Raw genomic sequence first — 57,671 nt, 5'->3', positions numbered from 1 at the left:
ATTCACTTTGGAAGTTGGGGTTCGATGATTGACAAAATCGTCACAGACTCTCCAGAGTTGTTAACCATACCGACTACAGGACCAAAAGGAATTCCGTGGTTCTTGACTGCTTCATTGGTTTCAGGCTTGGCACTATTCATGTGGGCACACGCGGTAACAGGTGTATTCACCGCGAAAAATGCAGATGTACTTCGTAAAAATGCCATCTATTTACCGTTTTATAATATCGTCTTAATTCTTGTTGTTTTCCTTGGCTTTGCAGCTTACCTTGTACTGCCAGAAGGAAGCGATCCACGTTTTGCATTGTTGAATTTAATTCAAGTGTCTTACGGTGGGGTAGTACAAGGGCTGGCTTATTCAACAATCGCACTGGCGTCATTGATTCCATGTTCAATCATGGCAATCGGAGCTTCGAATTTATTTGCGAATAATATTTACCGTGATTTTATTAATCCAAATGTCAAACCAGCAAAATTGACGATGATTACTCGTTCGATGGTATTTGTCGTTATAGGACTAGCATTAATTTTCGGTATGCTTTTCCCGACAGCACTTGTGTCACTTCAACTTCTAGGGGTATCTGGAATGGTTCAAATCTTCCCAGCCATCGTCTTTAGTTTATTCTGGAGAAACCAGACAAGAGAAGCAACAATCATCGGTTTACTTGTAGGGCTTGGTGTAACTTTTGCTGTGTATTCTACAGGAAATTCATTCGGGATTTATGAAGGGTTCTGGGGGCTTCTTGCTAACATCTTGGCATTGGTTCTTTTGAATCCTATCTTTGTGAAAAAGGCACAAAACAAATCGAACCCTATTATGGATCAACTATTTACCGAAAAACTTAATAGCAAGTGAAAAAAGGAGTGGCTGAATCTTTCTTCAGCCGCTCCTTTTTAATGGGTTTATTAATTCTTAAAGAATATGAAGGATGGGTGTGAATGTTTTCACTTTAACTTACGCAGTAAATTAGTTGAAAATCCACATCATTCTTTTTTTCTTACAGATATTTCTGCACTAATTTCAGTCGGCCGACTTGAATTTTTCAGGTAGCTTATTCACGACTTCCCCTGTATCAGTAAACCGTCCCTTTAGCGTGTTATCTTTAACAATCTTAACGATAATCGCATTTGCCGTTTTTGAAGTGCCATCGTCCAGAGTGCTCGTTATGGTTTCTTCTGCGATAAACTCTATTTCGGAATCATTAATCGTTTCTTCATGGATGAGTAATTCCTCTTTTGACAAGTCTAGAGGTTCTTTGTCTACATCTACCCATTCGTAACCGCCATCAATTAACCACTGCCCATTTTCGTTCACTGCTGTTATATAGACATTTCCATGCCATTGGAAAAAGTCATTCAATTGGAAGGTTTTCACCTTTATGAATTGTGGAGTATTTTCAATAACTTCCATCCGTGCATCCAAAGAAACTTCAGGGAAGAACCCATCTTCTCCACTTGAATAATACCAATACTGAAGCTCTTCCGGCAATTCCTTGTTAAGCATTTCGCTTGATACCAATTCCTTTATACTTTCCGGTAAGTTTTCTTGAAGTTTAGCTGCCATCACTTCTGATTGGGTTCTTTCTTCATCAGAAAATGTCATCTTGCTATTCGTCTCTTTAACAATGTCTTCTATCTTTTGAAACTTATCCATGACCACTCTTATTTCAGCATCACTTAACACTTCTGGCTCTTCGTTCACAACAGGAACTGTCTCGCCATCATCCTTCTCAGATTGTGAATCTGAATCCTCAGGAACAACTTCTTGAACATCATCTTCGCTACTTTGTTGCGAAGATGTATCGTCTACCTCGGAACAAGCAGCAACGAAAAAAAGAATTAACAATAAAAATAAGGGGTTTAACATATTCTTATACATCCAATTCCTCCAATAATTACAAATTTTAGGCACTTAATGCATTGTAGCTGAAATGAGGTGAAAAATCTGTCACTTCTTTATCATTTATGGAATGTGAAGAGTAATTCATTCATCATAACAGGAGAAATTGAAGTGAATAGTCATTCATTTTATGCTAAAGTCATCTAAACAGAGAGGTTTTTCAAGAGGAGTGGGATGAATGATTTTCAAGAAAAAGGTGGAGCTGTCCGAAGTAAGTGGAGTTCAAATGGTCAATGGCAATGTGGCATTTCAAGGCGTAAACCTAAATGTGTACTGTTTTGTGTCGGACGGCGTATTAATAGATACTGGTGCAAAGTCACTCGAAAAAGAATTTCAACTATTTTTTGACCAACACGAAATCAATCAGGTCATGATTACCCACCATCATGAAGATCACACAGGTGGGGCGGCTTATCTACAACAGTTAGGAAAACCAATTTATATGCATGAACGATATATAGAAGACTGTCAGTCAAAAGCGAACTATCCTTTATATAGGAAGTTGTTCTGGGGGAAACGAGGACCATTCAATGCTGAGCCGATAAAGAGCACTTTCTCAAGCAGAGGGGCAAAATGGGAGACTATTCACACCCCTGGTCATTCGCAGGATCATATGTCCTTTCTGAATAAAGAAACGGGCCAACTATTCACCGGAGACTTATATTGTCAGGAACGGACAAAAGTAGTTCTTCGAGACGAAAGCATTCCTACCCTAATCAACTCCCTGCAACGAGCCCTTACTTACGATTTCAATGAAGTATATTGCAATCATGCAGGGTACTTACAGAACGGCAGAGACAATCTTAATCGCAAACTCGAATACCTACTGGAGCTTCAAAGCAAAATCATTGTGCTCCACGACAAAGGCCTGCCACCTAAACAAATCAATAAAATCCTCTTCCCCAAAAAATATCCCATTGTACGCTTCTCAATGGGGGAATGGGATTCGTTACACATGGTGACCTCGGTTATTAAAGAAGGATAGGCTAATTAGAGAATTCATTCTTAACAAACGCAGTATTTTAGTTTAAGAAGGTATATACGAAATGAGTGAAAAATAAGCTTTAACCATTAAGCATCAGTTTGGCGGTATTGTTCTATTTATTCTCCAATTTGTTCGTCTCACTTCTAACCCAATTTGCTACATCGGGTCTGTCCGTAAAAAATCCGTTTACGCCTAGATTAATTAGAAAACGCATCGTTTCTGCATCATTGACCGTGTAAGGATGAACAATCAAGTTTTTGCTGTGCATCAAATCGATGAATTTCTTAGACACGGCAACTGAATTTACACCAACTCCCGATGCATACTGTGTGAGTTCTTTCAGTTGTTTCTTGGGAATATGCGCTTCTTCCTCGAATGTATAAAGTTTGATTAAGGGAATGGAAGGCTCCATAGCGAATATGTTTTTTAAGGTTTTTGCGTCAAATGACTGAATGATTACTTTTGGAATGATGTCGCCCCTATTTAGGAGGTTATGTTCACTTAATTGTTTCAACAGCTCCTCTTCGATTCCTGGATACGTTTTGGGTGATTTTATTTCAATGTAATAATTGACGGTATCACCGAAATGAAGGAGAATCTCCTCCAAATCAACAATTCGCAAATCATCATAATGCGGTAGGGTGTACTCAAGATGGTTTTTCTCGAACGCTTTTTCAGGAGAATGGAGTTGGATTTCATCAAACGTGACATCTGTTACCGCTTGCTGGGCGTTATGAAAAGTGACAACCCGATCATGCATCGCAACTAATTTTCCGTCTTTCGTCATTTGAAGATCAATTTCAATGTAGTCCGCACCCATCTGTATGGCCATTTCGTATGAAGAAAGTGTGTGCTCTGCAGCGTAGGCAGATGCACCGCGATGGGCAATGATTAGAAAATCATTCTTGGGAAGAGTCGTACGCTCAGTTGGCGGTTCACTAGGTGGTTGCGTACATCCATATGTGAAAAGCATGACAATAAGGAGCAACATTTTTTTCATGGATTCCAACCTCCGCACAAAATATAAAAGAGTCCTAAAGGATATGGCGGTGATTAGGAAAACATTCGATAATGGTCTTATTTACTTGAATTTTTTAGAGAAAACGGGCGGCTGAAGTACAATCTTCAGCCGCCCGTTTTAATATGAATATGCCAATCATTTTACTGGAAATTCATCAGAAATTCAGCGTAATCTTAATACACTTTGTCACCGTTAAAAATAGAATTCTTGACGATTACATAATCCACGTTGCGGATGGCTTCTAATTTGTTTCCTCCCGAATAGGATATAGCGGATTGAAGATCTTGTTCCATTTCTTTCAACGTATCTACCAAAGAACCTTTATGCTCAACAATCATTTTCTTGCCTTCAACATTCTTCTTTTCGCCTTTTTGGAATTCCGAAGCGGAACCAAAATATTCTTTAAATAGCTTGCCATCTTTTTCAACTGTTTTTCCTGGAGATTCATCATGACCGGCAAATAATGAACCAATCATGACCATGGAAGCACCAAATCTGACTGATTTCGCAATATCGCCATGTGTACGAATGCCTCCGTCAGCAATAATCGGCTTGCTTGCAGCCTTGGCACACCAACGAAGTGCAGCCAATTGCCAACCACCCGTGCCAAACCCAGTTTTAATCTTGGTGATACAGACTTTTCCTGGTCCAATGCCCACTTTCGTCGCATCCGCGCCGGCATTCTCCAATTCTCTAACTGCTTCCGGGGTTCCAACATTTCCAGCAATAACAAAACTCTGAGGAAGGTATTTCTTTATATGCTGAATCATCTCAATCACAGCATTAGAATGCCCATGAGCAATATCAATCGTGATGTATTCCGGTGTAAGTTGCTCATCAGCCAATTGTTGGATGAAATGATATTCTTCTTCTTTGACTCCAACACTAATTGATGCGATTAATTCACGGGAATGCATATCTTTGATAAAGTCTACTCGCTTCTCAGGTTGAAAACGATGCATTACATAGAAGTAACCATTTTCAGCTAAGTGAATCGCGATCTTTTCGTCAATAATCGTCTGCATATTTGCAGGTACCACAGGCAACTTGAAAGTATGTTCGCCCAAAGCGACCGTTGTATCACATTCTGACCGGCTATTAACTACACATTTTGCCGGAATCAATTGAATATCTTCATAATCAAACACATTTTCCATAATAAGCACCCCTAAACACGAATATTAAAGTTAAGTTAATTGTAATTGTTCGTCCATAGGGTAACTTATAACAAATTAACTTGTATGTCAAAGTTTTTATCAAGATAATGAAAGAAGTAGTGCAATTTCCGCATGCGTATCTAAGCTTCTAGCAATTTTCACAATATTCGTCTTTGCTATTTCTTCGATTGCTGAACGTTTTCTTGAACAGTTCCAACAGACTCAAACTTTCTTTTGTCTGCTCTCCCTGTAGGAAATAAGACTGCATTTCAATTTGACGATCTATCTCCATTCTTTTCGCTTCCATCATTTGTTGCAATTCATAATGATTAATCATGTACTCACCTTCTCTTTTTAATTTTTGCGTATGATCAATTCATTACATGTCATTCTAATGAAAACATGGTTTCAATTTTGACCACATTCAATATGTATATGCCATAAATAATCAAATGATACAAAAAATAAAAAAAAAATTGGTAAAAATTGAACAGATGAAAGCCGTTACTTTTTGTGTTCCCAGACGTCTGTTATATAATGCACCGTAAAAAAGGAGTGAGAAGATGAAGAAATTGTTAGTTGTAATCCTGATTTTAGGACTAGCAGGCTATGGACTTTATTATTTCGGAACCAATGTCGCTTCAGAAAAAGTGGTTGATTCCGTTTCAACGGAACTCGAGGCTAGTGGCCAAATGAATGAAGTGAAATCTTATATAGAAAATGACCCTGAACTGATGGAAATGATGAAGGAAGCCGAGTCGGCAGATGAAAGTACATTGCCTTTTACTACTAAAGGAGAAGCCACACGCGTCCTGGTCAAAAAGGTTGGTGTCACCAAGCTTCAAGATTTACAAGCAAAAGTGAAAAATGGATCTGCATCTAAAGAAGAAGTAATGCAGGCCCTCAATGAGGACTTAACGGAAGAAGAAATGTTGGCGTTGCAAGTCATTGCTTATAAAGAGATCTATAAGAAGTAATTGATCATGGTCAGTCCAATGTGGATTGGCCATTTTTTTGTGTATAGGACCAACTCATGCAACCAGAGTCACGATGGACTACACATTAATTAAGAATAGAGAAGGCGTGGCGCACGATAACTTAGCGAAACTTTATATTAGTTATTGTAAAAAAGAGGGATTTCTGTAACTCTTAACGAAAACAAAATGTACACTAGTGCAATTGTTTACATGCATGAAGGAATTTATAACAAGTCATTGATAATGGACGTTCAACTAGTGGGATTCATTTTGCCATCGAGATGGAAGGGATGTAACAAAGGGGAGAGCCAAATGCGAGTATCTCATGACATAATCGACTGGATATGAACGTAAATTTCAAAGAGAAAAAGCATTATGCTAATGGGGGTTACAGGATTGGGGAAAGTTGTTGAAATTATAGGACTCACAAAAACATTTAAAGACAATAAAGCGGTGGACGATGTTTCATTTTCGGTCGAGAAAGGAGAGGTCGTTGCGATTCTAGGTCCGAATGGGGCTGGCAAGAGCACGACCATCCTCATGATGCTTGGCCTATTGCATCCGACAAGTGGCGAATCCAAGCTGTTCCAATCAAATGCGAAAGAAGTAAAGGTTCGGGAAAGAATAGGCGTGATGCTGCAGGAAGTCAGTTTGATGGATGGACTAAAGGTGAAGGAAATCATCCGTCTGTTTAGAAGTTACTACCCTGAACCACTGTCGCTCGATCAGCTAATCGGCTTAACGGGATTGAACGAAGAAGAATTGAACAAACGAACTGAAAAGCTATCGGGTGGCCAAAAACGTAGAGTCGGCTTTGCTTTAGCACTTGCGGGTAATCCGGATCTTTTGTTTTTTGATGAGCCGACGGTCGGAATGGATATAGCAGCCCGTAAAGTTTTTTGGGATACCGTGAGAACACTGGCCGACCAAGGAAAGACGATTCTATTTTCCACGCATTACTTGCAAGAAGCGGACGATATAGCTGACCGAATCATTTTATTCCATAAAGGAAAAATAGTTGCGGACGGAAGCCCTGAAAAAATCAAAGGCAATCTTTTGACTCAGTCTATTTCATTCATTGCCTCAAAAGTGGAATCTGAAATGCTTTTCCTTCAAGAGCCATATGTGTCAAAAGTCCTTGAAAAAAATGGACGGATTCATGTGTTCACCAGTAACACGGATGCGGTCTTACATAAAATTTTTGAATCTAAATTTGAAGTAAGTGATATTGCGGTTGAAAAAGGACGTCTTGAGGAAGCATTTGAACAATTGACAATTGAACCGCAGGAGGTCATCTAAATGAATATGTTCCTAAATCAATGCAAAATTGAAGGTTTACGGATTTTCCGTAACCCATATTATCTTTTCTGGTCACTTTTTATGCCAATTGTGTTTTATGTGATCTTTACAAAAATCATGAATACGGATGTTCCTGACAGAGAACTATGGAATGCACACTTCCTGATGTCCATTACGACGTTCAGTGTAATGGGAAGTGCAATCATGACGTTGGGCATACGGATGGTACAGGAACAATCACAGGGCTGGACAACATTCATGAAAGTGACGCCGCTCTCTGGAATGGTCTATTTCCTGTCAAAAATGCTGGGGCAAACGATGATTCATATGTTGTCAATTGTTGTGCTTTTCGTTGCAGGGGTTTTGATTAATGGGGTATCTTTGCCTGCGACGGACTGGATAATGAGTGGATTGTGGATTTTAGTAGGTTCTATTCCTTTCCTTGGTATTGGTGTCCTGGTTGGGACGATGAAGAAGGTAGAAACAGCTAGTGGGGTCAGTAACATGGTTTATATGCTTCTGGCAATAACAGGTGGTATGTGGATGCCAATGGAAGTGTTGCCGAAAACAATCCAAACATTGGGGTCTTGGTTGCCCGCATACAATTACGGCAACGGGGCATGGGAAATCATTCGTGGAAATGTACCTGAAGTGAAAAACATAGCCATTTTGGCATTTTATCTAGTGTTGTTTATGTGTCTGTCCCTGTATATTCGTAAAAAACAGCAAGCGGTGTAAGAAATCTGCGATAAAGATTAAGTTACCGTGATTCATTTTTTCTTTCAGCTACAATAAGAGACTTTCAATTAATAATTAATTGAAAGTCTTTTTTCTTTTTCATAAGCCTTCATTTTTATTTACTATTCAGAATACAATAATGTATGATGTACAGTATGAAGGTGTGTGACATACAGTATAGAGAAAGAGGTGAAATAATGAATCAACTTTTGGGTTCTTTGACGACTGAATTGCGCAGGGGGACGTTAACTTTGGCGGTATTGAGTCAATTGAGAACTCCACAGTACGGCTATTCACTCGTCCAAAGATTGGAAAAGAACGGCATCAAAATTGATCAAAGTACACTTTATCCATTATTGAGGCGTTTAGAAAAACAAGAGCTCGTGACCAGTACATGGGAGACAACAGAGAGCAGGCCGCGCCGATATTACGTATTGAGCGCGTTCGGTGTAGAAGTTTTTGAACAGCTAAAAGAAGAATGGGAAAAAACATCACAAGAACTGTACGGATTATTGAAAGGAGACGAACAAGATGAAGTGGATTGATTTGTACATCCATGAAGTTACAAGAAGGTTACCTGAAAACACAAGGGAAGACATTGCTTTAGAATTGCGTTCTACCATAGAAGACATGCTACCCGATGAACCGACCGAAGCTCAAGTGAAGGCAGTGCTCGCCGAGCTGGGTAATCCGGCAGTGATGGCACGCAATTATTTGGATCGGCCAGTGCATCTGATCGGCCCGAAGTATTTCGATATATATATCAATCTTTTGAAACTTATCCTACCAATCGCATTGACAATCACACTGATTGCTTCGGTGGCGGATGCACTTGTTTCGGCTAAAGGGGATGAAGAAATCATAACCGTCATTCTCAATGTTTTCGGAATAGCCATTTGGAAATTGTTGAGCACTGCCATGCAAACAGCGTTTTGGTTAACTTTGGTCTTTGCTGTCATTGAATGGACGGAAAAATCGAGAGACCAGGTACCATTAACTATGAGAATGAAGAAATGGACTCCGGAAGATTTAAAGAACGTAAATCCAATTCCAAAGAAAAAAGCCATTCAAAAATGTATGATTTTAGGCAGTCTAATATGGACAGCTACCTGGGCAGCTATTTACTTCAACGCTGCTAAACTGGTAGGAATCTATGAGAATGGAGGGAACGGAATCGAATTTCAATTCCCCATTTTTAATCAGGAAATACTGAATTCTTATTGGCTGCTAGTAGTCCTTGTAATTGTATTGGAGGTAGCTCTGGCATTGTATAAAGGTTTTGTCGGACAATGGACGATGAAGGTTGCAAGTCTGAATACCATTACACACCTCATTACTTTGGTGGTTTTAGCTACAATCATTGGAAACGATTCGATTTTGAGTGGGCAGTTCGTTGTCTATTTGCAACAACTGAAGATTGATTCCAACCTTTATGATTGGGCATATCAAAGCATCATCATCGTGTGTGTAGTGTTTGCTGCCATTGATATTTTTGAGGGATACCGAAAAGCAAAAATTTCACTACCGGGTACATTTAAACAATAAAGCTTGGCTTTTAGTAGGTTGAACATAACTTAATTGGCCATAACATGCGGAACGAAAAGCGTCCATTTGGGTGTTACAAAAAAATGAGAAACTATAAAATATGCAGGCGTTAAAATTCATTTCTTATATCCAATATCAAGCAACTTAAAAGAGACTTTCAATTTATGGAGTCTCTTTTAATTATGGCTGAATTTCACTTGATAAAGCTGTTCCTTGTTTTTATCAATACTTGCAGAGTTAGGCTGAATGCCTCGCTGGGCGTGGCCAGATAAAGTAGCTCAAGGTGATGAGTAAATCAATGCCGAGTACAATCGCCCATACGCGAAGAATTTGTTGAAAAGCTTCCGTTCTGTCGGCATTGCCCACCCATATTGTCAAACCGAGTAATAACCCAGCACCGATTAAAAAGGCGAAGAGATGCCTAATCCAATTGAGGAAATCTTGTTTAGCAAAAGCCATCCCCGATTTTTTTGCTGGCTTTTTCTTGCTTTTTAGGATATAAAAACAAAACTGATCATCAGCCCAGCAAATCATCGATTTACCGTAAGCCACGGAAACCCCGATGTAGATAGCAGCAATTCCATGTGCCATTGTGGCAGTCGAACCTCTGTACAAGTCGAATCCCGTTAATACAAGCAAAGCCAAATCCACCAATGGTGTCATTGCTAAAAGTATAAACCCAAGTTTTTCTCTTTTTCCTATATAGCGAACAACAAGCCCACTGACGATAAATAACCAAAATAAAATTTCACAGATGACAATGGCCCAAGCAATTCCATTCATGTGCACACCTCCATGTTTTATTTAGTACGTTCGTATTAATTAAAATATACCATCAAGTTTTATTTAATACAAGTGTTCTAAAAAGATTGTCTGACTGTACATTAGTCGCTATAATAAACCTATGCCAAAACAAGTGAATCACGAAGAACGAAGACAAATTATTGCAGAAGCCACGTGGGAAATGATTATGAAGAAAGGGATTGAAGGAACAACTGTCCGGGCGATTGCCGATGAAGCAAATCTATCATTAGGATCTTTGCGCCATTATTTTTCTTCTCAAGAAGAGCTGTTGAGCTATTCGATGGAGTTGGTGAAAGAAAGAGTGACGGAACGGATTGAGAAAAAGTTTGCACAGGACATACCAATGGATGAGTTGCTTGTTCATTTCTCTTTGGAAATTATTCCTTTGGATGACCAGTCCCGTCTCGAAATGACAGTTTGGTTCCACTTCATGGCCAATGTCCAATTCCGTCATAAATTCGAGGGAGATGATGGGATTTTGCAGGCGCTACAGCAACTCCTTTCTGTACTGGAAGCCCACGGAAGATTGAAACCAGGAATTGAACTTCAGGAAGAAATCGAAACACTGTATGCATTGGTGGATGGACTCGCCATCCATTGCTTGTTTGCACCTGTGCGCCTGACGAGAGAACGTATCGTTCCTATTATTGTTAAGCACGTTAATCTCCTACTTCTTAATCCATTAAATAGTTCTATATTTTTATGAATTGAACTGAAAAAGAAGCACCTCCAATCGACTGTCAATCCGATTAGGGGTGCTTTTCTATTAATAACAGGGATGGTATCAAGAAGAAAAAATTCTTGGATACGTATATCCATCCAAAATGCAAAAGAATTTTCAAAAAAATGAAACCGACATTCGTTTTGCTTTGTCTAACAGGTAAGAAAGAAAGGAGGGGAAGGATTTGGATAAGCAAGAAAGAGACAGATTACTGACCGCAGCAATGAATGAATATGGACATTATTTAATCCGCCTCACCTATGCCTTTGTAAAAGATCAGACAAAAGCAGAAGATATTGTCCAAGAAGTATTTATCCGCTATTACATACACCTTACAGACTTTGAGGGACGCTCCAGTGTCAAAACATATTTATATAGCATAACAGTCAACGAATGTCATAACTACTTTAAAAGCTGGACTTACCGAAAGACAGAACTGACCAATCTAGCGGGGGCTTTGCTTGTAAATAAACAAACTCCGGAAGACACGTTGTTAAAGAAAGAAAGCATCCATTATGTAGCACAATTGATTGAAAAACTTCCCCTTAAAAATAAAGAAGTATTGTGGCTTCATTACTATGCCGAACTTTCGGTCAAAGAAATCGCAGAAGTGTTGAAGTGTTCCCCAAACACAGTAAAAACTAGATTGGCCCGAGGCCGGGAAAAAGCGAGATTAACGATGAGCGAGGAGGAGATTGAACATGCAAGAGAACATTAAACGTCAATTGGACGCTACTATACCAGAACAACTTACGTTATCCGAAGAGCACAAACGTAAAATTTTGATGGAAGCGAACCAACGAATGTCTCGACCGAACATTTTCAATCAGCGGCTTTTGAAACCCCTCGTTGGCGTGGCAATTATTGGCTTGTCCTGTTTTCTTGCATTCCCGTATATACAAGAATGGTCTGAGGAAAAAGCGTTGCATTCATCTGAACATGATTTGTTAACAGAAGTCACCTTTCCCGAAGTGGATTATGATTCTTTGATTAATGCCCAATACGTGGATGTCACAAATGAAATGATATACACCGATCAGGAAGCCATTTATTCCTATTCAATTGCGGAAAAGACAAAAAAGGTATTAGTGGAACCAAAGGAAGACGCCCGTATTTTTGAACTGGCCGTCAATGCTAAATGGCTCGTTTGGGAAGAGATTAGCTCAAGGAAACTATTTATTTTAAATCGTAATAGTGAGGAAATGACGGAAATTCCAAACATGGCAATCAGTGATTTACAAATTGAGGATGATACGTTGACGTATATGTTCTTGGGTAATGAAAACCACAATTTTAGAGGTTATGTTGCAATGGATTTGCAGACTAGACAAACGAAAGAGATCCAGGAACTGGTAAACGGATCAAATAGTAAAGCGGCTATTAATGATGGCTTGATTGTAATTCCTGAAAGACAGCAATTCGGTGAAGATGGCATGGTGACATTCTATGTACACGATGTGCATGGTTCATCCGAAGTAAAGGAATATACGGTGCCTTATGAAATGGCAGTAAACGTTACTCTGACCAATGAAAAAATATTTGCGCAGCTCCAAAACGAAGGCGAAGGGGCAGTCCTGGGCTATATCGATTTGAAAGATGGTGGCAAATTTAAAGAAATAGATGCACCCACATTTGATGCTTACGCAGTGTACGGTGAATATGTTGCTTTAAGTGTTCCAGTAAAGGATACAAATACAGTGAAATTGTTTAAATTAAAAGATGATGGCGTTGTAGCACTTTCGACTTTCAATCAACTACAAGAACGACTCGTCAAACCACGATTCACGAAAGATGGCACACTTGTTGTAAATGGGGAAGGTGCGAAACGGTCGATGTACCTTCACAAAGTGAATGAATCTAAATAGGTAATCTAGTGTAGTGAGCCCACTCATAGTGTGCTCACTATTTTTTGCATTTTAAAAGAAATCCTATCATAAGCAGAGAATGACTTTAGACGACCAACCAAATGATAGTCAAGAAGTAGAATATGGAACTAATTTACGTGGAAGTACCTCTTGATAAAAGGAAAAATAAAAAGTGAAATTGAATAATCAAGGAGCTTGTTTCATCCCCCTATCAGTTTGTTGTCAAAAGTGTTTTGATAAATATGGATGTATGTAAAGACATCGGTTTTTCTTTTTCATAAAGAATGTAGATCTTCACAGATTTGTCATTTGAAATTGTAGGATAAAGCATAGTAATGTTGGTACTTTTAATACCTTTTGTTTGCTTTATATACAGGGCGGGGACCGTCACGTAGACTCCTGTGGGAATAGCTTGAGCTGAAGACCCCGGAGGAACGAAGTGACGAGCAGTCAGAAGCCAAGCCCACGGAAAGCGAAGTGACGGTACCTGCCCGATTTTGTCTACAGCCCCTTTATGAAAAAGGTTAGATGGAGTAATAGCCGATTTCGTTGGAATTTTTCATGATTTCGTTGGACAAATCACGAGTTTAGTTGGAGTAGTAAAATTATGGAGACGCGCAAGGGGGCGTCACTAACAGAAAAGGCTTTTGGCTAGCCAAAAGCAGTAATAGGGGTTTATTCAAGAGAAAGAAAGTATCTGGTGGCTGAAATTACATCTTCAGCCACCTTTTTATTTGCTCGAAGACGGACAATTCTTTCTTTAACCGAATTGGATTCCGACGTCGATTTGAACATGGATTTCCGATACAATGAAAAGATGAGTTTTTAATGGGCAGGGGGTGAATGTACTGGTGAGTGTGATAGTAAGTGAAATAACACGGTGTAACTTAGCCGTGAGCAGCCGGTTTAAGAAAAATAAACCGAAAATGGCTGAAGAGATGATGAACTTGTTGAATGTATCTCCAGTTGTGGATGTTCATATGGAACGCCTTTCAGATGGACAGACGAATCAAAAACGCGTGTCTTTATATATAGAGTCAGAAGCCATTGAAGGTACGCCAGTCATGGAGTGCGAATGGATTGGTAACGGACTTGAGGTCGTTCATTTCTATATAACTAAAAAGCGTATTCAATTAGGAAATAACCGCCATTTGCAGATGAGGATGGCATTTGACCGTAAAGGTTTGGTGTCTACGGAAATGACGCTCGCTCTTTATAGAATTATTCAGTCTCTACCTATTGCTTCCGACCGATCGGAGTACGTAAAAAAGCGGATTTCAAGCTGGGAATCTTATTTACGGGTAATGGAGCGTAATGCAGATGTCGAAAGACTTGAAATTGGAATCCGTAATGCCCGATTAAGTCTGGATTTCCGTAAAGTCACGTTTGAGCTTCATAAGCTGCCGAATGGGTTTGATAAGTATTACAAAAAGTCGGCTGTTAAATTAGTCGAGACGAACCAAAGCCTTGGAAATGTTGTGCAGGTGCAAATGGGCAAACGAACCATTGATGTAGAACTTGCCAAGGATCTTCAGGAAAAAGCACGAACGGGAAAATGGCGAGTGCCGGCAAACGGAAAGCTTGCATTCGATAATGTAGCGGAAATGGCACAAATTAATCGTTTGAAAGATGGGTTCAAGCGTCTGGAAAATGGCTGGGCAGTTAATCCGAACCTGGAAAAGCTGTTATTCGAGAAACGTCCGACTGTGCGAAAAGGGAAGGTTCCGGAAGACTTAACCTTCAAGCAAAATCTGAATGAATTTCAACGACAGGCAGTAGAAGGCGCGATTGCCGCACAGGATCTGTATGTCATACAAGGGCCACCCGGAACAGGAAAGACCACGGTTATTTCTGAAATTTGCTATCAGCATGCGAAAATGGGTTTGAAAACGCTAGTAGCCTCACAATCGAATTTGGCGGTTGATAATGCACTGGGTAAATTACTGACGGATCAAGACATTCGAATTTTACGAATCGGTCGAAGTGAAAGCATAGAGGAAGAAGGGCAGCGTTTTGTTGAAGAACAAGTTGCCCTTTACTGGAAGCAACAGACGCTTTTGTCGATCCAGACGCATGTAAACCAGTTTGAAAAAGAGGGACAGGTTCTTCTTACTTCTATTAAAGAAACTGAAGCAACAGTCGACCGTCTGAAGAGTGAAATAGGGAATCTTGAAACGAAGAAAACGGAAAAGAATCAAGCCAAGGAAAATTTGAACAGACTTCAGCACGAACTGAAGTCAAGTCAGTCATACGTTCAAGAGTTGAAGCGAAAAAAAGATCAATTTGATTTTCAATTGATTATGAGTCAGGACATTTTTGAGGATGCAAAAAGCCGATATGAACGGTTGAATGACCAAGTATCTCTTTTTTCTGGCACTGGTGAATTTACTAAACTTCACATTAAACTCAATGATGAAATTCAAGTACTTCAAATACAGTTAGCATATTTACAAGCGGCAACATCTCTTCAACAGAAAAGAAATGAGCATCAGGAAAATGTGGACCAATTGAAGAAGGCCACTTCTCAGCAAGCGACTTTGGAACATATAGCGAAGCAAATCCCAAATGTTAAGAAAATCCCTGAATTACAAAAGTTGATGGGGCAGGAATTATGGGCTCGTTCTTCTGAAATCAACTCGATTCTTCATCATATGGACCAGTTGCGTATGAACTATCAAGCTTCGATTCAAACAGGGAATCATTCCGAAGTGGATGACACGTTGAATAAAGCCATTATTTATGCTGAACAGCAACTAAACGCGCATCAATACAATATGAAGATGCTCGCAAAAAAGATATCGATGATGCCTCATGTTGTTGGAGTGAAGCTTGAAGATCGGTATGTAAAAAAAGTGGTAGACGCATTTCGGGATTATGCCAAACAAATGAACGCATTCCGGGAGCCGTTAAATCAAACGGATCGACAAAAATTGTCGGCTATTTATGAACATATGATGGTCCTGAAAGCATCCAGAAAAGTTGGATTAACACGTAATGGTGCACAAGGAAATGAGCAAATAAAGAATGAAATTTTGACTTCATTTGAACAGCTGAAAGAAGTAGTTGGACAAACTCTTGTAACTCGTCTGCAGGAGTTAGCTGCAGAGACCACTTTATTGACTCCAAAGCTTTCTGCACTGATTGAAGAAATTGATTCTATTGAAAAAAATCTTTCCGGTATGCGTGAAACGGTACCCAATCAAGAAGTACTTGTTCCAATGGTCGAAATCGAAAAGGCTCTTGCGGAAAAAGAGGCAGAGCTTGAGCAGATGGGAACAGAAGAGAGTTATGTAGAAGGTTTGGTACAAGCAACCTCCGTGCAACAAGGGGTTATGCAAAAACGTGAAAACGAAATGAACCTAATCCAAGATACAATGGCAGATTTTGCACAGAAATTGGCTGATGAACAGTTCAAGCAAACGACTATTAATAAAGAAGTGACCGACCTTGAAGTAATTATCAGTATAGATGTAGATGCTTTATTGAACGAAGTGAATACGAACTACGAGAATACGTCAGCACAATTAATCGAATTAAAACGAAAAGAAACTTTCCTGAATGTTTCCAACGACATTCGTCTCGAGTGGCAGGATATGCTGGGACAATCAACTGCTTATGATATGGATGAAATCAAGAAATTGTATATCCAGTATGCGAATGTGATTGGTGTGACGTGTTCGATTTCAGCAAGTAAGGATTTTGTGAACCAGTATCCCGATTTTGATGTGGTCATTATTGATGAAGTATCAAAAGCAACACCACCTGAATTACTACTGCCAATGTTAAAAGGGAAGAAAATCATTTTGGTTGGCGACCATCATCAACTGCCTCCGTTGGTCGGTCAGGACACGATGGACGAAGTGCTCGAAGATATGACCGATGCACAAGAGAAAGCTGATTTGACATCGATTTTGAAAGAATCCATTTTTGAACGGTTGTTCAATGATTTGCCTGAAGACAGCAAGGCAACGCTTCGCATTCAATACCGAATGCATGAGCACATAATGGAAACAATCAACCCATTCTACCGTGAAAACAATTACGGGTTGGAATGCGGACTGGCTGATTCGAACAAAGATCGTGATCACTTGCTGAATGGCAAGCTGTTCAAACGTGGGCAGCATATCATTTGGTACGATATGCCGAATGAACAAGGATTTCTTGAGGAGCGGGAGCAGCATAGCCGTAGCTATTACAATGCAGCTGAGCTGAAACAAATCCGTGAATTATTACTGGATTTGGATCAGGCGACAGCTCACGCGAAAAAGGACGGCCGTCTGAATGCCAACGTGAAGAAGAAAGTAGGCGTCATAAGTTTTTACGGGGAACAAGTGAAAAAAGTGGATCGTCTTCTCAGCCAAGAACTCGACCTGCCTCACCTTCATTGCCGAACAGGAACGGTTGATAAATTCCAAGGAATGGAGATGGATGTTATCATTCTGAGCTTCGTGCGTAATCATCACCAGAAGGATGGGAACATTGGGTTCCTGAAGGATTACCGACGATTAAACGTGGCACTTTCTCGAGCACGTGAACTTCTTATGATTGTCGGCAGTGCGGACATGTTCACGAAAAAAGCCCACGGCGAATCCCAAAAGATTATGTTCCAACACGTATTGAATGTCGTAGAGAAATACGAGGGACTGAAACAATTGGAAACTAACGCAGGCAGGAAGTGATTTTATGAGCAAACAACTTGATACAGAAATGTCGAAAGTATCGACCGTGTTGCTGGAACAACGCCATCTTCGCTTGCTTGGAAGTGAGAGTTGGGGGTTTCCGCTTCAACTTGCGAACATTCAGATGACAACGGGTATCCGAAGTCAAATGGATGTCCTGATGAAAATGATCTTGAAGATTTTGGGGAAACTGGACGTCAAACACACTGAAGAAATCAGCGAATTGCTGGCGGTGGAAAACATTTTTGTGGATCATATGCTGAAGCTGATGATACAAAATCAGATGGTTAAGTTAAATGAAGGTTTCTATCGGCTGACCGACATTGGGATGGAACAACTGAAAGTAGGTACGTTCGTGCATGATTCCTTGGAGGAAGAGGTCGAAGTTGCATTCAGTCCCTATCATAACGATGCTCTCATTAGGGATACCAACCAAACGTCAGTAGAGGCAGAAGATCAACTTCCTGATTATCGTTTTGGTGAAGACAACAATCAATTAAATGTGAACGAACTGGAAGACTCACAAATTATACAAATCATCGAGGACTCAGGCTTCGAATTTATAGTGGAGAACGGTCAGAAACAGATTGAAGAGATTTGCTCAATTGAACTGCAAGACACATTACGAGTAGCTTGCTTCGAATTCCACATGCATGACACAACTGAAGATACTGTTTTTATTCGCGTCTGGAATACGTGGACGGGCCAATTCGATGTGCAATTTGAAACAGAACTTAACCAGAAGGAAGCAAGCCGTCTAAGAAAACACTACTTTGATCAGCCGACATCATAACCTTTAATATAAGCTCTGTTAAACTATATTGTTGATCTCAGTCCCAACGTACTTTCATGTTTCGAAGCTAGCGCAGCGATGCCGAAACAGAAACAGGAGCACCGGTTTTCCAAGCGCCGAGGAGTCTTTGCGCTCGCCCTAGGAAAGCGTAGCTGTTTTGCGGAATATTAACATCAACATTTGAATGTAGCTTTAATATAAATGAGGTGAGCTAAATGACAGTTAATCATAAGCTTGAAGGTATGGAATGTACGGGCTGCGCGTTGGCAAATAAAGATTTATCTGTTCACGTGGTTTATGAAGATGAGTTCGTTTGTTGCATTTTAGACCACGATCCATTTAACGAAGGACATACTTTAATCTTACCTAAGCAGCATTTTCGCTATGTTGATGAATTTGATTCAGAAACTGCAATTGCTGTAATGAAAGCATCTCAACTACTGTCAAAAGCCTTAAAAAATATATTTAATCCCAATGGAATAACGGTTTGTCAAAACGGTGGCACAATCGATGAATTATCGCATTACCACATGCACATTGTGCCAAGATATGAAAATCAATCATTCGCAAGTTTCTATACAGAAGAACCTTGGGACAATGAAGACCTTAAAGAAAAACTGCCTAGAACACGCAATGAATTAGCAAAGGTGATTAGTGAGTTATACTAACCACAAGCATACTAATTATTATCAGACCGCTGAATTTTAATCTTCAGCGGTCTTTAAATATTTGTCGTGGTTCGACATGAAGCGACAAAAAGATGAGTGGATAGCCTTTACAATATGAAAAGACAGATCAAATTGAAGAAGTAATTAAGTTACTCGGTTCAATCCAGTCAGTATTAATCGTCATCGTATTACTTTTTAATGTTCAATTTAAAAAATACATACAAGTGAGGTATCATAATGAAATTTGAAATCAAACGTGACCGATTATTAGATGGGTTAAATGATGTAATGAAGGCAGTAAGTTCTAGGACAACGATTCCCATTTTAACCGGGATTAAATTAGAACTTACAGAAGCAGGTTTACATATTACAGGTAGTGATTCCGATATCACGATTCAAACTTTTATAAAAGCCGAAGAAAATGGCGAACAGGTTATCAATATTTTTGAAAATGGAACTATTGTGTTACAAGCTAGAATGTTTAATGAGATTGTACGAAAACTGCCAACAAATGCTGTTGAAATTGAAGTCAATGAGCAAAATCGGACGCATATTCGTTCAGGTAGGTCAGAATTTCATTTAATCGGATTGGATGCTTCTGAATATCCCTTACTTCCAGAAATTCAAGATAATCGACAGTTTACCATTCCAGCAGATTTACTAAAATCCACTATTCGTGAAACAGTGTTTGCAGTCTCTGCATCAGAAAGCCGTCCAGTATTGACCGGTGTTCACTGGCAATTAAAAAGCGGAGTTCTTCAGTGTGTAGCGACGGATAGTCACCGTTTGGCACGGCGGAAAATGAACTTAAAGCAATTGCCCGAGGAAGAGTTCAGTGTAGTAATCCCTGGTAAAAGCTTAAGTGAATTAAATAAAGTCATTGCTGATTCTTCCCAGCCAGTACATATTATGATGACACAACAGCAAGTGTTGTTTAAAACAGAAGGTGTATTATTCTATTCGCGTTTGCTAGAAGGGAGTTATCCAGACACATCCCGATTGATTCCAAACGAATATAATACGACAATCTCGCTTGATGGAAAGGCTTTACTTCAAGCAATTGATCGTGCTTCGTTACTCGCACGTGAAGAACGTAATAATATTGTGCGATTAACTTCATTGGGTGGAAACGTCATTGAAATATCCTCCAGTTCACCAGAAGTGGGACAAGTAGAAGAAGAAATTCAGGCAACATCTATTGAAGGAGAAGAGCTGAAAATTTGCTTCAGTGCAAAATATATGATGGATGCGTTAAAAGCTTTTGGTGGCCACGATATAAAAGTTCAATTTACAGGAACCATGCGTCCATTTATCTTGAATTCTGTTCACGATGACGCAGTTCTGCAATTAATAGTACCTGTTCGAACGTATTAAATGACAAAAATTAAGAAACGAGTTGTGACCTAGTCGCAGCTCGTTTCTTCTATTTACTTACAGCTCATAATCAAATTTTTTCTTCTACCCGTGGGAATTTAGAAAATAAAAGTACCTTATATAAGTAGAAGGAGTGATGAATATGAAAGAAAATAGAGTATATCGGTGGAACATACACCGTAATTGAGCGTGGAAAGGCACGATACCAGCTCGTTCGAATTATCGGGGAGTATGAAATGAAGAAGAGGCTGAAAATGGTCAGAAACACTCTGCGAGTGGACGAAAACCTATCGCCAGTGGTCAAAGAAACACCATGAGTGGACGGAAATATATCCCGAATGGACGAAAACACACCATCTTAGGATGATCCCAGTACAAAAATTCACCAACTTCAGCAAAAGACCTCCGATCAACTTAGAAAGGAGGAGTTTTAGGAAATGGCTATGCTTTGTCGGTATCGCCAAAAACTAGCCAATTATTTTTGCTCATAGTATTGAGCATCTTGTCCTTCCAAGAGGTCGAGCATTTGAAAATAGCCGGGAATGTTATCGACTTCATAATTTCGGATGCATTCCAGCAATTTGATTTTCAGTTCTTGGGATAAGTCTTCCCTGTGTTGCCATTTTGTCTGATGTAAAGAGCGATCAATTTTAGGAGCAAACAAATCAATGACGATGGCCAGTGAATCGTTATCCGTTCTTGACTGCTTTACTAAAGTAAATAAACTTTCACTCATTCCTGCCCCTTCCTTCTCAGTTCGGTTTCTATTATTTCTCTAATCTTTCTTAATGCTTTTGTGTGGCTTTTGGAAACGGCTTGCTGGGATTTATTCAGGCTGCATGCGATTTCGGAATCGTTCAACCCATAAATGTAAGCCAAACTCAGTACTTGCTGCTGATTTTCTGTGAGTGATTGAATCGCATGAAAAATCTCATAGCTTGTCAAATGGTCCCCAATAGTGGATGAAGCAATGAAAATATCCGTATTTTCCATGTTTTCCGAAGAACTCAGTAAATCAAGGAATGTTAATTCACCATCTTCTTTTAAAGGTCTGTCCAAAACTAACTGGTACCGTTCGGAGATCAGTTTAATTTTCTTATCGTAATTGATTGCATTAAAATAAATGGTTTGTGATAAATAAGTGGTAAATCTGATGTTGAAGTAAAATTCCCTGAACGTATCATCTAATTTCTTCTTTAATTCGGCAGTGGGTTGATTCCTGACTTCTATCAACAATGCAATATGTTCTGGATTTTCCAAAAATGATTTGATGATAGGATTTTGACGGTGTTTCTCCAGTTTATCCCAGTAAGTCTCAACACTTTGATTATGATGATCGAATAACTCTTTCATCTTTATACCCCCCGCAAAGAACGCTAGTTCGGTTAAGCGGTTAAAAAAATTTAAAGAAACTTCAATTTCGTTGTTATAAATAATCTTTGATGTCTTCATTCAACTGAAAAATGACATCTTCCAATTTTTCAATTTTCTTCTCAAATCGATAGAAAAGATAAATAGTGATGGCAATCGGAAATCCAAAATTACCTATTACTGTCGTCCATAATGGAACATCTACTGTACTCATGAAATATCCCCGCCTTCTTTATTAGTATTTATTTGATAAAGAAGATAGATGCGACCATTTCACAACTCCTTGAAAAAGTTTATTGAAAAAATATGATATTTATGCATAGAACTAAGAAAGCAACGAAACAATCGCAAATACAGATGCCTTTTAATCAAAGGCACCTGCTATTTATTATATTGAAACAAGTGATTCTAATTTTTGTTGATCGAAAACTGTTTTAATATAATCTGGAAGTGTCAAATAAATTAAGCCATTTCCTTCAATATTGGGAGAGTTTCCAAGCGGTACCGTCCGTTTGATTAGTTGGGCATACAATTCGGGAACGGTCAGCTCTCTTTTAAACGATGAATTCGCCATTATCTTAATTAATGCCAAGGCACCCGTTACGTGTGGGGTCGCCATTGAAGTGCCGCTTAAAGTGGCATACGTTCCGTTTAAATATGTGGAAGTCACTTTTTCACCGGGTGCGACCAAATCAACTTCGTTATTGGAATTGGTAAATTCAGAGGACTCGCGCTCCATATTAACAGCCCCAACACTAATTACCTCGTTATAACAGGCAGGATATCCAAGTTCATCCGTTGAATCTTGGCCGTCGCCTGCATTACCCGCAGCACACACTACCAAAATCTTTTGATTGACCGCTTCGATAATAGCTTCGTGAAGTTCTTTCACATCTGATGGCCCACCTAAAGACATCGAGATAATATCCACTTTTTGTTCAATTGCATAATGGATGGCATTGATGATCCAATCATATTGACCAGAACCATTTTTTCCAAGAACCTTCAATATCAAGAGGCTTGCTTCCGGGGCAACACCAACGACACCTTGGTTATTGAGAGTTGCCGCAATCGTTCCGCACACATGGGTTCCATGACCATTATTATCCTCGAATTTCTCAGGGTCTTTTTTGTAATCATTCGTAAAATTGCGCCCCCCTATGATACGTTCCTTTAAATCAGGATGGTTCGTATCACAGCCTGTATCCAAAATTGCGACGGTAATGCCTTTTCCTTTTGTTTCTTTCCACATTTCAGGGGCTTGAATGATTTCGACCCCTTTTGGAATTTCGTTCACCATGTCCAGTTGCTCTACTACGCTGTACGGTATTAATTGTACTAATTTTTCCATGTTCCCCCTCCTCAAAGTATTAGTAAGCGAAATCTGGATGTATAATAATAGTATCAATTTTCTGAAAAGTAAAATAGATTAAAAGGTAGCATTAATTGGAAGAAAATAATAGGTAATTTATAACAATATTTTACTATAAATTACTATTTGGCTGTTATTTTTAAAGTTCATAGCAATAAAAAGTGATATTTGAGCAGTTTTGACTACCTCAATCTTAATTGAAATTAGGAAGTAGGTAGATTTTATCAAGTTCAATCATAGTGTGTTACCATTAATATACAAATGTCACTGGTCGTTAGAAACGCTACTAAATTCAATATATTTCAAGAAGGAGGGTAAAAAATGAAAAAGGGATGGGCAGTATTCGCTGCATTTTTTTTGATCGTCATCATCCTTTCAGGTTGTCGGGATAAGGTGACACCGGAGGAACGATTGGCGGAATATTTGGGGCATTGGAACAATGGAGAATTCGCTGATATGTATAACAACTATCTGAATAAAGAAACGAAAGATAAATATGGAAAGAAAGGTTTTGTGGGAAGGCAGGAAAAGCTGCAAAAAGATTTAGGTATCGAAAATGTGGAGGTAACGTATACGAAGCCAGCTAAAGATACGGAGTGGGACAGCGAGAAACCGGCAAGTTTTCCAATACAAGTAAAAATGGAAACAGTTGCTGGACCGGTTGAATTCGAGAAAACAATGACTTTGGTCCACGAAACACACGATGAGATAGAGGATTGGTATGTGGAGTGGGATTCATCATTCATTTTTCCTGAGCTAGGAGAAAAAGATACGATAAGGATTTCAACAACGACTTTTGCACGTGGTGAAATTCTTGACCGCAACGGACTCCCGATTGCTGTGAATGGAACTGGTTATGAAATCGGAATTGTGCCAGGGAAGTTCACAGATGACGAGAAAAAAGCGGAGTTAATCGAGCTCCTCGGTACTACAGCAAAATACATTGACAGTCAGTTGAACCAGAGTTGGGTCAAGCCTGATTATTTTGTGCCGATTGCAAAAGTTTCGAACAATGACATTCCATTACTGGAAAAGCTTGCTGAAATTCCAGGCGTCACACGGAAGGAAACACCGATGCGTGAATATCCGTATGGAGAAGCACTTTCCCATTTATCTGGCTTTATCGGTGTGATTACAGCGGAACAGTTGGAAAAGCGCAAAGATGAAGGGTATACAGAAAGCGACCTCATTGGCAGACAAGGGTTGGAACGATTACTCGAAGATCGACTGCGGGGAGAAAACGGGATTCGTATCTATATCGATAAAGCAGAAGAAGGTGCCGAAGCGGTAACAGTTGCAGAAAGGCCGGCAGTAGACGGGGAAACGGTTTCATTGACGATTGATGCCCAGTTACAAAAACAAACGTATCAAGCCATGCGTGGCGAAGCGGGTACGAGTGCGGCCGTAAATCCCAAAACTGGTGAGACACTAACTCTTGTCAGTTCCCCAGGGTTCAATCCGACTGAGTTTATGCTGGGAATCAGTGGCGAGCGCTACAAAGCACTTGAGACGAACCCGTTGAAACCGTTGTTCAATCGTTTTACAGCCGCTTACGCTCCTGGATCGACATTAAAACCGATCACGGCAGCAATCGGGTTGGAGGCGGGTACACTTAATCCAACTGAAGGGCTGACGATTAACGGAAAGACATGGCAAAAAGATGCATCTTGGGGCGATTACAAGGTCACGCGTGTCCACGCTGAAGCACCCAATCCGATTGATTTGAATAAAGCTCTCGTCTATTCGGACAATATTTACTTTGCGCAGCAAGCACTTGATATGGGGAGTAAGACATTTGTGGAAGGACTGAAGCGTTTCGGTTTCGATGAAGAAATCCCGTTCACTTATGGGATGAAGCCTTCCCAAATTTCAAATGAGGGGACAATTGGGTCACAAGGTCAGCTTGCGGATACGTCATTCGGCCAAGGCCAAATGTTGACCAATATCCTTCATCTTGCATCGATGTATGAAGTCTTTCTGACAGAAGGTCTGATGTATAAACCTACCTTGTTTTTGGAGGAAGAAGACGCTCAAGTTTGGAAGGAAGGACTTGTGAGTGCAAAAAATGCGTCGATTATTAGAACCAGCCTACGGAACGTTGTAGTGGATGGATTTGCACAAGCTGCCAATTTGCCTTCGGTTCCACTTGCAGGAAAAACGGGAACGGCAGAACTCAAAGCGGCTTCGGAAGATAAGGGTAGGGAAAACGGATTTTTTGTTACTTACAACTCAGAGAATCCAGATTTCATTTTGGCGATGATGATTGAAGGGGTGGAAGATAACGGAGGCAGTGCTTATGTAGCTGAGCTTGTATCGAGAGTCTTTGCAACTACGGGAGAAAATCAATAGAAAAGCATGGGAAAAGGGGACTGAATGAATATTATTCAGTCCCCTTTTTCAGCATCTATTTATGAATGAACACTTTCTTTAAGCAGTTCTTTCACAAGTTCCTTATTACGTGCTTTAAAGACATCATTGTGTGATGAGACCATGGCTATTTGATCCGCTTCAGGTTCAATATATTTCTTTGCTTTATTTACTGCATTCGCAGCATCGTGGAAAGTTCCTGCAATCAGGTTAAGTTTTCCTTCATGCTTCAAAATATCGCCAGCTGCAAAAATACCTGGAATCGAGGATTCACTGTTCACGCTTCCTGCGATAAAGTAGCCATCTGCTAGTTCTATTTTCACAGAACTATTTTCAAGCAACGCGATATCTTGTTCGAATCCATGGTTAATAACGATTTCATCCACTGACAAGTATTGTTTTTCACCAGTCATGGCATCTGTTAATTCGACCGTTTCAATGCGAGAATTATCCGTAGAAGCAATCAATTTTGATATGGACGTTTGGAATATGCAAATTGCATTACTTTCCAAAAGCTTGGTGACCTGTGCTTCATGTCCCGTGAAATCGACTTTTCTGCAGACCACGATGACTTGTTTGGCAATCGGTGCGAGTTCATTGGCCCAGTCAATGGCTGAATTCCCTCCACCTGAAATGATTACCTTTTTATCTTTAAAGTGCATCAAGGACTTAATGGTATAATTCAAGTTACTTACTTCAAATTGGTCAGCACCTTCAATTTGAAGCTTTTGTGGAGTAAGGATACCGCTTCCAGTTGCGACGATGATTGTTCTGGAGAAATGCTGTTCATTCTTATCGGTAATCAGTTCGAATAATTGAGCTGCCCTCTGATGGATGGCCCCGATTTTTGTGTTAAGCACGACGGTTGGCTGAAACGTCAATCCTTGCTCAACCAGTTTATCGATTAGCATGGCTCCTGGCAGTGGAGGGTGTCCTCCGACATCCCAAATCATCTTTTCAGGATACACATGAATTTTGCCGCCAAGTTGAGGTTGGAATTCAATAATTTTCGTTTTTAGTCCGCGAAGTCCACTGTAAAAACTGGCATATAAACCTGCAGGTCCTCCACCAATGATGGTTACATCATACACTTCTAAATGCTTCATTTTTTCAATCCTTCCTCAACAGGTAAAATCGTGTGATTTCGAGTTTTATATATAGTATAGTGCTATTGACAGGCTTAGCTTACCCTATTATAGTTAGTTTGTAAATGATATTGATAATCGTTATCAGTAAATATAAATAATTTGGTGAAAGGAGGTTGAAAATGGTTCGGCTAAAAGCAAAAGAATTGCAAATCCGATATGGTGATCGAACAATTGTTGATAACTTATCTGTTTCCATACCAGATGAAAAAATCACCGTCATAATCGGTCCGAATGGCTGTGGGAAATCCACCTTATTAAAAGCAATGACTCGTATCATTCCTCATCAAAAAGGCTCCGTTGTTCTTGACGGCGAAAGCATTGTCAAAGAACCCACAAAACGCCTGGCGCAGAAAATTGCAGTACTGCCTCAGACTCCAGAAAGTGCAGGTGCACTGACTGTTGGAGAATTGGTTTCATATGGACGATTTCCGCATCAGAATCGATTCGGACGCTTGACCCAAAAGGATTTGGAGATGATTGACTGGGCACTTGAAGTTACAGGAACTAAATTCTTCAAGTCACATCCCGTTGATTCACTCTCGGGTGGACAGCGTCAACGTGTGTGGATTGCCCTGGCCCTTGCTCAGGAAACCGATATGATTTTTCTGGATGAACCAACAACCTATCTGGATATGGCGCATCAACTGGAGATTCTTGAATTGTTGCAGCAGTTGAATGTTACGGAAAAACGCACCATTGTGATGGTGTTGCATGATTTGAATCATGCTGCCCGTTTTGCGGATTACATTATCGGGATGAAGTTTGGGAAAATCGTGAAGTCTGGTCCCAGTGAAGAAATTATCACGAAACCTGTATTACGCGAACTGTTTCAAATCGATGCTGAAATTGGAGAAGATCCACGTACAGGAAAACCGATTTGCATTACCTATAACTTAGTAAGAGGAGAATGACATAAAATGAAAAAATACTCATACCTATTCTTAGCGTTACTTGCGATGTTTGTATTAGCAGCATGCGGAGGCAATAAAGAAGAAGGAAAATCAACGTCCAAAGAAGGTGACTCTTCAGAACCATCAACAATCACGTATGAATCCGAAAACGGACCTGTTGAAGTGCCTGCTGACCCACAGCGCGTAGTAGTATTATCATCATTTGCAGGTAATGTCATGGCATTAGATGTTCCTTTAGTTGGTGTTGACTCTTGGTCGAAAATGAATCCACGCTTTGAAGAAAAACTTGAAGGCGTTGAGGAAGTAACGGATGAAAACCTCGAGAAAATCATTGAAATGGAACCGGATTTAATTATCGGTCTTTCTAATATCAAAAATGTGGACAAACTGAATGAAATTGCACCAACTGTTACCTTTACGTATGGAGCGGTTGACTATTTAACGCAGCACGTAGAAATAGGGAAACTACTTAATAAAGAAGAAGAAGCACAAGCTTGGGTAGACGATTTCAAAAAACGTACGCAAGAAGCAGGCGATGAAATCAAAGCGAAAATTGGTGAAGATGCGACTGTCACTGTAATTGAAAGCTTTGACAAAGAATTGTATGTTTTCGGAGACAACTGGGGCCGCGGTACAGAAATCCTTTATCAGGAAATGGGTCTGGGAATGCCTGAGAAAGTAAAAGAAATGGCATTGAAAGATGGTTACTATGCATTATCTGCTGAAGTTTTACCTGAGTATGTTGGAGACTATTTAATCTTCAGCAAAAATAAAGATGCAGACAACTCATTTGAAGGTACAGAAACATTCAAGAATATCCCTGCAGTGAAAAACAACCAGATGTATACAGTGGATGCAATGGAGTTTTACTTCAACGATCCTTTGACACTGGATTATCAATTGGAATTCTTCAAAGAATCTTTCTTGGGGAACTAAATCATGTTCAATTTTCGGCTTCAACGCATTCCTTATTCAATTAAACTGGGGATGAGTGTGATTCTGATGATCGTACTTTTCGGCATGGCGTTAGTTTTCGGGGCGGCCGATACAAGCGTGAAAGATGTTTTATCTGCCTTACTATCAAGTGCTCCGAATGACCAAGCCATAATGTTGCGGGAGATACGTTTTCCGCGAGAAGTAGCCGCTGCCCTAATAGGCGCGGCTCTTGCCGTTTCAGGTGCTATTATTCAGGGGATGACTCGTAACCCACTTGCCGATCCAGGCTTACTCGGATTGACTGCCGGTGCCAATGCGGCGCTGGCTATAACGTTGGCATTTTGGCCAACTGTTAATTATTTTGGTGTGATGCTCGCATGTTTCGCGGGAGCGGCAGTCGGAGCGATTCTCGTATTCGGGTTCAGCTCGTTTCATCCAGAAGGCTTTACAACTTTACGGATCGTGCTTGCAGGAGCAACCATTTCGGCTTTTCTCTATGCCATTGCTGAAGGTGTCGGTTTATATTTTAAAATATCGCAACAGGTTTCCATGTGGACTGCAGGTGGCATGGTCGGGACGACTTGGAATCAAGTGTTGTTAATTGCGCCAATTGTTTTGGTCGGGATTATCATTTCTTTGATGTGTTCACGCCAATTAACCATTCTTTCACTGAGTGAAGAAATGGCACTTGGGCTCGGGCAACGTGTCCGATTGATCAAGTCGATTTTGTTTGTACTCGTCATCATTTTAACAGGCGCATCTGTGGCACTTGTTGGCAATTTGGCATTCTTTGGGCTGATGGTGCCTCATATTGTGCGGGCAATAGTCGGTACGGATTATCGCTTTGTGCTTCCGATGTCAGCCATACTTGGAGCGGCTTTCATGTTGCTCGCGGATACCGTCGCTCGTACAATTAACGCTCCGTATGAAACTCCCGTGGCGGCTGTTGTTGCCATTATGGGCTTGCCATTCTTCTTGTACATTGTACGTAAAGGAGGGCAAAGTTTCTCATGATCGAAAAATCCATTATTCGAAAACAACGGTTATTGCTGATTGTCTTTTCAATATTGATTGTGACCACTGCGGTCATCAGTCTTGGTCTCGGCTATTCGTCCGTTTCCTACGACCGAATCATTCCGACAATTCTTGGCCAAGGGGAATTTAAAGAAGAATTCGTTCTTTTCTCGGTCCGTCTGCCTCGGATAGTCATTACGCTTTTGGCGGGAATGGCGCTAGCCTTATCAGGTGCGTTGTTGCAGGGGATTACCCGCAATGAATTGGCGGATCCCGGTATTATCGGCATCAATTCTGGAGCAGGGGTTGCCGTTGCTATTTTCTTTTTGTACTTCCCAGTAGAGGCGGGTACATTCATTTATGCATTGCCTTTCGTTGCATTCATCGGTGCTTTGCTGACTGCCGGAATTATTTATGTGTTTTCTTACAGCCGCATGAATGGTATGCAACCAGTGCGTCTAGTATTGGTAGGGGTCGGTATGTCCATGGCATTGTCAGGTGCCATGATTGTATTGATTTCTTCTGCCGACCGAGTTAAAGTCGATTTTATTGCCCGTTGGCTTGCCGGAGGTATTTGGGGAACGGACTGGCCGTTTGTTTTAGCAATTTTGCCATGGTTGGTCGTACTAATACCGTTTGCTATTATGAAAGCGAACCGGTTGAACATCCTTGGGCTGGGTGAACCAGTAGCAATTGGCGTAGGTCTGTCCGTTCAGAAAGAGCGTATTGTCCTAACACTGGCCGCCGTAGCACTTGCAGCATCTGCTGTTTCTGTAACAGGAGGGATTTCATTCATCGGGTTGATGGCACCACATATTGCACGTACGCTTATTGGCCCCAGACACCAGCTGTTTCTACCGCTATGCGTACTCATTGGTGGCTGGCTCCTGCTCATTGCGGATACAATCGGCCGCAATATTGTTGAACCGAATGGACTTCCGGCAGGCGTCATGGTGGCACTGATCGGTGCACCATACTTTATTTACCTACTAACTAAAAAGTGATTTCCAAGTGAATTAAGAGTAACCTTAAATTCATAATGAACAAGTCGAGCTGGGGTGAATCCCTAGCTCTTTTTTTATTTAGACTCTGGTAAACGATATGGTTGTTTATCGTACATTTGCGCTTGCCGCACGTTCTGCATGAGCCAACAAGTTGGAACAGGAGCCGATTTCCTTTATATAAAGAATCATCCATAAAGTTTAACTGAGCCTTTATCGATGGACGAAAGTACATGAGATAAAAGCGTTTACATTTTCATTTAAGTCCATTACTATACTTGTATACAAGTATGTCGGTTGTGAAAGTAGGAAGGTACGAATGAGTGAAAAACAAAAATTTATCTATCCTGAAAAGTGGAATGCAAACGCTTCCATGGGTGTACGGTTAGCGTGTGAGCTAAGAATCAGAATAATTGCAGGTCTTATTGAGCCTGCCACCGTACTTTCGGAAAACAAATTAGCTACAGAATTTAATGTGAGTCGTTCGCCTATTCGTGAGGCGCTTAAAATATTGGCATCGGAAAATATCATTCGTCTGGAACGGATGGGTGCTGTTGTCGTTGGATTGACAGAAAAGGACATAAAAGAGCTATATGACGTTCGACTGATGATTGAGACATTTGTTTATGAACGGATTTTGAAAATAGATACGACTGACTTGGTGAAGGAACTAAGCAAAATACGTGAAATGATGGAAGTTGCCATTAAGTATAAAGATGCGGATGAGTTCTCTTACCAGGACGTGTTATTCCATGAAACGATTGTTCGTTCCATCAACCATTCCTATATCCTGTTGATTTGGAACAATACAAAACCGGTCATGGAAAGTTTGATTCTTTTATCAATGCGCATGCGAATGGAAGAAAAATTCGAAGACTATTCACGTGTCTTAAACAATCACGATATTTATATAAAAGCGATTCAAACTAAAGATCGGGATGTCATGGTTCAAGCTTTGCATCAAAACTTCGAGGATGTTCAAGAGAAAGTGGAAGACCTTTGGATGTCTCAACAAATGCTCACAAAAGAAAGGGAGCAAAATATATGACTAACTATATGCTAGGCGTGGACATAGGGACAACGAGTACGAAAGCGGTTTTATTTACTGAATCAGGTGAAATCGTTCAACAAGAGAATATCGGTTATCCATTGTATACACCGGATATTTCAACTGCGGAACAAAATCCTGAAGAAATATTTCAAGCAGTCGTAAAATCAATTTCCAATGTCATGAGCCTTTCCCGGATTGCCCCGGATAAATTGTTGTTCATTTCGTTCAGCAGTGCGATGCACAGTGTCATTGCGATTGATGAAAATGATCAGCCACTTACGCAGTGCATCACATGGGCGGACAACCGTAGCGAGGCTTGGGCACGTAAAATAAAGCAAGAATTAAATGGCCATGAGGTTTACAAACGGACAGGAACACCTATTCACCCAATGTCACCATTGAGCAAGATTGCTTGGATTGTGAATGATCGTCCTGAGCTTGCGGCCAAAGTGAAAAAATATATAGGCATCAAAGAATATGTTTTCAACAAGTTCTTTAATCGCTATGTTGTCGATCATTCATTGGCTTCGGCTATGGGGATGATGAATCTCAAAAATCTGGCTTGGGATGAAGAGGCATTGCAAATCGCTGGCGTTACATCAGACCAGTTATCTGAACTTGTGCCGACAACCGAGATTTTCAGTGACTGTAATCCGAAGCTGGCAAAAAAACTTGGCATCAGTCCTCAAACAGCATTTGTCATCGGAGCAAGCGATGGAGTGCTTTCAAACATAGGTGTGAATGCGATTGGTAAAGGGGAAGTGGCCGTTACAATCGGTACTAGTGGAGCCATCCGTACGGTCATTGACCATCCACAAACAGATGAAAAGGGACGCATCTTCTGCTACGCATTGACTGAAAAACATTGGGTCATTGGCGGGCCTGTAAATAATGGAGGTATGGTGCTTCGATGGATCAGAGATGAATTTGCCTCTGCAGAAGTGGAGACAGCGAAAAGACTTGGCATTGATCCATATGAAGTGTTAACCAAGATAGCAGAACGTGTAAGACCAGGAGCAGATGGTTTACTGTTCCATCCATACTTGGCGGGTGAACGTGCACCGTTATGGAATCCTGACGTTAGAGGTTCGTTTTTCGGACTGACGATGTCCCATAAAAAAGAACATATGATTCGGGCTGCCCTGGAAGGTGTAATTTATAATCTTTACACCGTATTTTTGGCATTGCTTGAAGTGATGGATGAACCTGTCGTTCGAATTCAGGCAACTGGTGGTTTCGCAAGATCAGATGTTTGGCGCCAAATGATGGCAGACATATTCGATCTTGAAGTTGTTGTTCCGGAAAGTTATGAAAGTTCTTGTCTTGGGGCATGTATTTTAGGACTTTATGCTACAGGGAAAATTGACTCATTCGATGTGGTTTCCGATATGATTGGCAGTACATTCAAGCACACTCCTATAGAATCCGATGTACAGGAATATAGAGAGCTACTGCCCATATTTATTAATTTATCCAGAGTTTTGGAAAAAGAATATTCAAGTATCGCTAAGTATCAAAGAAGGTTAATAAAAAATAATAACTAAGAAAATGGAGGTATTGTCATGCCGTTATTTATTGTTGCAATAGGGATTGTCTCGTTACTTATTTTGATTATGGGCTTTAAATTGAACACATTCGTTTCATTGATCATTGTTGCATTTGGAGTTGCATTAGCTTTAGGTATGCCGCTTGATAGCATTGTTGCATCCATTGAAGGTGGACTGGGCGGTACGCTTGGTCATTTGGCGTTGATATTTGGACTTGGTGCCATGTTGGGAAGATTGATTGCTGATGCAGGCGGTGCACAACGCATCGCGATGACCCTGATTGATAAATTCGGGGAGAAAAGAATCCAATGGGCAGTGGTAGTGGCTTCATTCATTATCGGTGTCGCTTTGTTCTTCGAAGTAGGATTAGTGTTATTAATTCCAATCGTATTTTCAATTTCTAAGCAATTGAAAGTGTCCATTTTACATTTGGGAATTCCGATGGTAGCTGCGTTATCCGTAACACACGGCTTCTTGCCGCCGCATCCGGGCCCGACAGTTATTGCTGGTGAATACGGAGCGAATATCGGTGAAGTATTGCTATACGGCTTCATCATTGCGATCCCGACTGTAATTATAGCGGGACCTATATTTACGAAAATTGCAAGACGAATCGTACCGAACTCATTCAATAAAACAGGTGATATCGCTTCACTTGGTGAACAAAAAACATTTAAGCTTGAAGAAACTCCTGGTTTCGGAATCAGTGTATTCACAGCTATGTTCCCGGTCATCCTAATGGCCATTGCAACAGTCATCACAATGGTGCAAAAAACAAATGGTATTGAAGATAACGCTGTATTTGCAACTGTTCGTTTTGTTGGGAATGCTTCAACAGCGATGCTTCTATCATTATTGCTAGCAGTATATACAATGGGATTGGCACGCAAAATCCCTATGAAATCCATCATGGATTCATGCTCTAGTGCCATTGCAAGTATCGGAATGATGCTACTGATTATCGGTGGTGGTGGTGCGTTTAAACAAGTGTTGATTGATGGTGGAGTCGGTGATTATGTAGCTGAATTGTTCAGTGACAGCACACTTTCTCCAATCATTCTTGCATGGGTGATTGCTGCCATTTTGCGTATTTCTTTAGGATCGGCAACTGTTGCTTCATTAACTACTGCAGGCTTGGTTATTCCGATGTTAGGTGCAACAGACGTCAACTTAGCGTTGGTAGTTCTAGCAACTGGTGCAGGTAGTTTAATAGCATCACATGTAAATGATGCTGGCTTCTGGATGTTTAAAGAATTCTTCGGTTTAACGTTAAAAGAAACGTTTGCAACATGGACATTGCTTGAGACCATTATTTCGGTATCGGGATTACTATTCATTCTATTGTTAAGTTTATTCGTATAAGAAGGGATTGGATTAGATATGAACAACACGATTGGTGTTTTAGGTCTAGGTGTAATGGGCAAGAGTATCGCGTTGAACATGGCTAGTAAAGGTGAAAAGGTAGCAGTCTATAACTATACAAGAGATTTAACAGACTTACTCTTGCAAGAAACAGAACAAGTGAATGGCTTTTATAGTGTAGAAGAATTTGTTCAGTCTCTGCAGTCTCCAAGAAAAGTGTTTCTTATGGTAACTGCAGGTGATATCGTCGATTCTGTCATTCAATCATTAGTACCTTATCTGGAACCGGGAGACATTATTATGGACGGCGGGAACTCTCATTTCGAAGACACGTCACGCCGATATGATGAATTGAAGTCCAAGGGAATCGACTATTTAGGCATAGGTGTTTCTGGTGGTGAAGAAGGAGCACTAAAAGGTCCTTCTATCATGCCTGGTGGAGATAAAGTAGTGTATGAAAAAGTGGCACCTATTCTGACTAAAATTGCCGCGCAAGTAGATGGAACGCCTTGTTGTGCGTATATGGGGCCAAAAGGCGCTGGCCATTTTGTGAAAATGGTCCATAACGGTATTGAATATGCGGATATGCAGCTCATTGCGGAAGCGTATTCTTTCTTGAGAGAAAGACTTCATATCCCTCTAGACGAAATTGCGGATATCTTTGAAACGTGGAACCATGGTGAATTAAAAAGCTACTTGGTTGAAATCACGTCGGATATTTTAAGAAAAGTGGATGAAAAAACAGGTTTGCCACTTGTGGATGTGATTCTAGATAAAACGGGACAAAAAGGGACAGGAAAATGGACGAGCGTGCAAGCTATCGACCATGGTATTCCGGTTACCATCATTGCGGAATCGCTATTTGCCCGCTACATTTCCCACCAGAAAGCGGAAAGAGTTCATGCTTCAACTATATTGGCTGGTCCTAAACTGGCGAACGAAGATTTAGATCGTGAATTGTGGATTGAATACGTAAGACAAGCATTATATATGGGGAAAATTTGTGCTTATGCACAAGGGTTCGCCCAATATAAAATGACTTCAGTACTGAATGACTGGAACTTGCCGTTAAAAGATATCGCACTTATTTTCCGTGGTGGTTGCATTATTCGCGCTGAATTTTTGAACACAATCAGTGAAGCGTATGAAGAACAGTCAACGACAGATAATTTATTGATTGCTCCATACTTTGTTGAAAAAACGAAAGAATATCAAACAGGTATGAGAAAAGTTTTGGCTGAAAGCACGATGTCCGGCATGGCTTTCCCAGCACTGAGTGCAGCGCTCGCCTACTATGACGGCTATCGAACGGGACAATCCAGCGCCAATTTATTACAAGCACAACGTGATTATTTCGGGGCACATACGTATGAACGTACGGATATGGAAGGCTCTTTTCACACGAATTGGAAATAAATAAGTTTAATAAGCAAGAGACGGCTGAAATTTTTTGTTCAGTCGTCTTTTTCTATATTTTGAATCAACTCGCTAATTCTCCGATTGACAGTAGACCCAAGAGAATCATCAGCAATCCAGCGATTTTATTGACGATTGCCAGATGGGGTTGTCCAATAAATAAGAAAATCGTTGAAACGGCTCCCTTTCCACGGGCGTTGCCTCAGCCGCCTCGCTTCGCTGCGGGGTCTTCTGCTAACGCTATTCCCGCAGGAGTGTCGCCTTTTCATCCCCCGGCGAGTCATTCTCATATATCTTTCCGATTCAAACCACCTGTGATATGATGACAGAATAATAAGTGTGATTTTAATCAAGGGGTGTTTAATATGTATCCAGAGATACATAAGATCGATTTAGTGCAAACGGTTATAAAAAACTGGAAAGGCTTTTTCATCCCATATGAGATGGCATTATATGAGTTGAAGAGTGATTTCAATATTATTGATCTTGAATGGAAATCGAAACACGGATACTCTCCCATTGAGCATATGAAAACACGCATGAAAACTATTATGTCATTGGTTGAGAAGATTGAAAATAAAGAAATACCGCTGACTCAAGAATCTATTAAACAAGAAATACGAGATATTGTTGGAGTACGAATTGTCACTAGCTTTATTGAAGATGTATATTTGCTGAAGGAACATATCGAGCAGCGTGAAGATATTCGCATGATTAGAGTAAAAGACTATATTAAAGAACCTAAAAAGAGTGGTTACAAAAGCCTTCATCTTGTTGTAGAAACGCAAGTCATCTTATCTAATGAAGTGATATGGGTTCCCGCAGAAATCCAAATCCGAACATCTGCTATGGATTTTTGGGCATCAACAGAACATAAACTCAACYATAAATATCAAGGTGAATCGATACCGGAAGAAGCACAAAAACAATTAATTGAGCTATCCAATGCTTCCTCGTTACTGGACAAAGAAATGTCTAAATTAAGAATTCAACTACTATCTAGTGAAACAGATTCAAATGGATAAATAATGAAAACAGAGACAATCTACTTGATAGGTTTTCTCTGTTTTTTGTTATTTCTATAATAGTTCTTAAGAATCTAGGTCGTATTGAAATGATATTTTATACTAAACCAACAGTATTTAATGGTTTTGTAAAATATTCCCCCAATTTAGATTCCTTTCATTCATCATTTTGACAAAATAAATAACCTAATACTGCAAAACTACATTTAACGACTAAAAAACTGATGAAAACAAGCGTATTTTGAATCATTTGTTTATTCAATATTCCCCCAATTTACACAACTCCAAATATTCTTGATAATTATAAGTGCATATGTAATTGTAATGAATCAACGAAAATAGAAGATTTCTAAATAAATACTTAAAACCTATTAGAATCATTGTTTCGTAAGTCATTGCACTACATATGTAGTAAAAAGACAGAGACTGGGAGGAAAGAAAATGGGGAAAAAAGTGAACAACAAAAGTAAGGTCTTAACAAGCTTAGCTGTATTTGCTCTATCATCTAGTTTTATTTTAGGTTCTATTGTACAAGTACCAACTACTGCGAAAGCTGTTAGTTATTCGAATGCTGAAAATTTACTTGCTAATTTAACACCAGAACAAAGAGCAGCACTTAACCAGATGACTACAAATGAATCAACAGGTCTTCAAATTTCTTCTGATATTGATTTAACGACAACGGAACAAACCCATGTAATTGTCGAGTTTGCAAACAAACCAGCAAAAGTTGCTAAGATTGAAGCAGCATCAGAAGGTCAACAACTATCAGATTCTGAAGCATCAAATTTAGTTGATCAAGATCATGAAATATTTCAAAAAGATTTAGGACAAGTATTAGTTGATGAAAATAGTAAAAAAGTAAATTATAAGATTAATCGCTCATATAAAAATGCATTAAATGGTGTTTCAATGAGTTTACCTGCAAATCAAATTCAGAATCTATTAAAATCAAAAGTAGTCAAATCAGTTTGGAGTAACGAAACGTTTACGATTGATCCGCCTGTTCAAGGAAAAGATAATGATCCATTAAAAGCAGATGAATTCAATATCGCAAATTATACACCTTATGATGGATTAAATCGTTTACATGCAGAAGGCTATACCGGTAAAGGGATTAAAATCGGTATTCTAGATACTGGAATTGATTATAACCATCCAGACTTAAAGGATGCCTATAAAGGCGGATTTGATTTTGTCGATGATGATAATGATCCAATGGAAACAACCTATGCTGATTGGAAAAAATCAGGTAAACCAGAAATAAATGGATCGACCTATTATACTAATCATGGTACACATGTTGCTGGGATTATTGGAAGCCGTGGAGTAGCGAAGGATACTGAGTATACAACAGTTGGAGCAGCACCAGAAGCAGATATTTATGCTTACAGAGTGCTTGGACCATATGGCAGCGGACAAGGTGATGACATAATTGCAGCTGTCGATCGAGCTGTGAAGGATGATATGGATGTTATTAATATGTCATTAGGCAATTCTTTAAATGATCCCCTTTACGCGACTTCCATTGCTGTAAACAATGCAGTATTAAGTGGAGTAACAACAGTTGTTGCAGCGGGGAATAGTGGCGATAAAAATTATACGCTAGGTTCACCAGGTGCTGCAGCCTTAGCGTTAACTGTTGGTGCATCATCTGCTGCAATTGATATTTATCAATATGCAGGTGCACATAATGGTGAGAATTACAATTTAAGACAATTAGCAAAAAACTATACAGATGATTTATCTACGTTAAAAGGAAAAACTCTTCAACTTGTTGATGTGGGGCTCGGAGATCCAGTGGGCTATTCAGGAAAAGACGTAAAAGGGAAATTTGTACTCATGAGCCGAGGAGTTTATACATTGGACTCTAAAATTGCGTATGCCAAGGAGCAAGGTGCTGCTGGCGTTATCATGTATAATGATGAAGCAAACAAGGCCGAAGGTGCAATTCAGTCTTTTTTGGGTGAATCAGTTAATGCGATTCCTTCATTCTCTGTTTCAAATGAAGAAGGATTAACGATCTTGGAAGCATTAAAAACTGGTAAAACTGATTTCACATTTGGCGATTTTACTAAGATACAAACAGCATCCGATGAGTTAGCAACATTTAGTTCTAGAGGTCCTTCACGAATGAATTATGACATTAAACCGGAAGTAACTGGACCAGGTGTTTCGATTCTTTCAACCGTCCCATTTTACGTAAACGATAAAACAGTAGATGGAACAAAACCGGAAGATTATAAATATGCATATAAGCGTTTATCAGGAACTTCAATGGCAACCCCTTATGTGGCAGGAGTTTCAGCATTATTATTACAATCGAATAAGGATTTTGAGCCTGCAGACATTAAATCAATTTTAATGAATACGGCTGATCCACTTTCAAAAGCTTATAGTGTATTTGAAATCGGTAGTGGTCGTGTTGATGCATATGAAGCAATTCATTCGAATGTTGAATTTGAAGTAGTAGATAAAACACCTACAAGTATCAATGGAAAACAAGAGTTAATCAAAGAATTAACGGGTGGAATCAGTTTTGGTTCATATGGATTTGATGACAAAGATATTAATGATTCACGTAATATTACAGTGAAAAATCGAAGTGAAAAAGCAAAAACATTTGATGTAAATGTTAAATTCCAAACAGGATTAAGAGGTTCCAAAGATGCAGCTCAAAATGGAGTGACCTTAACAGGTCCAACTTCAGTTAAATTAAATGGAACTAGTCAAAAATCCATTAAATTTGACTTAAACATTCCGAAAACTGCCGAAAAAGGAACATATGAGGGATATATCGTCTTTACAAATAATGAGGATTCAACTGAGCAATATCAAATTCCTTTTGGTGGCCGTGTAGTGTACGAGGGAATCGATACATTAGAGCTACTTAATCCATTGTATACAAACAAAATGTCAAACCCAATTGCTAATTTCTATCCGTTTATGGCTGGTTCATTTTCATTAAAATCACATATGAAAACATTAGATGTTGTCATTCAAGATCCAAAAACAGGTGAAGATTTAGGGTTAATTGGATCAATCAATACAGGCTTACTGAATGAAAATCAAGTATATAATGTTTCAGCAATAGCAGGTGATTCTTACTTCCCATTTACAGGTGATACAAAAAATCCGATCAGTAGTGATAAAAAATTAATTAGACCTGGTCATTATAAATTGAAACTAGTTGGAACAAGTGAAAGTGGAAAAACATTCTCTATGGCAAAAGATTTTATGCTGGAGTATGGAACACCAAATTTTACAGCTAGCTTTGATTCGTTAGATCAAAAAGTAATTGAATATAGTGATAGCGATCTAGATTCAAAGGGACAAATGTTATATGACTTTAAGCTCAACATAAATGATCCTGAAATCGATGAGGCGAAAAAGTACGGTATTCCAGTTGAACAATCAAGAAATTCATTTGTTTATCGGTATGCATCACCATTTCCTTCAAAACCTGTTTTTGTAGATAAAAATGGTGACTATTCAGATCAAATTTTAGTTGATAGTAAATATGCAACATTACCGGTAGTGTTCTATGCTTTAGATGCTGCAATGAATGCTTCTTCCTATCAACACGTTGTGTTTACAAAAAATACAACACCTTACTATTATTTGAAAGCAAATAAACAAAGTATAACTACTGGAGAGACAATAAATTATACAGTTCGTTCAAATAATGTTAAAAACCTAAAAACGACAAAATTAACAATGCAAGTAGAAAAGAATCAAGGTGCAATTGAAAATGTAATTGTTAACGATGCGGTTAAACAATATGGCGACGCACAAGTTTCAGTAACAACTGCACCAACAACTTGGGAAAATAGATTACAATATACGTTTACATTTACGTATTTAGGTGATAAAACGTTACCTGAGGAACTACAGTTATTTAATTTTGACGTAAAAACTCTAGATAAAAGCTATACGACGGAACCTTCAATTGGATGGGATTACAATGCAACGACTATTGACCAATCAAATGTAGAAATGAAAAATGTTTTCACTTATATAGATAATTATACTGTAAATGCAAAAGTGTCAAAGTTAAATGGTACAGTTCAAATAGAAGGTGCGAAAGATCCAACTACAGGCGGAAATAATTTTGCAATTGATCACAGGACATTAGGAACGAAAGTAACATTAACATCATTTGATGGAAAAACTGTCCTTGAAGCACCAGTTACATCAAAACAAGGTGATTATACATTTGATGGTATTAAGGCAGATACAAAGCCGTATACGATTAAAGTAGATGTTCCTGGACACTTTACAATGTATAAAACAGTTGACTTCCTATTTGATAACATTCGTGGAGAATTAATAGGTAGAAATTACAAAGACTCATTAAAAGTTGCACGAGCTGGGGATGCAAATAAAGATGATGTAATTGATATAATGGATGCATTATATCTACAAACAAATTGGGGAACAAATACATCAGGTGCAGATTTGAACTTCGATGGAGTTGTTGATAAAAAGGATATGGATCTTCTTATTAAAAACTATGGATTACAAAATAGTACAGTTCCGGATGCACCTAAAGCGAAAACTTCGTATAAAGGTTCTACACTAGATACTGTGTTAAGTCAGTTAGGATTAAAATAATCCTAAGCTAGTTTCTATAATCAAACGAAGAACCATTTTATGGCTTACTACAGTAAATAGACAGTAATAAAATAGGATTTTAGGAAACCTTAGCCCTTTATTTTATTGGGTTAAGGTTTTTTAATTACTTTTGAAATCAATCTCTCTGCTTTCAAAAAGTATCAGTTCCATAAGGGTACACATTGACAGGATACAAAAAATCGCTGAACTGCTTTGATTTAAAAACGAAAACAAAGAATAAGATGTTTGATTTTCTTTTTACGGCCATTTTTAAAACTAATCAGCTTTTCCAATCGGAAGAGGAAAGCTCTTATTCAACAAACAAGTGCTTTATTTGAAGATTCATAAGCTGTTTAAGCAGCTCTTTTTTTTATTTGAAAAGGCTACTGAGTGGACTTAATGATATAAAAGGATGAAAAAGGCATATCACTTATCATAAGTGACATGCCTTTTTTTCATGATTGATTAGTGATTCCGCCATTTTTAAAGCTTTATTAGTTTGCTTTAATTTAATGTAGTAGTTAAATAATTCTTTTTTTGAGCGTCGGATTAAATAGACAATACCAAATTGTTTAAACAAAGGTAATGCATGATCACGTAAGAATTGATGGTATTCTTGTTCCTTATCTTGAATTAAATAACAAAGTAGGTTAAATAAATTTATATATATTTTTTCATTTTTCTTAATAGCAGTTTCAAGTCCCTCTTTTGCCATCTGCAATAATTGATCACGTGGAAGTATGCTCCCATTTAATAAACTTCGAATATAACCCTCTAAAGAAAGTAAATAAGGGTTAGATTCATTATCTTTCATATGCATTGAATCTTTATAGTACTTACTTGCTAATTCAAAATTATTTCTTCTAAAGTATTCATAAGCTAAGTTGTGTAATACCCTTGCTTTCCGAACGGGTGAATTACAAAGTTCGCAGCTTTTGATTAACTTTTCGAACCTTTGAATGGATTCTTTAAAATCTCCATCATCTTTTACTTGAATCAGCATTAGCATTTCTGCATCAATTACTCTGAGATAGTTATTAATTTCTTTAAAAAATTGACGCGATTTATCTGCGTAAAAATAAGCCATGACTGGTGATTCGATGGAATGATATGCGGCTGCTAAATGGTATGTATACTCTTTGTTATTATAATCTGTTTCATTAATTGATTTTAACGCTTGTATTGCTTTAAGATGTTCATATTTGGCTAAATAGTAAATACCTAATACGTGCTTTAATAGATTAGCTTCGTAGGATGATAATTTATCTTCATTTTTTTGTATTTCATAGATGATGATTAATGCATCCTCAGTTAAATTATGCAAAAGTAAATATCTAACCCGAATTAATTTATAAAGATTTTTATAATCTGAAATTTGAATTAAGTCTTCTTGCTCAAGTTCTTGATTGATAAGATCCATTTCATCAAACAACTGCATGATAATAACATCGTGCCAATCATTTAAGAGCTTTTTTATATTATTCAGTTTTGTTATTTCGGATTCAATATTTATACCTAGACGTTCTGATAAAAGAGTAATAATTTCAGGTGCATATTCAGTGTGTAAACGCTCAATTTTACTAAGATGTGTACCAGAACAAATACCTTTTCCTAATTGCTCTTGAGTTAATTTGTTTTTTTCGCGATAATATTTAATGATTTTCCCCTCAATCATAAGGAAATTCTCCTTTTAAAAAAATATTATTTGACGTGTTACAATTTTTCACTTTATATACTCTGCTTTGAAATATGAGCAACTTCCCTTACATAAATGCTTAAGTATAATATAAATTAATAGAGTTTTCAAATTTTTTAAACTCTTATATTACACTATCCTTCTTTCGGTAGGAATACAATGTACTAAGGAACTACTAGGGAATATCCAACCATTTTACTACCAGTAAATGTTATTTTGCTATTATATTATAAGGAGAGTGTTGATGGATGAAATCTCGAAAGAAGGAAAAATTTCTAAATTATTAGCATCAAGTTTTCTTACATCTTTTACATTGCGGCAACAAAAATCTTATGCAATTTCAAATTCTACTGAATCGATTATAAATGTACTATCAGAAGTGCAAAGACAATTCTATAAAACGATTAACACCACAAGAAGGCTTTGTTATTGTTTATTAAGAAAAACACCCATACCAATCGGAGATTAACCTGATTGGTGTGGGTGTTTGTGTGACCACATTTACTTTTGTTTTTGAATAATCGGTTTTAAGCGATAGCCAAACAAACCGGCAAGAACCGCTAGCAGGAGATCTTTTGGCAATGGTACGGCCATCCAAGCCCAAGCCATTTGGTATGAAAAGCCTTCTGGTGCTGCAAACCAAAGCTTATATGCAGCGTACATCCAATTCGTTCCTAATAGGTAGTTGACTGCAGTTCCGACCAATGCAGCCATTACAAAACCAACTTTCGTTGGGAACTTTTCAACAATGAGACCTGCGAAATATGCGACAAAAATGAAGGAAACAATAAAGCCAAACGTTGGACTTAGAATTGTGTCAAATCCACCGGAAAAGTTTGCGAATACAGGTAAACCTGCCAAACCAATCAATGCATATACAAGCATGGCAATGGCGCCAGTGCGTTTTCCTAATAAGAGACCAGCAAGTATGGCGAAGAACGTTTGAAGAGTGATTGGGACACCACCGATTATTAGAAATGAAGATATGTTGGCTCCAATCATCATTAATGCGGCAAACATCGCTGTTTGTACCAATTGTAAAGTACGTGAATGATTGACTGTTCTTGTTGCTGTGCTACTAGTCATGTTTGTGAACCCTCCCAAAACTCAATATAGCATCAGTATAGAAAAACAGAGTTTATTAGTCAACCTATTTTTAGAATAGGTTAACACATAAATTGGAGAGTTAAGCGTTACTTTCTTTCAATAGGTCTGGTGACTGGTATATACCAGTCTGTTTTTTCGCATACTGTTAAGTGGAAGGACGTGAAAATGGTGGGTTTTAGTAAGGAGACAAAGGTACATATATTTCTATTTATATTGGTTATAGCGGTTTTCGTGTGGTCTGTTATCAAACCGGCCGTTTTTATGACATGGGTGGCAGAGGTGGGGCCGGCAGTGGTCGCATTAATTGTAGTAGTGGCGACATATAATAAGTTTCGCCTGACAACCCTTTCTTATTTCATCATTGCACTCTTGTCCATCCTTACATTTATAGGTGGTCACTATACCTATGCCGAGGTTCCTCTCTTTAATTGGCTAAAAGAAGAGTTTCATTTAGCTCGCAATCATTACGATCGATTTGGACATTTTCTAAAAGGGCTATCAGTTATTATTATTAGGGAAATTTTAGTGAGGAAAACCCCGTTAATTATAGGGAGCTGGCTGACAGGCATATCCATCAGTATGGTACTTGCCCTTGCAGCTTTATATGAAATCGTTGAATGGCTGAGCACAAAATTGCCAAATGCCAAAAAAGTAGCCAAAGACTTTTTAGGCATGCAAGGAGATCAGTGGGATGCGCAATGGGATATGTCGTGTGCCTTTATGGGTGCCATTTTATCCATCCTTATATTGAATGGTTTACACAACAGACTAATGACTAAACTGGATGATTTGAAGGAAAGGTAGCCAAATAATCGTGAATATTAACCTATTCACAAGAATTGTTATCGTTCGTTTAATTAAATTGACTTCGCAATCATGTCCAAGAATTTTTGGGGTTCTTCAGTGAAAGGGAAATGATTGCTTTCTCTAAATGTAAATAGGTTTGCATTTGGGATGGCATGTGCGATTTGTTCAGAAAACAAATAAGGACACTGAGCATCATACGAACCACAGTAAACTGTTGTCGGTACAGTGATCGTCTTTAAGTGAGGCACAAGGTCATAGTTAGGAAGTTCAGAGTAGGAATAATAATTGAGTCGCGCAGGAACTACACTTCCACTATTTGGGGTATTGAAATACTCCTCGTATTTCTCCGGGTGGTAAATGGACATTTCAGTCCACTCCCGTCCTGCAGCCCTCTTTATTTCATTAGCACTTGTAGGTGAGTTTAGTATATTGAGTATTTCAAGCAGACGTTTGTTATTCGGATTGTCTTTACAATAAATACTTCCTGGATGATTCATATATTCTTTAGATGCTGAAGCTCCTCCAATGACGATTTTCGTTAAGGATTGTGGTGTTTGTATGGCATAAATGAGTCCAAGCATGCCTCCCGTGGAATGGCCGGCAAATGCCCATTTTTCGAAATGAAGCGCCTCTCGAAGGGATTCCAAATCGCTGATGGACTCTTTCATGCTTAAATCTTCATCACGTATGTATTTGGCTGATTTGCCTGCGCCGCGCAAGTTAACGAGATAAACAGTGTAATAATCAGTAAATGCATTTGCAAATGTATTTCCGTTCGCATTATAGGCGCTATACAAATGAGTCACGCAGATGGGTGAGCCATTTCCTTTTATGAAAATCTCGAAAGTTCCCCTAGCTGTTTCAACGAGTTGTTGGTTCCACATGCCTTGTAGCCTCCATTAAATTCTCCGTGTATTTATTTAACTAGGTTTTGAGCTATCATGATTCGTTTGGCTTTAATAAAAGCAATTGAATCCAACAATTCTTCTTTGCCTATCGGATGATTGTCGATCAAGAAAGTGTATTTATCGATGATGTCATCGAAAGGATACTGAAAATTAACCGTATTGTTCCTCTGTTCCCGACCCAATAAATAATCTACCGAGACATCAAAAAAATCAGCAATTTTAATTAAATGACTATTGCTTGGCTCTTTTTTATTTAATTCGTAACTCCAGATAATGCTCTTTGCAACATCCAGATTTTCAGCTAACTGTTCAGATGTGATACATTTTTTCGTTCTTAATTCTTTTAGTTTGTTCCCCATTTTAAACAATAAGTTCATTCCCTTTTCATGTAAAATATTTGAACTATATTTAAAAAAATACAATAGTTAGAATATTATAACATTAGAAAGTCGGAATGTATTGCTAAAAGAGTTAAATTCTTTTTCAAAAAAAATAAACGAATTGAAAGAGAATCATAAATATTCTTATATTAATATTGCTAAGCAAGGGAAGTTTAGATAATCTAAGTTAGAATATTCGAATATTATAGCAGCAAAATACTTAGAAGGATCGGTGAATAAATGGAGATTATCACGAAAGATTTACTTATCAATTTTCTATTCATTATTCTTCCATTATTATTACTGCAAATGTTCTATTTGTTAAAGTTCGTTTATCGAATTGAAAAAATGAAAGAAAATCTCTTTACGGTTCTCTCCCTGTTCTCCATTTTTCTTTGCATGTTATTTCCTTTTCCAGTAGGGGATGGGCTTATCTGGGATTTGAGGAGAATACCATTTGTTATAGGTGTTTTATATGGCGGACCGAAAAATGGGTTCTTATTGCTCATATTCGTGATTGTGGCGCGTTATTTTATGTTGGGAATAAATGATGGGTTTTATATAACCATTATTACGTTCACTCTTTTGGCGGTTACCGTCAGTTTTGTCTCCCGCTATTATCTGAAAATGACGCTGGAGCAAAAGGTATTAACGAGCAGTTCATTAGTGTTATTGTCGACGATCTTCACATTTATTGTGGTATCCCTATTTTTCAATGTAAGCGTGAGTGTGAATATGTGGCTTCAGTTTTTTTTCATCACTTTTTTGGGAACAGTGATTGTCACTCTACTAATTGAAGTAATCCGAATAAACTCGGAACTGTTGGAAAAGCTCATGAAAGCTGAGAAATTGGAGGTGGTCAGCCACCTTGCAGCGAGCATTTCTCATGAAGTGAGAAACCCGTTGACAACTTGCAAAGGATTTTTGCAATTATCCTATGATGAAGAACAATCACCAGAAATCAAACAATACCTCGGTACTGCTTTACAGGAACTCGACCGAGCATCTGATATTATTAATGATTACTTGACCTTTGCTAAACCTGTTCCAGATATGGTAGAAAAAGTCTTCGTAAATGAAGCGGTTCAAAATGTATTGAACATTCTTACACCTTTGGCAAATATGCAGGATGTCCAAATTTTTTACCACCCAGATCAAAGTGGGCGTGCCAATATTTCAGGTGATCGAAAAAAACTGGAACAATCCTTGATTAATATTGTGAAAAATGGAATTGAATCCATGCAGAATGGCGGGGAATTGGAAATTTATACAGTTGCAGAATATCCTATAGTCCGCATCGAGATAAAGGATGAAGGAAAAGGAATGACGCAACAGCAAATCAATCGTCTTGGCGAACCTTATTTCACGATGAAAGACAACGGTACAGGACTAGGAATGATGGTATCGTTCAGTCTGATTAAAGGAATGGGTGGGGAAATTCATGTGGAGAGTGAGCTCGGGAATTTCACAATATTTACGATTGAATTCCCGATGGTGACGTAGAGAAACTGTAACATAAAGAAAGAGTGGTAGCTGGGGAATTAAAGATCCAGTCATCACATTTATACTTAGACGTGTGCATTTGACAGTTTGTCTGATACCCAATTATTTGAATGATGAGCAGTCCCAACATCATGCATTGTTGATGAATGGAAAAATCCTTATCAAACAAATGCTTGAATATGGAATCGAATATAGTTAAGATGGCTGGAAATTTATTTTCGGCCATCTTTTTGTGTCTGATTGATAATTTTCTCATATATTCCCAACATGATTTCTGTTAAATTGTAAAATAATGCTAACGAATCAATATATCGTGTGTTATTATAATGGGTATAATTTACAAATTTTCGAGGGTGTTTAATGAGGAAGGGGGAAGCTTTATGATGAAGATTTTTGGGTGGGTGCTTGCCGTCTTAGTATTTATTGGGGTTGGTTTATATTCAACAACCGTATTTGCCTATCACTCTTCGAAAGAGTTGTTTAACTTCCCTGTACCCAAACATGCCGAACTTATTGAAGAAAATACAAATTGTAAGACGTACGAGTGGTCTCATGCATCCGAAGAGAATGGAATACCGGTAGCATACGAACTTGTGCTAAAAGTAAATGGGTGGGAAAAAGGAGAAAGCGAAGGCTCCTCGGTATATTACATAAAAGGTAACCATCAAATTGATGTGATTTCTAACACGGATTTATTAACACTCCGGAAGATAAAATAATTAACGACAAAATTCCACTTAAGAAAATAGGGTGATTTAATTTGAAGAATAACTCGTCTATGGTAAAAGGTTACAAAGAAATGAACATCAAAATCACTCAAAGAATTTAGTCGTTTTTTCCTTACCTTTTTGGAGGCAAGGGCTCTTTCAATGAGTAAGAAATTTTATTAATGAACAGTAAGCGAGGTCAAATGTCTTCCGTATTTGATTTTCGAAGGTTTTGCATTCGTTGGTGTAACAGGCCGTCTGACTGTTTGTTTTCTCCTGTAATAAACTCGGTCATATAATGCGTTAAATATTTTCCGTAATTGTTCTCGGTATTCAATAATAATTCATCTACATAATATGCTCCTTTAGGTATTTGATCCAAGAGCAACACACTTAGGGAGGCGTAGACTCCACAGGCTACTTGGAAATAAGTTGCATTTGTTTTGTACTTAGAAAAGATGGCTTCATTGTTCAATACATTATACATGTACCGTTCTTTGTCCGGATAAACAAGCAACACACCTACTAAATCTTCGCCAGTTAATGCTGCGTCTCGAGGGTCGAGAACCTTCATCTCATAATTCCACAATATATCCACTTCTTCTATATTTTCACGAATCAAGTTCGTGGTATGGTCATTTACCTTGTACAAGAATCCAAATTCCATATCATATAGCTTACCAAGTGAACAAACTTCTTCATGGGGCATTAAACAGCCCCAAAATCGTTTTTTTCCCAACGTTACCTTGAATTCAAGATCATAGACTTTCTCATATAAGAAGAGGGGGTTATGGTGCTTTATGAACATGGGATGGCTAAGAATTGCCTCGTCAAGGAAACATTCGGGTGACCATGTGGTGTAAATCACATTCTTTTTGGCTAGTTTAGGATTTTTATAAAACGAGTTGTCATGTTCTACGATGTAACAGCCGATTGGCTGATTTTCTGATGAATCTTTCTTTAGAAGTTCCAAAGCCATCCACTGAACGACACCTGGATTCATACCAGAACTAATAATAGCTGTGTGGTTGAGGAGTTTATTTTTATGTTTTTCCAAATGCCTAAATCGTTCAATCAAGCCAAACCCTTCATATAATTCTTCGTTCTCATCTATCATGGTATTCTCCAATGCGGTATTCACATAGCTTACACCGAGCTGATCACAACAGTGCAACATATCAACAGTATCCGCCCAAGAAAGGTCAATGACAACAGATGTCTGGGTGTTTCTTAAATGAGCCATAAATTGCTCGGTGTCTCTCAAATTGAATTCATGATATACAAATTTATCCTGTAAGTGTGGATAAGAGAGAGCAAAGTGAGATGCTTCTTTCTGTTCATGATCAATTAAATGAATACAGCAATTATTCACTACTTCATTTAATGGATCCTGCATATCCTGCACGGAGTTATCTAGAATTGATAGTATCCCGTTCGCTACACCGCCTGCACTACCCAATATCGTTATTACGTGTTTAGTGTTATTCATATCAAAGCCTCTTTTAGTTTTTATACATAATCTATGTGATAGAAAATAATAGGTTTAGGTGTATGGTGTATGTCATCTAAGTATTGTTGTTAGTTGAATTCACAATAAAGAATAGATTCGCTTTAGCGATTATTCCCACGGTTATTTATAAAAAGAAACATCTGCAAACTATTGAAGCAAGGGATTTGTTTCACTTTAAAACCACTGTGAAAGCAGTAAACGTCAAAGCGTCAAATTGTAAATGAATAAAATTAAATAACTAATAAAAAAGGATGAAAAGGACTGCACGAAAGTGTTTGTTATGTAATAGAATAATAAAAATCATCTGTACTATAACAATAGGAGGCGGATATGTGATTGAGCGTAACCGTTTAAAAATTGCGAATGAATTTTATCGGTTTGTTGAGGAGGAAGCATTGCCAGGGAGTGAAGTTTCAAGCGACAGGTTTTGGGAAGGATTCAGTCAGCTTATCCATGACATGGCTCCAAACAATCGGGTACTGTTGACTGTTCGAGAACAGTTGCAGGCAAAAATTAATGATTGGCACACCAAACACAATTGGTTTGAGAATCGGGAGCAATATGAAGCTTTATTAAAAGAGATAAGTTATTTGGAAACAAGGGGAGAGCCTTTTCAGATTACAACAACTCAAGTTGATGACGAGATTGCAAAACTTGCGGGACCTCAGCTTGTCGTACCGGTCAATAATGCCCGGTATGCAATAAATGCGGCCAATGCGAGGTGGGGAAGTCTTTATGATGCGCTATACGGATCGGATGTCATCGATGAACAAAATGGTACACAACGAGGGACTACGTATAATCCACTACGTGGACAGCATGTAGTTTTGTATGCCCGTAAGTTTTTGGACAAAATTATACCGCTTGAAAAAGGATCTCACACGCAATCGACTGGATATCGCATCGAAAAGAATCAACTGATCGTTGATTTGGGAAGCGAATATTCAGCTTTGCAGGAGCCATCCAAATTTATTGGATTCACGGGAGATAAAGCGTTGACGTCATCCATTTTCCTGCGAAACAATGGTCTCCATTTGGAAATTCAAATCGATCGGCAGCATCCAATCGGAAAGGCTGACCCTGCAGGAGTAAAGGATTTATTCATCGAATCGGCTTTATCGACCATTATGGATTTTGAAGATTCGGTGGCGGCAGTTGATGCGGAAGACAAAGTGCTCGTGTATCGAAATTGGCTTGGTCTCATGAAAGGAACTTTGAAGGCGACTTTCAAAAAGGGGCAACGAGAAGTAGTAAGGGAGTTGAACGCCGACCGTTCATACCTGACGCCAACTGGAGAAGAACGAATGTTACGCGGTCGTTCCCTAATGATTGTACGAAATGTTGGTCACTTAATGACTTCCAATATGGTACTTGATAAACGTAATCAGGAAGTGCCGGAAGGAATAATCGATACGGTGATATCCAGTTTACTTGCAAAACATGACCTTTTAAAAACAGCAAGTTTCCGTAATTCCGAGCAAGGTTCAGTTTATATCGTGAAGCCGAAAATGCACGGCTCGGCTGAAGTTGCATTTGCAAATGAACTGTTTAATAAGGTGGAAGATTTGTTGGGAATGGAACGCTATACGTTAAAGATCGGCGTGATGGATGAAGAGCGAAGAACTTCACTTAATCTTGAAAATTGTATACGTGAAGTAAAAGACCGGATTGTTTTTATTAATACAGGCTTTTTGGATCGAACGGGTGATGAAATCCATACATCGATGCTCGCAGGTCCACTCATTCGAAAAAATGACATGAAATATTCATCATGGCTTCAGGCATATGAAAAATCCAATGTTGATAATGGGTTGGTTTGTGGTTTTCCGGGACGCGCTCAAATAGGGAAAGGCATGTGGGCGATGCCTGATCGTATGAAGGAAATGATGGAGATGAAAATTGGTCATTTGGAAGCGGGGGGAAATACGGCATGGGTACCTTCTCCGACAGCCGCTACTTTGCATGCACTTCATTACCACCAAGTCTGTGTAACGAAGGTTCAAGACAGGCTGAAACATGAGATTCAAGAAAGAACGACCGATATATTATCCCTTCCTTTAGCTAAGGAAGAATGGTCATCACATACAATTCAACAAGAACTGGATAACAATGCACAAGGACTGCTTGGCTATGTGGTGCGTTGGGTGGAGCAGGGAGTGGGCTGTTCGAAAGTGCCTGACATTCATAATGTAGGATTGATGGAAGACCGTGCAACACTGCGCATATCAAGTCAGCATTTGGCAAATTGGCTACAACACGGAATTTGTACAAAAGAGCAAGTTTTGGAGACTTTAAATAGAATGGCCAAAATAGTAGATGAGCAAAACGGTGAGGATCCGATGTATCATCCAATGTCTGCTGATTTAGATGGATCTATTGCTTTTCAAGCAGCTTGTGAACTTATTTTTGATGGGAAAGAGCAGCCGAGTGGCTATACGGAGCCGATATTGCATCGCAGAAGACTGCAATATAAAGTGCAAAATTCTAGTGAAAATAGCTAACTTTTGAGTAAAGAAAAATGAAAAGGAGGAAACCCCATGTTTGAAAATCAACCGGATATCAATACAAACGAGATTACACCAACTGTTATGTATCAATCTAAAATGGATAGAAAACCTTTGAATATTTGCCTCGCTTGCGGACAGGAATTTGATAGTTTCAAAGAGTCGATTCAATGTTGCGCAGATTTGGACTAATTTTTCCAGTCAACTGTTTTAAAACCCTTTGATAATAAAATGAATGAAAGAGGAGATTGTGACATGATAAACCGGAAACAACAAGCTGACCAATTAAAGGGAAGTTGGAGTTCCAGCCGCTGGCAAGGAGTGGAACGACCATATAGCGCGGAAGATGTCGTAAAGTTAAGAGGGTCCATCGTCATTGAACAGACACTTGCAACTTTAGGTGCTAAGCGTCTCTGGGAGCTTGTCAATACGGAGGACTACGTCAATGCACTAGGCGCGCTGACAGGAAACCAGGCGATGCAGCAGGTGAAGGCGGGGTTGAAGGCAATCTACTTAAGTGGTTGGCAAGTGGCTGCAGATGCCAATCTCTCTGGGCACATGTATCCCGATCAAAGTTTATATCCGAGCAACAGCGTACCTCATGTAGTGAAAAGAATTAATCAGGCGTTACAACGTGCTGATCAAATTCAGCAAGCAGAAGGAAAGGGCGATACATATTGGTACGCCCCCATTGTAGCGGATATGGAAGCGGGTTTTGGCGGGACACTGAATGTATTTGAGTTGACCAAATCAATGATCGAAGCTGGGGCTGGTGGTGTGCATTTGGAAGACCAATTATCCTCGGAAAAGAAATGTGGTCACTTGGGTGGGAAAGTATTACTTCCGACACAAACAGCCGTCCGCAATCTCATTGCTGCCCGTTTGGCTGCTGACGTGATGGGTGTTCCAACGGTTATCATTGCGCGGACGGATGCGAATGCGGCCAATTTGATTACGAGTGATGTGGATCCATATGATTATCCTTTCATTACGGGTGAGCGGACGCCGGAAGGTTTTTACCATACAAAAGACGGAATTGACCAGGCAATCGCTAGGGGACTTGCGTATGCTCCATATGCCGACTTAATCTGGTGCGAAACGTCCGAGCCAAACTTGGATGAAGCAAGGAAGTTTGCAGAAGCAATTCACGATAAATTTCCCGGGAAACTTCTGGCATACAACTGCTCGCCATCGTTTAACTGGAAAAAGAAATTGGATAAAAAAACGATTGCCAACTTCCAGCAAGAGCTAGGTAAGATGGGGTACAAATTTCAATTCGTCACACTTGCTGGCTTCCATGTTCTGAATTACGGGATGTTTGAGCTTGCAAAAGGGTACAAGGAGCGGGGAATGGCTGCTTATTCTGAGTTGCAGGAAGCTGAGTTTGCGGCTGAAGAAAGTGGTTACACGGCTACCCGTCACCAACGCGAGGTGGGAACAGGTTACTTTGATGAGGTATCGCTTGTTATTTCAGGAGGCACATCGTCGACGACTGCGTTAACCGGTTCTACTGAAGCGGAGCAGTTCCAACAAGATTAATAATATAACAAGAAAAAAACCAGTAGAGCATATGCCTACTGGTTTTACATGCATTTTTAGATTTTGACCATTCAGCTTAGGTTTTCGACCAGTCGGAGCGGGTTATTGTCCAGTCACAAGTAATTTCCGACCATTCAGCGTTTTACTCAATACCATTAATTATAAAATTTTATCTAGAAAATCTTTTGCTCTCGCCGTTTTTGGCTGAGTGAAAAATTCAACTGGTTTGCCTTCTTCTAGTAAAACACCATGATCAAGGAACAGAATGCGGTCAGCAACTTCGCGGGCAAAGCCCATTTCATGTGTGACCACGACCATCGTCATCCCAGACTTGGCAAGATCTTTCATAACATCCAATACTTCTTTCACCATTTCTGGATCAAGAGCTGATGTAGGTTCATCGAACAACATGAGCTCAGGCTCCATGGCAAGCGCACGGGCGATAGCGACACGTTGTTTCTGACCCCCTGAAAGACTACCTGGATAAGCCTTTTCTTTCTCGGATAAGCCTACTTTTTTCAGCAGTTGTCGTGCCTTTTCCTCAGCATCTGGCTTTTTAACGCCTTTAGCTTTCATTGGTGCATACGTTAAATTCTCAAGAACGGTAAGGTGAGGAAACAAGTGAAAGTGTTGAAAAACCATTCCAATTTGTTGTCTCAACTTATGAATCGGCGTTTTTGAATCGGTTAGGTCTTGGTTTTCAATCAGTATCTTACCTGACGTTGGTGTTTCCAACATATTCATGCAACGTAGAAACGTTGATTTTCCAGAGCCTGAAGGTCCGATAATAGAAACAACTTCTCCTTTGGCAATCTCAGTGGAAATATCATGCAGAACTTCGTTGTTGCCGAATTTTTTAGATAGTTTCTCAATTTTGATCACTGACCTTCAACCTCCTTTCAATCATTCGACCGATTGTCGATAGACCAACGACCATAATCCAATAGATAAAGCCGACGAACAGCAGCGGTTCGAAATTACGGTAGATATCCGCACCAACTACTTGTGCACGACGCATTAAATCCAATACGGAAATCGTTGAAACAAGCGCGGACTCTTTCGTCAGAGTGATGACTTCATTCATGAGTGCCGGTAGAATGTTTTTCATTGCTTGCGGTAAAATAATGTCTTTCATCATTTGTCTGTATGGAACACCCAATGCCATAGCGGCTTCTGTCTGTCCTCGATCCACTGCCTGAATACCGGCACGGATGATTTCAGAAATGTAGGCAGCAGAATTCAATCCAAAAGCCAAAACGGCTGATAAAAATGGAGAGATATCATAGCCTGTCAGTTGAGGAACGGCAAAATAAAATGTCATCAACTGTAGAATTAGTGGCGTTCCTCTGAAAATCGAAGTATACGCACGAGCAAACCAATTTAATGGCTTAATGTGACTAATCTTGAACAATGCCAATATCGTTCCGAGGATAAATCCAACGATTAATGCGACGATGACAAATTTTAACGTTACCCAAATTCCTTCTAACATAAAAGGAATATAAGGCGTGATTTGCGTAAAGTCCAAATTCATGCCTTACACCTCATTTCTATTTTTCTCTTTTTGTTTGATTCAGTAAGTTTATATTGACTTTTTATTCTTCAGACAACCACTTGTCTTTTAATTCCTGTAGTTTTCCGTTTTCTTCCGCTTCTTTTAGAACCGCATTCACTTTTTCAGTCAGTTCGCTTCCTTTAGGGAAAGCCACTGCCATTCCTGGAGAGCTTGACGTAGTGTCTTCAAAACCAGCCAGATTCTGTTCAGCAATAAATCCTTCAGCGACCGCTTTATCCACGTAAGCAACATCAATTCGGTTTGACAACAATTCCTGAATTAATATGTTAGCATTATCGACCGCTTTGATTTCAAAGTCGACTGTATCTTTTTTGATTTTGTTAGCGCCATCTTCTTGGATAGTACCAAGTTGGACACCAAGTTTCTTGCCATCCAGATCTTCAATTGTTTTAATATCTGAATCCTTTAATGTAATGAACATTTCGCCAGATTCGTTATATTCAGTAGAAAAATCAACATTTTTTTTACGGGCCTCAGTTGCAGACATACCGGATAGTACCATATCGATTCGATCGCTTTGCAAAGCGCCAATTAAACCATCAAACTTCATGTCATTAATTTTAAGCTCATAACCTAGTTCGTCTGCAATGTAGTTGGCCAAATCAATATCAAATCCTTCGAATTCACCCGCAGTATTTCGTGATTCAAAAGGAGGGAAGTCGGCAGATGTAGCCATTTCCAATACTTTTTTATCACCAGAACCTGCAGTATCATTTCCTGTTTCATTCGAAGCGGTGGTCCCGCACGCGCTCATAAGCATTGCTCCAAGTGTAAGTGTTCCAATTAAACTCCATTTTTTCATCATGTATAATCACTCCCGTTAATATATAGTTTTGTGTTAAATGGAGTTTATCACGATATTTATAAGTTGGGAAGCATTTTTATTCAAAAAATATAAATTTAATTTTTCAGAACTTTATAGGTAAAAAGTTGTGGTAAAGGCATTAAGAGGAGTTGTGAGTGCTAATATTTTATATATTTCTCTTTTTAGTGTATAAAAAAATGCATATTTATACGAAGGATTGTAGGTGTAAGTAAGTAGTTTTCACAAAAGGAAGAACAGGTGGTGGAGAATGATACTTCAATTTTACAAGTTAATTTTCAATATTTACGGTCGAGCATACATATAGTAGAAAGCAGGTTACATAGAAAACGTATACCCGGGAGAAGGTGATCAAGATCAATCACATTGAGAAGGCACTTCTATTCATGATAGTATTACGACTTATTGGGGGAAGTGTAGAAGTAACAGCGGCTTTATTAATGCTCAAATTCAATGACTTGGAGAAAGCGTTTTATATTAATACTCTACTCGCTTTAGTGGGGCCTACTATTTTAATCCTTACCACAGGAATTGGATTAGTTGGACTGGCCGATAAAATCCCGTTAACCAAAATGATTTGTCTCTTCAGTGGAATTCTTTTGATTTTATTCAGTTTGAAATCTCAATAAGAATGAGTTTCATAAAGATTTTCCACTATGGTAGAAGAAAATCGAGAAATCATGGTCCAGGTAGATAGAATGGCTGTCCAGGTAGACACATTGAGGTTACAGGTAGACAGAATGGACTTCTGTCAAGAAAGTGTACACTTTTTCATTAAAATTCTCGCCAAACAAAGTGCCTACCGCACTACGTTTGGTGAAGAGTTCTAAAAGAGAAAGTGAAAGACCATCACTTTCTCTTTTAGAGCTCTATGGTTAATTTAGGAGATTTTTGGCGCACTTAATAAACGGTACTTTTTCTCGTAGTAACTAGGAGATAAGTATCCTATGG

Annotated in this window: 51 protein-coding genes (1 of these 51 running past the window's edge); 33 read left to right on the top strand and 18 right to left on the bottom strand. The window is 39.0% G+C overall.

The window, feature by feature from the left end:
* Positions 1 to 855 carry the 3' portion of a sodium:solute symporter family protein gene (locus AC1DSK_RS13735; RefSeq protein WP_477548375.1) on the top strand. It extends 624 nt beyond the left edge of the window, so the window shows 855 of its 1,479 coding nt (coding positions 625–1,479); its start codon lies beyond the left edge, outside the window; it ends in the stop codon at positions 853 to 855.
* Between the two features lie 165 nt (positions 856 to 1,020).
* Here AC1DSK_RS13735 and AC1DSK_RS13730 read toward each other — a convergent pair whose 3' ends face one another.
* On the bottom strand, positions 1,021 to 1,878 hold the full coding sequence (locus tag AC1DSK_RS13730) for a hypothetical protein (protein ID WP_477548365.1): 858 nt from the start codon (positions 1,876 to 1,878) through the stop codon (positions 1,021 to 1,023).
* A 199-nt stretch (positions 1,879 to 2,077) separates the two neighbouring features.
* On the opposite strand from AC1DSK_RS13730, the gene AC1DSK_RS13725 reads away from it, so the two are divergent.
* Entirely contained in the window at positions 2,078 to 2,884 is an 807-nt protein-coding gene (locus AC1DSK_RS13725) for an MBL fold metallo-hydrolase (protein ID WP_477598292.1), read from the top strand.
* A gap of 112 nt (positions 2,885 to 2,996) precedes the next feature.
* Here the strand turns inward: AC1DSK_RS13725 and AC1DSK_RS13720 are convergent, their stop codons facing one another.
* The 3 genes from AC1DSK_RS13720 to AC1DSK_RS13710 form a co-directional block, all read right to left on the bottom strand.
* Positions 2,997 to 3,884, bottom strand: a complete 888-nt coding sequence (locus tag AC1DSK_RS13720) for a glycerophosphodiester phosphodiesterase family protein (RefSeq protein ID WP_477548363.1) — start codon at positions 3,882 to 3,884, stop codon at positions 2,997 to 2,999.
* Positions 3,885 to 4,078: 194 nt separating this feature from the next.
* The gene (gene guaC / locus AC1DSK_RS13715; protein WP_477548362.1) at positions 4,079 to 5,062 is read right to left on the bottom strand and encodes a GMP reductase; all 984 of its coding nucleotides are present in this window, start codon (positions 5,060 to 5,062) and stop codon (positions 4,079 to 4,081) included.
* A gap of 148 nt (positions 5,063 to 5,210) precedes the next feature.
* A complete protein-coding gene (locus AC1DSK_RS13710) occupies positions 5,211 to 5,399 on the bottom strand; it encodes a hypothetical protein (protein ID WP_477548361.1) in 189 nt (62 codons plus the stop codon).
* Positions 5,400 to 5,625: 226 nt separating this feature from the next.
* On the opposite strand from AC1DSK_RS13710, the gene AC1DSK_RS13705 reads away from it, so the two are divergent.
* The 5 genes from AC1DSK_RS13705 to AC1DSK_RS13685 all read left to right on the top strand — a co-directional run bounded on the left by AC1DSK_RS13705 (position 5,626) and on the right by AC1DSK_RS13685 (position 9,621).
* Complete coding sequence (locus tag AC1DSK_RS13705) at positions 5,626 to 6,039, top strand: hypothetical protein (RefSeq protein WP_477548360.1); 414 nt, start codon at positions 5,626 to 5,628, stop codon at positions 6,037 to 6,039.
* A 396-nt stretch (positions 6,040 to 6,435) separates the two neighbouring features.
* A complete protein-coding gene (locus AC1DSK_RS13700; RefSeq protein ID WP_342542392.1) occupies positions 6,436 to 7,338 on the top strand; it encodes an ABC transporter ATP-binding protein in 903 nt (300 codons plus the stop codon).
* Entirely contained in the window at positions 7,339 to 8,076 is a 738-nt protein-coding gene (locus AC1DSK_RS13695) for an ABC transporter permease (protein ID WP_477548359.1), read from the top strand.
* Between the two features lie 197 nt (positions 8,077 to 8,273).
* Complete coding sequence (locus tag AC1DSK_RS13690; RefSeq protein WP_477548358.1) at positions 8,274 to 8,621, top strand: PadR family transcriptional regulator; 348 nt, start codon at positions 8,274 to 8,276, stop codon at positions 8,619 to 8,621.
* Positions 8,608 to 9,621 (top strand): HAAS signaling domain-containing protein, encoded by a 1,014-nt coding sequence (locus AC1DSK_RS13685; RefSeq protein WP_477548357.1) that lies wholly within the window; start codon positions 8,608 to 8,610, stop codon positions 9,619 to 9,621. Before AC1DSK_RS13690 ends, AC1DSK_RS13685 begins: the two co-directional genes overlap by 14 nt.
* A 237-nt stretch (positions 9,622 to 9,858) precedes the next feature.
* Here AC1DSK_RS13685 and AC1DSK_RS13680 read toward each other — a convergent pair whose 3' ends face one another.
* Positions 9,859 to 10,404: a hypothetical protein gene (locus AC1DSK_RS13680; RefSeq protein WP_477548356.1), complete on the bottom strand. Its 546-nt coding sequence runs from the start codon at positions 10,402 to 10,404 to the stop codon at positions 9,859 to 9,861.
* 121 nt (positions 10,405 to 10,525) lie between these two features.
* Here AC1DSK_RS13680 and AC1DSK_RS13675 point away from each other — a divergent pair, with 121 nt between their 5' ends.
* The 7 genes from AC1DSK_RS13675 to dnaN all read left to right on the top strand — a co-directional run bounded on the left by AC1DSK_RS13675 (position 10,526) and on the right by dnaN (position 20,525).
* Complete coding sequence (locus tag AC1DSK_RS13675; RefSeq protein WP_477548355.1) at positions 10,526 to 11,131, top strand: TetR/AcrR family transcriptional regulator; 606 nt, start codon at positions 10,526 to 10,528, stop codon at positions 11,129 to 11,131.
* Positions 11,132 to 11,330: 199 nt separating this feature from the next.
* Positions 11,331 to 11,864: a sigma-70 family RNA polymerase sigma factor gene (locus tag AC1DSK_RS13670; protein ID WP_477548354.1), complete on the top strand. Its 534-nt coding sequence runs from the start codon at positions 11,331 to 11,333 to the stop codon at positions 11,862 to 11,864.
* Positions 11,848 to 13,011: a hypothetical protein gene (locus tag AC1DSK_RS13665; protein WP_477548353.1), complete on the top strand. Its 1,164-nt coding sequence runs from the start codon at positions 11,848 to 11,850 to the stop codon at positions 13,009 to 13,011. The genes AC1DSK_RS13670 and AC1DSK_RS13665 overlap by 17 nt, the downstream gene beginning before the upstream one ends.
* Before the next feature lie 851 nt (positions 13,012 to 13,862).
* A complete protein-coding gene (locus tag AC1DSK_RS13660; protein WP_477548352.1) occupies positions 13,863 to 17,690 on the top strand; it encodes an AAA domain-containing protein in 3,828 nt (1,275 codons plus the stop codon).
* 4 nt (positions 17,691 to 17,694) lie between these two features.
* A complete protein-coding gene (locus AC1DSK_RS13655) occupies positions 17,695 to 18,483 on the top strand; it encodes a hypothetical protein (RefSeq protein WP_477548351.1) in 789 nt (262 codons plus the stop codon).
* Between the two features lie 215 nt (positions 18,484 to 18,698).
* Entirely contained in the window at positions 18,699 to 19,151 is a 453-nt protein-coding gene (locus tag AC1DSK_RS13650) for an HIT family protein (protein ID WP_477548350.1), read from the top strand.
* Between the two features lie 237 nt (positions 19,152 to 19,388).
* Positions 19,389 to 20,525 (top strand): DNA polymerase III subunit beta, encoded by a 1,137-nt coding sequence (dnaN, locus tag AC1DSK_RS13645; protein WP_477548349.1) that lies wholly within the window; start codon positions 19,389 to 19,391, stop codon positions 20,523 to 20,525.
* Positions 20,526 to 21,000: 475 nt separating this feature from the next.
* On the opposite strand, the gene AC1DSK_RS13640 is transcribed toward dnaN, so the two are convergent.
* The 4 genes from AC1DSK_RS13640 to AC1DSK_RS13625 form a co-directional block, all read right to left on the bottom strand.
* Positions 21,001 to 21,261, bottom strand: coding sequence for a helix-turn-helix domain-containing protein (locus AC1DSK_RS13640; RefSeq protein WP_016428615.1), 261 nt, complete (start codon positions 21,259 to 21,261; stop codon positions 21,001 to 21,003).
* Complete coding sequence (locus tag AC1DSK_RS13635; protein ID WP_477548348.1) at positions 21,258 to 21,878, bottom strand: sigma-70 family RNA polymerase sigma factor; 621 nt, start codon at positions 21,876 to 21,878, stop codon at positions 21,258 to 21,260. The genes AC1DSK_RS13640 and AC1DSK_RS13635 overlap by 4 nt, the downstream gene beginning before the upstream one ends.
* Positions 21,879 to 21,951: 73 nt before the next feature.
* Positions 21,952 to 22,110, bottom strand: coding sequence for a YvrJ family protein (locus tag AC1DSK_RS13630; RefSeq protein ID WP_016428613.1), 159 nt, complete (start codon positions 22,108 to 22,110; stop codon positions 21,952 to 21,954).
* Between the two features lie 174 nt (positions 22,111 to 22,284).
* On the bottom strand, positions 22,285 to 23,247 hold the full coding sequence (locus AC1DSK_RS13625; protein ID WP_477548347.1) for a S8 family peptidase: 963 nt from the start codon (positions 23,245 to 23,247) through the stop codon (positions 22,285 to 22,287).
* Positions 23,248 to 23,589: 342 nt separating this feature from the next.
* Between AC1DSK_RS13625 and AC1DSK_RS13620 the strand changes: the two genes are divergently transcribed.
* Positions 23,590 to 25,617: a penicillin-binding transpeptidase domain-containing protein gene (locus AC1DSK_RS13620; protein WP_477548346.1), complete on the top strand. Its 2,028-nt coding sequence runs from the start codon at positions 23,590 to 23,592 to the stop codon at positions 25,615 to 25,617.
* A gap of 59 nt (positions 25,618 to 25,676) precedes the next feature.
* On the opposite strand, the gene AC1DSK_RS13615 is transcribed toward AC1DSK_RS13620, so the two are convergent.
* Positions 25,677 to 26,741: an NAD(P)/FAD-dependent oxidoreductase gene (locus AC1DSK_RS13615; protein WP_477548345.1), complete on the bottom strand. Its 1,065-nt coding sequence runs from the start codon at positions 26,739 to 26,741 to the stop codon at positions 25,677 to 25,679.
* Between the two features lie 161 nt (positions 26,742 to 26,902).
* On the opposite strand from AC1DSK_RS13615, the gene AC1DSK_RS13610 reads away from it, so the two are divergent.
* The 10 genes from AC1DSK_RS13610 (at position 26,903) to AC1DSK_RS13565 (ending at position 41,660) form a co-directional block, all read left to right on the top strand.
* Positions 26,903 to 27,694 carry an ABC transporter ATP-binding protein gene (locus AC1DSK_RS13610; RefSeq protein WP_477548344.1) on the top strand — a complete coding sequence of 264 codons (792 nt, stop codon included), beginning with the start codon at positions 26,903 to 26,905 and terminating at the stop codon, positions 27,692 to 27,694.
* A 6-nt stretch (positions 27,695 to 27,700) separates the two neighbouring features.
* Positions 27,701 to 28,630 carry an iron-hydroxamate ABC transporter substrate-binding protein gene (locus AC1DSK_RS13605; protein WP_477548343.1) on the top strand — a complete coding sequence of 310 codons (930 nt, stop codon included), beginning with the start codon at positions 27,701 to 27,703 and terminating at the stop codon, positions 28,628 to 28,630.
* A gap of 3 nt (positions 28,631 to 28,633) precedes the next feature.
* Entirely contained in the window at positions 28,634 to 29,644 is a 1,011-nt protein-coding gene (locus AC1DSK_RS13600; RefSeq protein ID WP_477548342.1) for a FecCD family ABC transporter permease, read from the top strand.
* Positions 29,641 to 30,648, top strand: a complete 1,008-nt coding sequence (locus AC1DSK_RS13595) for a FecCD family ABC transporter permease (protein ID WP_477548341.1) — start codon at positions 29,641 to 29,643, stop codon at positions 30,646 to 30,648. The genes AC1DSK_RS13600 and AC1DSK_RS13595 overlap by 4 nt, the downstream gene beginning before the upstream one ends.
* A 316-nt stretch (positions 30,649 to 30,964) precedes the next feature.
* A complete protein-coding gene (locus AC1DSK_RS13590) occupies positions 30,965 to 31,693 on the top strand; it encodes a GntR family transcriptional regulator (protein ID WP_477548340.1) in 729 nt (242 codons plus the stop codon).
* Positions 31,690 to 33,240: a gluconokinase gene (gene gntK, locus AC1DSK_RS13585; RefSeq protein WP_477548339.1), complete on the top strand. Its 1,551-nt coding sequence runs from the start codon at positions 31,690 to 31,692 to the stop codon at positions 33,238 to 33,240. Before AC1DSK_RS13590 ends, gntK begins: the two co-directional genes overlap by 4 nt.
* An 18-nt stretch (positions 33,241 to 33,258) precedes the next feature.
* Complete coding sequence (locus AC1DSK_RS13580; RefSeq protein ID WP_477548338.1) at positions 33,259 to 34,605, top strand: GntP family permease; 1,347 nt, start codon at positions 33,259 to 33,261, stop codon at positions 34,603 to 34,605.
* 18 nt (positions 34,606 to 34,623) lie between these two features.
* Positions 34,624 to 36,021, top strand: coding sequence for a decarboxylating NADP(+)-dependent phosphogluconate dehydrogenase (gene gnd, locus AC1DSK_RS13575; protein WP_477548337.1), 1,398 nt, complete (start codon positions 34,624 to 34,626; stop codon positions 36,019 to 36,021).
* A 365-nt stretch (positions 36,022 to 36,386) separates the two neighbouring features.
* The gene (locus tag AC1DSK_RS13570) at positions 36,387 to 37,046 is read left to right on the top strand and encodes a GTP pyrophosphokinase (protein WP_477598290.1); all 660 of its coding nucleotides are present in this window, start codon (positions 36,387 to 36,389) and stop codon (positions 37,044 to 37,046) included.
* 441 nt (positions 37,047 to 37,487) lie between these two features.
* The gene (locus AC1DSK_RS13565; RefSeq protein WP_477548336.1) at positions 37,488 to 41,660 is read left to right on the top strand and encodes a S8 family serine peptidase; all 4,173 of its coding nucleotides are present in this window, start codon (positions 37,488 to 37,490) and stop codon (positions 41,658 to 41,660) included.
* A 433-nt stretch (positions 41,661 to 42,093) separates the two neighbouring features.
* Here the strand turns inward: AC1DSK_RS13565 and AC1DSK_RS13560 are convergent, their stop codons facing one another.
* A complete protein-coding gene (locus AC1DSK_RS13560) occupies positions 42,094 to 43,335 on the bottom strand; it encodes a helix-turn-helix domain-containing protein (protein ID WP_477548335.1) in 1,242 nt (413 codons plus the stop codon).
* Between the two features lie 265 nt (positions 43,336 to 43,600).
* Here AC1DSK_RS13560 and AC1DSK_RS13555 point away from each other — a divergent pair, with 265 nt between their 5' ends.
* Entirely contained in the window at positions 43,601 to 43,825 is a 225-nt protein-coding gene (locus tag AC1DSK_RS13555) for a hypothetical protein (protein WP_477548334.1), read from the top strand.
* Positions 43,826 to 43,857: 32 nt separating this feature from the next.
* Here AC1DSK_RS13555 and AC1DSK_RS13550 read toward each other — a convergent pair whose 3' ends face one another.
* Entirely contained in the window at positions 43,858 to 44,442 is a 585-nt protein-coding gene (locus AC1DSK_RS13550; RefSeq protein ID WP_477548333.1) for a biotin transporter BioY, read from the bottom strand.
* 186 nt (positions 44,443 to 44,628) lie between these two features.
* Between AC1DSK_RS13550 and AC1DSK_RS13545 the strand changes: the two genes are divergently transcribed.
* The gene (locus tag AC1DSK_RS13545; protein WP_477548332.1) at positions 44,629 to 45,267 is read left to right on the top strand and encodes a DUF2238 domain-containing protein; all 639 of its coding nucleotides are present in this window, start codon (positions 44,629 to 44,631) and stop codon (positions 45,265 to 45,267) included.
* Positions 45,268 to 45,320: 53 nt separating this feature from the next.
* Here the strand turns inward: AC1DSK_RS13545 and AC1DSK_RS13540 are convergent, their stop codons facing one another.
* Positions 45,321 to 46,154 (bottom strand): alpha/beta fold hydrolase, encoded by an 834-nt coding sequence (locus AC1DSK_RS13540; RefSeq protein WP_477548331.1) that lies wholly within the window; start codon positions 46,152 to 46,154, stop codon positions 45,321 to 45,323.
* A gap of 32 nt (positions 46,155 to 46,186) precedes the next feature.
* Positions 46,187 to 46,555, bottom strand: a complete 369-nt coding sequence (locus AC1DSK_RS13535) for a helix-turn-helix domain-containing protein (protein ID WP_477598288.1) — start codon at positions 46,553 to 46,555, stop codon at positions 46,187 to 46,189.
* A gap of 243 nt (positions 46,556 to 46,798) precedes the next feature.
* On the opposite strand from AC1DSK_RS13535, the gene AC1DSK_RS13530 reads away from it, so the two are divergent.
* Both AC1DSK_RS13530 and AC1DSK_RS13525 read left to right on the top strand, forming a co-directional pair.
* Positions 46,799 to 48,061, top strand: a complete 1,263-nt coding sequence (locus AC1DSK_RS13530) for an ATP-binding protein (RefSeq protein ID WP_477548329.1) — start codon at positions 46,799 to 46,801, stop codon at positions 48,059 to 48,061.
* Positions 48,062 to 48,441: 380 nt separating this feature from the next.
* On the top strand, positions 48,442 to 48,780 hold the full coding sequence (locus tag AC1DSK_RS13525) for a hypothetical protein (protein ID WP_477548328.1): 339 nt from the start codon (positions 48,442 to 48,444) through the stop codon (positions 48,778 to 48,780).
* Positions 48,781 to 48,967: 187 nt separating this feature from the next.
* Here AC1DSK_RS13525 and AC1DSK_RS13520 read toward each other — a convergent pair whose 3' ends face one another.
* Positions 48,968 to 50,257: an S-adenosylmethionine decarboxylase related protein gene (locus AC1DSK_RS13520; protein WP_477548327.1), complete on the bottom strand. Its 1,290-nt coding sequence runs from the start codon at positions 50,255 to 50,257 to the stop codon at positions 48,968 to 48,970.
* 353 nt (positions 50,258 to 50,610) lie between these two features.
* On the opposite strand from AC1DSK_RS13520, the gene AC1DSK_RS13515 reads away from it, so the two are divergent.
* From AC1DSK_RS13515 to aceA, 3 genes are all read left to right on the top strand, one after another.
* A complete protein-coding gene (locus AC1DSK_RS13515) occupies positions 50,611 to 52,779 on the top strand; it encodes a malate synthase G (RefSeq protein WP_477548326.1) in 2,169 nt (722 codons plus the stop codon).
* Positions 52,780 to 52,815: 36 nt separating this feature from the next.
* Positions 52,816 to 52,974, top strand: a complete 159-nt coding sequence (locus tag AC1DSK_RS13510) for a hypothetical protein (protein WP_016428588.1) — start codon at positions 52,816 to 52,818, stop codon at positions 52,972 to 52,974.
* Positions 52,975 to 53,037: 63 nt separating this feature from the next.
* Positions 53,038 to 54,321, top strand: a complete 1,284-nt coding sequence (aceA, locus tag AC1DSK_RS13505) for an isocitrate lyase (protein WP_477548325.1) — start codon at positions 53,038 to 53,040, stop codon at positions 54,319 to 54,321.
* 159 nt (positions 54,322 to 54,480) lie between these two features.
* On the opposite strand, the gene AC1DSK_RS13500 is transcribed toward aceA, so the two are convergent.
* From AC1DSK_RS13500 to AC1DSK_RS13490, 3 genes are all read right to left on the bottom strand, one after another.
* Positions 54,481 to 55,203 carry an amino acid ABC transporter ATP-binding protein gene (locus tag AC1DSK_RS13500; protein WP_477548324.1) on the bottom strand — a complete coding sequence of 241 codons (723 nt, stop codon included), beginning with the start codon at positions 55,201 to 55,203 and terminating at the stop codon, positions 54,481 to 54,483.
* Positions 55,190 to 55,855, bottom strand: coding sequence for an amino acid ABC transporter permease (locus tag AC1DSK_RS13495; protein WP_477531093.1), 666 nt, complete (start codon positions 55,853 to 55,855; stop codon positions 55,190 to 55,192). Before AC1DSK_RS13495 ends, AC1DSK_RS13500 begins: the two co-directional genes overlap by 14 nt.
* A 61-nt stretch (positions 55,856 to 55,916) precedes the next feature.
* Complete coding sequence (locus AC1DSK_RS13490) at positions 55,917 to 56,702, bottom strand: transporter substrate-binding domain-containing protein (protein ID WP_477548323.1); 786 nt, start codon at positions 56,700 to 56,702, stop codon at positions 55,917 to 55,919.
* A gap of 383 nt (positions 56,703 to 57,085) precedes the next feature.
* On the opposite strand from AC1DSK_RS13490, the gene AC1DSK_RS13485 reads away from it, so the two are divergent.
* Positions 57,086 to 57,349, top strand: coding sequence for a YqhV family protein (locus AC1DSK_RS13485; RefSeq protein WP_477548374.1), 264 nt, complete (start codon positions 57,086 to 57,088; stop codon positions 57,347 to 57,349).
* Positions 57,350 to 57,671 lie beyond the last annotated feature (322 nt).

The organism is Paenisporosarcina sp. P4_B8, assembly GCF_056402175.1.
Note: the sequence above shows the minus strand (reverse complement) of the source record. Positions and strands in the feature narration are given on the sequence as shown.

Bases quoted from the DNA above. Each gene is read 5' to 3' on its own strand.
- AC1DSK_RS13730 (WP_477548365.1), bottom strand. From the start codon at position 1,878: ATGTATAAGAATATGTTAAACCCCTTATTTTTATTGTTAATTCTTTTT.
- AC1DSK_RS13725 (WP_477598292.1), top strand. From the start codon at position 2,078: ATGATTTTCAAGAAAAAGGTGGAGCTGTCCGAAGTAAGTGGAGTTCAA.
- AC1DSK_RS13720 (WP_477548363.1), bottom strand. From the start codon at position 3,884: ATGAAAAAAATGTTGCTCCTTATTGTCATGCTTTTCACATATGGATGT.
- guaC (WP_477548362.1), bottom strand. From the start codon at position 5,062: ATGGAAAATGTGTTTGATTATGAAGATATTCAATTGATTCCGGCAAAA.
- AC1DSK_RS13710 (WP_477548361.1), bottom strand. From the start codon at position 5,399: ATGATTAATCATTATGAATTGCAACAAATGATGGAAGCGAAAAGAATG.
- AC1DSK_RS13705 (WP_477548360.1), top strand. From the start codon at position 5,626: ATGAAGAAATTGTTAGTTGTAATCCTGATTTTAGGACTAGCAGGCTAT.
- AC1DSK_RS13695 (WP_477548359.1), top strand. From the start codon at position 7,339: ATGAATATGTTCCTAAATCAATGCAAAATTGAAGGTTTACGGATTTTC.
- AC1DSK_RS13690 (WP_477548358.1), top strand. From the start codon at position 8,274: ATGAATCAACTTTTGGGTTCTTTGACGACTGAATTGCGCAGGGGGACG.
- AC1DSK_RS13685 (WP_477548357.1), top strand. From the start codon at position 8,608: ATGAAGTGGATTGATTTGTACATCCATGAAGTTACAAGAAGGTTACCT.
- AC1DSK_RS13680 (WP_477548356.1), bottom strand. From the start codon at position 10,404: ATGAATGGAATTGCTTGGGCCATTGTCATCTGTGAAATTTTATTTTGG.
- AC1DSK_RS13675 (WP_477548355.1), top strand. From the start codon at position 10,526: ATGCCAAAACAAGTGAATCACGAAGAACGAAGACAAATTATTGCAGAA.
- AC1DSK_RS13665 (WP_477548353.1), top strand. From the start codon at position 11,848: ATGCAAGAGAACATTAAACGTCAATTGGACGCTACTATACCAGAACAA.
- AC1DSK_RS13655 (WP_477548351.1), top strand. From the start codon at position 17,695: ATGAGCAAACAACTTGATACAGAAATGTCGAAAGTATCGACCGTGTTG.
- AC1DSK_RS13650 (WP_477548350.1), top strand. From the start codon at position 18,699: ATGACAGTTAATCATAAGCTTGAAGGTATGGAATGTACGGGCTGCGCG.
- dnaN (WP_477548349.1), top strand. From the start codon at position 19,389: ATGAAATTTGAAATCAAACGTGACCGATTATTAGATGGGTTAAATGAT.
- AC1DSK_RS13640 (WP_016428615.1), bottom strand. From the start codon at position 21,261: ATGAGTGAAAGTTTATTTACTTTAGTAAAGCAGTCAAGAACGGATAAC.
- AC1DSK_RS13635 (WP_477548348.1), bottom strand. From the start codon at position 21,878: ATGAAAGAGTTATTCGATCATCATAATCAAAGTGTTGAGACTTACTGG.
- AC1DSK_RS13630 (WP_016428613.1), bottom strand. From the start codon at position 22,110: ATGAGTACAGTAGATGTTCCATTATGGACGACAGTAATAGGTAATTTT.
- AC1DSK_RS13625 (WP_477548347.1), bottom strand. From the start codon at position 23,247: ATGGAAAAATTAGTACAATTAATACCGTACAGCGTAGTAGAGCAACTG.
- AC1DSK_RS13620 (WP_477548346.1), top strand. From the start codon at position 23,590: ATGAAAAAGGGATGGGCAGTATTCGCTGCATTTTTTTTGATCGTCATC.
- AC1DSK_RS13615 (WP_477548345.1), bottom strand. From the start codon at position 26,741: ATGAAGCATTTAGAAGTGTATGATGTAACCATCATTGGTGGAGGACCT.
- AC1DSK_RS13610 (WP_477548344.1), top strand. From the start codon at position 26,903: ATGGTTCGGCTAAAAGCAAAAGAATTGCAAATCCGATATGGTGATCGA.
- AC1DSK_RS13605 (WP_477548343.1), top strand. From the start codon at position 27,701: ATGAAAAAATACTCATACCTATTCTTAGCGTTACTTGCGATGTTTGTA.
- AC1DSK_RS13600 (WP_477548342.1), top strand. From the start codon at position 28,634: ATGTTCAATTTTCGGCTTCAACGCATTCCTTATTCAATTAAACTGGGG.
- AC1DSK_RS13595 (WP_477548341.1), top strand. From the start codon at position 29,641: ATGATCGAAAAATCCATTATTCGAAAACAACGGTTATTGCTGATTGTC.
- AC1DSK_RS13590 (WP_477548340.1), top strand. From the start codon at position 30,965: ATGAGTGAAAAACAAAAATTTATCTATCCTGAAAAGTGGAATGCAAAC.
- gntK (WP_477548339.1), top strand. From the start codon at position 31,690: ATGACTAACTATATGCTAGGCGTGGACATAGGGACAACGAGTACGAAA.
- AC1DSK_RS13580 (WP_477548338.1), top strand. From the start codon at position 33,259: ATGCCGTTATTTATTGTTGCAATAGGGATTGTCTCGTTACTTATTTTG.
- gnd (WP_477548337.1), top strand. From the start codon at position 34,624: ATGAACAACACGATTGGTGTTTTAGGTCTAGGTGTAATGGGCAAGAGT.
- AC1DSK_RS13565 (WP_477548336.1), top strand. From the start codon at position 37,488: ATGGGGAAAAAAGTGAACAACAAAAGTAAGGTCTTAACAAGCTTAGCT.
- AC1DSK_RS13560 (WP_477548335.1), bottom strand. From the start codon at position 43,335: ATGATTGAGGGGAAAATCATTAAATATTATCGCGAAAAAAACAAATTA.
- AC1DSK_RS13555 (WP_477548334.1), top strand. From the start codon at position 43,601: ATGGATGAAATCTCGAAAGAAGGAAAAATTTCTAAATTATTAGCATCA.
- AC1DSK_RS13550 (WP_477548333.1), bottom strand. From the start codon at position 44,442: ATGACTAGTAGCACAGCAACAAGAACAGTCAATCATTCACGTACTTTA.
- AC1DSK_RS13545 (WP_477548332.1), top strand. From the start codon at position 44,629: ATGGTGGGTTTTAGTAAGGAGACAAAGGTACATATATTTCTATTTATA.
- AC1DSK_RS13540 (WP_477548331.1), bottom strand. From the start codon at position 46,154: ATGTGGAACCAACAACTCGTTGAAACAGCTAGGGGAACTTTCGAGATT.
- AC1DSK_RS13535 (WP_477598288.1), bottom strand. From the start codon at position 46,555: ATGAACTTATTGTTTAAAATGGGGAACAAACTAAAAGAATTAAGAACG.
- AC1DSK_RS13530 (WP_477548329.1), top strand. From the start codon at position 46,799: ATGGAGATTATCACGAAAGATTTACTTATCAATTTTCTATTCATTATT.
- AC1DSK_RS13525 (WP_477548328.1), top strand. From the start codon at position 48,442: ATGATGAAGATTTTTGGGTGGGTGCTTGCCGTCTTAGTATTTATTGGG.
- AC1DSK_RS13520 (WP_477548327.1), bottom strand. From the start codon at position 50,257: ATGAATAACACTAAACACGTAATAACGATATTGGGTAGTGCAGGCGGT.
- AC1DSK_RS13510 (WP_016428588.1), top strand. From the start codon at position 52,816: ATGTTTGAAAATCAACCGGATATCAATACAAACGAGATTACACCAACT.
- aceA (WP_477548325.1), top strand. From the start codon at position 53,038: ATGATAAACCGGAAACAACAAGCTGACCAATTAAAGGGAAGTTGGAGT.
- AC1DSK_RS13495 (WP_477531093.1), bottom strand. From the start codon at position 55,855: ATGAATTTGGACTTTACGCAAATCACGCCTTATATTCCTTTTATGTTA.
- AC1DSK_RS13490 (WP_477548323.1), bottom strand. From the start codon at position 56,702: ATGATGAAAAAATGGAGTTTAATTGGAACACTTACACTTGGAGCAATG.